At 61.3% G+C, this 56,166-nt stretch carries 53 protein-coding genes and 1 tRNA gene (1 of these 54 only partly in view); 19 read left to right on the forward strand and 35 right to left on the reverse strand.

What is annotated here, in order from left to right; genetic code table 11:
- Window positions 1-81 precede the first annotated feature (81 nt).
- A complete protein-coding gene (crtH, locus tag NW862_RS07380; RefSeq protein ID WP_414348641.1) occupies window positions 82-1,605 on the reverse strand; it encodes a carotenoid isomerase in 1,524 nt (507 codons plus the stop codon).
- 275 nt (window positions 1,606-1,880) lie between these two features.
- Between crtH and NW862_RS07385 the strand changes: the two genes are divergently transcribed.
- Window positions 1,881-2,900, forward strand: a complete 1,020-nt coding sequence (locus NW862_RS07385) for a Rieske 2Fe-2S domain-containing protein (RefSeq protein WP_414335933.1) — start codon at window positions 1,881-1,883, stop codon at window positions 2,898-2,900.
- Here the strand turns inward: NW862_RS07385 and NW862_RS07390 are convergent.
- From NW862_RS07390 to ebsA, 9 genes are all read right to left on the reverse strand, one after another.
- The gene (locus NW862_RS07390) at window positions 2,883-3,827 is read right to left on the reverse strand and encodes an ABC transporter permease (protein WP_414335931.1); all 945 of its coding nucleotides are present in this window, start codon (window positions 3,825-3,827) and stop codon (window positions 2,883-2,885) included. The two genes, NW862_RS07385 and NW862_RS07390, sit on opposite strands and share 18 nt — an antisense overlap.
- Window positions 3,821-4,945 carry an ABC transporter ATP-binding protein gene (locus NW862_RS07395; RefSeq protein WP_414348636.1) on the reverse strand — a complete coding sequence of 375 codons (1,125 nt, stop codon included), beginning with the start codon at window positions 4,943-4,945 and terminating at the stop codon, window positions 3,821-3,823. Before NW862_RS07395 ends, NW862_RS07390 begins: the two co-directional genes overlap by 7 nt.
- A 417-nt stretch (window positions 4,946-5,362) precedes the next feature.
- A complete protein-coding gene (locus NW862_RS07400) occupies window positions 5,363-6,265 on the reverse strand; it encodes a PD-(D/E)XK nuclease family protein (RefSeq protein WP_414348702.1) in 903 nt (300 codons plus the stop codon).
- A gap of 50 nt (window positions 6,266-6,315) precedes the next feature.
- Window positions 6,316-6,858, reverse strand: a complete 543-nt coding sequence (locus NW862_RS07405; protein WP_414335941.1) for a hypothetical protein — start codon at window positions 6,856-6,858, stop codon at window positions 6,316-6,318.
- Window positions 6,859-6,898: 40 nt separating this feature from the next.
- Window positions 6,899-9,148: a DNA polymerase III subunit gamma/tau gene (locus NW862_RS07410; RefSeq protein WP_414427068.1), complete on the reverse strand. Its 2,250-nt coding sequence runs from the start codon at window positions 9,146-9,148 to the stop codon at window positions 6,899-6,901.
- Window positions 9,149-9,246: 98 nt separating this feature from the next.
- On the reverse strand, window positions 9,247-9,774 hold the full coding sequence (locus NW862_RS07415; RefSeq protein ID WP_414335938.1) for a hypothetical protein: 528 nt from the start codon (window positions 9,772-9,774) through the stop codon (window positions 9,247-9,249).
- A 36-nt stretch (window positions 9,775-9,810) separates the two neighbouring features.
- A complete protein-coding gene (coaE, locus tag NW862_RS07420) occupies window positions 9,811-10,464 on the reverse strand; it encodes a dephospho-CoA kinase (protein ID WP_414348708.1) in 654 nt (217 codons plus the stop codon).
- A gap of 116 nt (window positions 10,465-10,580) precedes the next feature.
- On the reverse strand, window positions 10,581-12,272 hold the full coding sequence (gene cimA, locus NW862_RS07425) for a citramalate synthase (protein WP_414332571.1): 1,692 nt from the start codon (window positions 12,270-12,272) through the stop codon (window positions 10,581-10,583).
- The gene (ebsA, locus tag NW862_RS07430) at window positions 12,262-12,633 is read right to left on the reverse strand and encodes a type IV pilus biogenesis protein EbsA (protein WP_414332569.1); all 372 of its coding nucleotides are present in this window, start codon (window positions 12,631-12,633) and stop codon (window positions 12,262-12,264) included. The genes cimA and ebsA overlap by 11 nt, the downstream gene beginning before the upstream one ends.
- Before the next feature lie 257 nt (window positions 12,634-12,890).
- Between ebsA and larE the strand changes: the two genes are divergently transcribed.
- From larE to NW862_RS07445, 3 genes are all read left to right on the forward strand, one after another.
- Window positions 12,891-13,766 (forward strand): ATP-dependent sacrificial sulfur transferase LarE, encoded by an 876-nt coding sequence (larE, locus tag NW862_RS07435; RefSeq protein WP_414427069.1) that lies wholly within the window; start codon window positions 12,891-12,893, stop codon window positions 13,764-13,766.
- 48 nt (window positions 13,767-13,814) lie between these two features.
- Window positions 13,815-15,635, forward strand: a complete 1,821-nt coding sequence (locus NW862_RS07440; protein WP_414427070.1) for a DUF3769 domain-containing protein — start codon at window positions 13,815-13,817, stop codon at window positions 15,633-15,635.
- 280 nt (window positions 15,636-15,915) lie between these two features.
- Window positions 15,916-16,197 carry a DUF1830 domain-containing protein gene (locus NW862_RS07445; RefSeq protein ID WP_414332563.1) on the forward strand — a complete coding sequence of 94 codons (282 nt, stop codon included), beginning with the start codon at window positions 15,916-15,918 and terminating at the stop codon, window positions 16,195-16,197.
- 24 nt (window positions 16,198-16,221) lie between these two features.
- Here NW862_RS07445 and NW862_RS07450 read toward each other — a convergent pair whose 3' ends face one another.
- The 5 genes from NW862_RS07450 to NW862_RS07470 form a co-directional block, all read right to left on the reverse strand.
- A complete protein-coding gene (locus tag NW862_RS07450; protein ID WP_414348452.1) occupies window positions 16,222-16,599 on the reverse strand; it encodes a hypothetical protein in 378 nt (125 codons plus the stop codon).
- A gap of 33 nt (window positions 16,600-16,632) precedes the next feature.
- The gene (locus NW862_RS07455; RefSeq protein ID WP_414332559.1) at window positions 16,633-17,358 is read right to left on the reverse strand and encodes a hypothetical protein; all 726 of its coding nucleotides are present in this window, start codon (window positions 17,356-17,358) and stop codon (window positions 16,633-16,635) included.
- A gap of 40 nt (window positions 17,359-17,398) precedes the next feature.
- Window positions 17,399-17,944: a DUF3110 domain-containing protein gene (locus NW862_RS07460; protein ID WP_414332557.1), complete on the reverse strand. Its 546-nt coding sequence runs from the start codon at window positions 17,942-17,944 to the stop codon at window positions 17,399-17,401.
- A 777-nt stretch (window positions 17,945-18,721) separates the two neighbouring features.
- Window positions 18,722-19,066 (reverse strand): ArsR/SmtB family transcription factor, encoded by a 345-nt coding sequence (locus tag NW862_RS07465; protein WP_414332555.1) that lies wholly within the window; start codon window positions 19,064-19,066, stop codon window positions 18,722-18,724.
- 138 nt (window positions 19,067-19,204) lie between these two features.
- The gene (locus NW862_RS07470) at window positions 19,205-20,398 is read right to left on the reverse strand and encodes a metallophosphoesterase family protein (protein ID WP_414368088.1); all 1,194 of its coding nucleotides are present in this window, start codon (window positions 20,396-20,398) and stop codon (window positions 19,205-19,207) included.
- A 201-nt stretch (window positions 20,399-20,599) separates the two neighbouring features.
- On the opposite strand from NW862_RS07470, the gene NW862_RS07475 reads away from it, so the two are divergent.
- A complete protein-coding gene (locus NW862_RS07475) occupies window positions 20,600-21,022 on the forward strand; it encodes a Fur family transcriptional regulator (protein WP_414332551.1) in 423 nt (140 codons plus the stop codon).
- A gap of 63 nt (window positions 21,023-21,085) precedes the next feature.
- Here NW862_RS07475 and NW862_RS07480 read toward each other — a convergent pair whose 3' ends face one another.
- The 3 genes from NW862_RS07480 to NW862_RS07490 all read right to left on the reverse strand — a co-directional run bounded on the left by NW862_RS07480 (window position 21,086) and on the right by NW862_RS07490 (window position 24,358).
- On the reverse strand, window positions 21,086-23,185 hold the full coding sequence (locus tag NW862_RS07480; protein ID WP_414427071.1) for a thioredoxin domain-containing protein: 2,100 nt from the start codon (window positions 23,183-23,185) through the stop codon (window positions 21,086-21,088).
- Window positions 23,186-23,307: 122 nt separating this feature from the next.
- On the reverse strand, window positions 23,308-23,811 hold the full coding sequence (locus NW862_RS07485; protein WP_414332547.1) for a GNAT family N-acetyltransferase: 504 nt from the start codon (window positions 23,809-23,811) through the stop codon (window positions 23,308-23,310).
- Between the two features lie 79 nt (window positions 23,812-23,890).
- Entirely contained in the window at window positions 23,891-24,358 is a 468-nt protein-coding gene (locus tag NW862_RS07490) for an SRPBCC family protein (RefSeq protein ID WP_414332545.1), read from the reverse strand.
- A gap of 286 nt (window positions 24,359-24,644) precedes the next feature.
- Between NW862_RS07490 and NW862_RS07495 the strand changes: the two genes are divergently transcribed.
- The gene (locus tag NW862_RS07495; RefSeq protein WP_414332543.1) at window positions 24,645-25,415 is read left to right on the forward strand and encodes a DUF502 domain-containing protein; all 771 of its coding nucleotides are present in this window, start codon (window positions 24,645-24,647) and stop codon (window positions 25,413-25,415) included.
- Here NW862_RS07495 and NW862_RS07500 read toward each other — a convergent pair whose 3' ends face one another.
- On the reverse strand, window positions 25,416-25,745 hold the full coding sequence (locus NW862_RS07500) for a TIGR03792 family protein (protein WP_414332541.1): 330 nt from the start codon (window positions 25,743-25,745) through the stop codon (window positions 25,416-25,418).
- A gap of 24 nt (window positions 25,746-25,769) precedes the next feature.
- Complete coding sequence (gene aroA / locus NW862_RS07505; RefSeq protein ID WP_414427072.1) at window positions 25,770-27,104, reverse strand: 3-phosphoshikimate 1-carboxyvinyltransferase; 1,335 nt, start codon at window positions 27,102-27,104, stop codon at window positions 25,770-25,772.
- A gap of 673 nt (window positions 27,105-27,777) precedes the next feature.
- On the opposite strand from aroA, the gene NW862_RS07510 reads away from it, so the two are divergent.
- The 7 genes from NW862_RS07510 (at window position 27,778) to NW862_RS07540 (ending at window position 33,535) form a co-directional block, all read left to right on the forward strand.
- On the forward strand, window positions 27,778-28,245 hold the full coding sequence (locus NW862_RS07510; RefSeq protein ID WP_414348433.1) for a hypothetical protein: 468 nt from the start codon (window positions 27,778-27,780) through the stop codon (window positions 28,243-28,245).
- A gap of 203 nt (window positions 28,246-28,448) precedes the next feature.
- Entirely contained in the window at window positions 28,449-29,441 is a 993-nt protein-coding gene (locus NW862_RS07515; protein WP_414427073.1) for a leishmanolysin-related zinc metalloendopeptidase, read from the forward strand.
- Between the two features lie 2 nt (window positions 29,442-29,443).
- On the forward strand, window positions 29,444-29,827 hold the full coding sequence (locus NW862_RS07520) for a hypothetical protein (protein WP_414332533.1): 384 nt from the start codon (window positions 29,444-29,446) through the stop codon (window positions 29,825-29,827).
- 66 nt (window positions 29,828-29,893) lie between these two features.
- Window positions 29,894-30,229, forward strand: coding sequence for a hypothetical protein (locus NW862_RS07525; protein ID WP_414368083.1), 336 nt, complete (start codon window positions 29,894-29,896; stop codon window positions 30,227-30,229).
- The gene (locus NW862_RS07530; RefSeq protein ID WP_414332529.1) at window positions 30,229-31,122 is read left to right on the forward strand and encodes a DMT family transporter; all 894 of its coding nucleotides are present in this window, start codon (window positions 30,229-30,231) and stop codon (window positions 31,120-31,122) included. The genes NW862_RS07525 and NW862_RS07530 overlap by 1 nt, the downstream gene beginning before the upstream one ends.
- A gap of 4 nt (window positions 31,123-31,126) precedes the next feature.
- Window positions 31,127-32,209: a glycosyl transferase gene (locus NW862_RS07535; RefSeq protein WP_414332527.1), complete on the forward strand. Its 1,083-nt coding sequence runs from the start codon at window positions 31,127-31,129 to the stop codon at window positions 32,207-32,209.
- A 30-nt stretch (window positions 32,210-32,239) separates the two neighbouring features.
- Window positions 32,240-33,535, forward strand: a complete 1,296-nt coding sequence (locus NW862_RS07540; protein ID WP_414427074.1) for a class I SAM-dependent methyltransferase — start codon at window positions 32,240-32,242, stop codon at window positions 33,533-33,535.
- Between the two features lie 37 nt (window positions 33,536-33,572).
- On the opposite strand, the gene NW862_RS07545 is transcribed toward NW862_RS07540, so the two are convergent.
- Window positions 33,573-34,352: a hypothetical protein gene (locus NW862_RS07545; RefSeq protein WP_414332523.1), complete on the reverse strand. Its 780-nt coding sequence runs from the start codon at window positions 34,350-34,352 to the stop codon at window positions 33,573-33,575.
- Between the two features lie 280 nt (window positions 34,353-34,632).
- On the opposite strand from NW862_RS07545, the gene NW862_RS07550 reads away from it, so the two are divergent.
- Complete coding sequence (locus tag NW862_RS07550; protein WP_414368072.1) at window positions 34,633-35,928, forward strand: efflux RND transporter periplasmic adaptor subunit; 1,296 nt, start codon at window positions 34,633-34,635, stop codon at window positions 35,926-35,928.
- A 55-nt stretch (window positions 35,929-35,983) separates the two neighbouring features.
- On the forward strand, window positions 35,984-39,181 hold the full coding sequence (locus NW862_RS07555; RefSeq protein WP_414427075.1) for an efflux RND transporter permease subunit: 3,198 nt from the start codon (window positions 35,984-35,986) through the stop codon (window positions 39,179-39,181).
- Window positions 39,182-39,270: 89 nt separating this feature from the next.
- Here the strand turns inward: NW862_RS07555 and NW862_RS07560 are convergent, their stop codons facing one another.
- The 4 genes from NW862_RS07560 to NW862_RS07575 all read right to left on the reverse strand — a co-directional run bounded on the left by NW862_RS07560 (window position 39,271) and on the right by NW862_RS07575 (window position 41,610).
- Window positions 39,271-39,507 (reverse strand): DUF2949 domain-containing protein, encoded by a 237-nt coding sequence (locus NW862_RS07560; protein WP_414332517.1) that lies wholly within the window; start codon window positions 39,505-39,507, stop codon window positions 39,271-39,273.
- Window positions 39,508-39,713: 206 nt separating this feature from the next.
- The gene (locus tag NW862_RS07565) at window positions 39,714-40,514 is read right to left on the reverse strand and encodes a hypothetical protein (RefSeq protein WP_414348174.1); all 801 of its coding nucleotides are present in this window, start codon (window positions 40,512-40,514) and stop codon (window positions 39,714-39,716) included.
- Window positions 40,515-40,612: 98 nt separating this feature from the next.
- Window positions 40,613-41,356, reverse strand: a complete 744-nt coding sequence (locus NW862_RS07570; RefSeq protein ID WP_414332513.1) for a low-complexity tail membrane protein — start codon at window positions 41,354-41,356, stop codon at window positions 40,613-40,615.
- A 35-nt stretch (window positions 41,357-41,391) separates the two neighbouring features.
- A complete protein-coding gene (locus NW862_RS07575) occupies window positions 41,392-41,610 on the reverse strand; it encodes an NAD(P)H dehydrogenase subunit NdhS (RefSeq protein ID WP_414332511.1) in 219 nt (72 codons plus the stop codon).
- Window positions 41,611-41,714: 104 nt separating this feature from the next.
- On the opposite strand from NW862_RS07575, the gene NW862_RS07580 reads away from it, so the two are divergent.
- Complete coding sequence (locus NW862_RS07580) at window positions 41,715-42,305, forward strand: FHA domain-containing protein (RefSeq protein ID WP_414332509.1); 591 nt, start codon at window positions 41,715-41,717, stop codon at window positions 42,303-42,305.
- A 1-nt stretch (window position 42,306) separates the two neighbouring features.
- Here NW862_RS07580 and NW862_RS07585 read toward each other — a convergent pair whose 3' ends face one another.
- The 7 genes from NW862_RS07585 to NW862_RS07615 all read right to left on the reverse strand — a co-directional run bounded on the left by NW862_RS07585 (window position 42,307) and on the right by NW862_RS07615 (window position 48,097).
- Window positions 42,307-43,755, reverse strand: a complete 1,449-nt coding sequence (locus tag NW862_RS07585) for a cation:proton antiporter (RefSeq protein WP_414332577.1) — start codon at window positions 43,753-43,755, stop codon at window positions 42,307-42,309.
- A 337-nt stretch (window positions 43,756-44,092) separates the two neighbouring features.
- Complete coding sequence (gene pth / locus NW862_RS07590) at window positions 44,093-44,764, reverse strand: aminoacyl-tRNA hydrolase (RefSeq protein ID WP_414332575.1); 672 nt, start codon at window positions 44,762-44,764, stop codon at window positions 44,093-44,095.
- Window positions 44,765-44,863: 99 nt separating this feature from the next.
- Window positions 44,864-45,793, reverse strand: a complete 930-nt coding sequence (locus NW862_RS07595) for a restriction endonuclease (RefSeq protein WP_414348176.1) — start codon at window positions 45,791-45,793, stop codon at window positions 44,864-44,866.
- Window positions 45,794-45,905: 112 nt separating this feature from the next.
- Window positions 45,906-45,977, reverse strand: a tRNA-Met gene (locus NW862_RS07600).
- A gap of 102 nt (window positions 45,978-46,079) precedes the next feature.
- Complete coding sequence (locus tag NW862_RS07605) at window positions 46,080-47,534, reverse strand: DASH family cryptochrome (protein ID WP_414332507.1); 1,455 nt, start codon at window positions 47,532-47,534, stop codon at window positions 46,080-46,082.
- Window positions 47,535-47,546: 12 nt separating this feature from the next.
- Entirely contained in the window at window positions 47,547-47,861 is a 315-nt protein-coding gene (locus NW862_RS07610) for an HU family DNA-binding protein (RefSeq protein ID WP_414332505.1), read from the reverse strand.
- A 38-nt stretch (window positions 47,862-47,899) separates the two neighbouring features.
- Window positions 47,900-48,097: a cytochrome b6f subunit family protein gene (locus NW862_RS07615; RefSeq protein ID WP_414332503.1), complete on the reverse strand. Its 198-nt coding sequence runs from the start codon at window positions 48,095-48,097 to the stop codon at window positions 47,900-47,902.
- Window positions 48,098-48,249: 152 nt separating this feature from the next.
- On the opposite strand from NW862_RS07615, the gene NW862_RS07620 reads away from it, so the two are divergent.
- A complete protein-coding gene (locus NW862_RS07620) occupies window positions 48,250-48,693 on the forward strand; it encodes an ATP-binding protein (RefSeq protein WP_414332501.1) in 444 nt (147 codons plus the stop codon).
- Window positions 48,694-48,696: 3 nt separating this feature from the next.
- Here NW862_RS07620 and NW862_RS07625 read toward each other — a convergent pair whose 3' ends face one another.
- Both NW862_RS07625 and NW862_RS07630 read right to left on the reverse strand, forming a co-directional pair.
- Window positions 48,697-50,370, reverse strand: coding sequence for a DUF3352 domain-containing protein (locus NW862_RS07625; RefSeq protein ID WP_414348179.1), 1,674 nt, complete (start codon window positions 50,368-50,370; stop codon window positions 48,697-48,699).
- Between the two features lie 139 nt (window positions 50,371-50,509).
- Entirely contained in the window at window positions 50,510-51,043 is a 534-nt protein-coding gene (locus tag NW862_RS07630) for a hypothetical protein (RefSeq protein WP_414348182.1), read from the reverse strand.
- A 156-nt stretch (window positions 51,044-51,199) separates the two neighbouring features.
- On the opposite strand from NW862_RS07630, the gene NW862_RS07635 reads away from it, so the two are divergent.
- A complete protein-coding gene (locus NW862_RS07635; RefSeq protein WP_414332493.1) occupies window positions 51,200-52,552 on the forward strand; it encodes a histidine phosphatase family protein in 1,353 nt (450 codons plus the stop codon).
- Window positions 52,553-52,554: 2 nt separating this feature from the next.
- A complete protein-coding gene (locus NW862_RS07640) occupies window positions 52,555-53,907 on the forward strand; it encodes a dihydroorotase (protein ID WP_414348184.1) in 1,353 nt (450 codons plus the stop codon).
- Here NW862_RS07640 and ileS read toward each other — a convergent pair.
- Window positions 53,890-56,166 carry the 3' portion of an isoleucine--tRNA ligase gene (gene ileS / locus NW862_RS07645; protein ID WP_414332573.1) on the reverse strand. The gene runs 489 nt beyond the window's last position, so the window shows 2,277 of its 2,766 coding nt (coding positions 490-2,766); the start codon falls outside the window, past its right edge — the gene reads right to left on this strand; it ends in the stop codon at window positions 53,890-53,892. The genes NW862_RS07640 and ileS overlap by 18 nt on opposite strands.

The following is a 56,166-nucleotide window of genomic DNA, read 5'->3' on the forward strand; positions in this document are numbered from 1 at the left end:
ATGATTTTCCTTTGATTGCCGTAAGGCGTTGAGCACGTGGCTAAGTTTGTGGTCAGTGCTGTGCAATTCCGATGATTTTCCTTAGGAATTGGAAAGGTCTACATCTACCCGGTGGGCGCAGGCAAACCCGGAGAAGGCGACGGCGTTGAGGCCTTGACCGGGGAAGGTGCTATCGCCCACGCAGTAGAGGTTGGGAATGGCGGTGCGGTTGAAGGGCATGCCCAAGAGGCCCCAGGGAGTGCCGCGAGGGATGGGGCCGTAGGTGCCGTCGACGCGGCCCAAGAAGCGGCGGTGGGTGCGGGGAGTGCCCACCTCCAGCAGCTCGATGTGGGATCCCAGCTCTGGCCAGAGGGCCTCCAGGCGGTGGATAAGGCGTTTGGCCGCCGCTTGTTTTTGCTGCCGGTACTGCTCCGGGCCCAAGCCCTGCCAGGTTTGCATCCAACTGGGGGTAAAAGCGTGAACAATGTGGCGGCCCGGCGGGGCCAGCTCCGGATCCAAGAGAGTGGGGATAGAGACGAAGATCGTGCTCTGCTCCGCCTCCAGGTCTTGCCAATCTTCTAGAAGAATGTGGTGACAGTAGCGCTCGCCGGCCAGGGCCTCAGCTCGCACCCCTAGGTGCAAGCTTAAGAAACTGGGAGACTGTTGGTAGCGGCTTTGCCAGCGCCGCTCCGCCGCCGGCAGGGATCCCGGCCAGAGGCGCTCAAAGGTATCCCAGCGGGTGGCATTGGAGATGATCTTGCGGGCAAAGAGCTTTTCCCCTCTGGAGAGCTCGACGCCCACGGCGCGGCCCCGTTCTTCCAAAATCCGCCGCACCGGCGCCCCGTAGCGGATTTGCCCCCCGCAGGCCTCTAGCCCCTGGGCCAGTTTCTGGGCAATCTGCCCCACCCCTCCCTTGGGGTAGTTGACGCCGCCGTAGTGGCGATCACAAAACACCATGCCGGCATTGATCATGGGCGTGCGATCTGCCGGCACCACCGACCAGCAGTAGCACTCCATATCCACAAAGCGCCGCAGCGCCGGACTGCGGAGGTAGCGCCGCGCCACCTGGCCCACATTCACCGGCAAGTAGCGGGCCAAGGTCAGGCAGGCGCGGGGGTTGCCGACAAAAGAGCGCCAGAGATAGCCCCACTCCTCCAAAGAGAGGAGCTCCATGGCGTTGAGGCTGTTGAAAATGGGCCAGAAGCTGTCGTAGAAGCGGCGAATGCTGCCCGCTTCCTGAGGGAAATAGCTGGCTAGCTCCTGCAAAAACTGCTCGTAGTCCCGGTGCACGCAGGGGCTGAGCCCCTGGGGCAGGTGGTAGGCAATCTGCACCGGGTCGGGGATGGATTCCAAAGACTGGCCCACAGCAGCCAGGGCGCGGGTGAGCAAGTTGGTGGTACCTTGAGTGCCCAGGCCAAAGATCATGGAAGCCCCGACATCGAAGCGGTAGATCCCGTTGCCGTTGGGATCCGGACGCTCGAAGTAGCCAGCGCTACCGCCGGGGATGAGGTATTTTTCCAACACCAACACCTGGTAGCCCTTGGCCGCCAACTGGGTGGCCGCCACCAGCCCGCCGATCCCAGCACCAACGACAATCACATCCCAAGTAGCCGGGGGGGAAGACACGGCAGAGAACTTGGGCTGGGCAGAAGCCTGAGAAGGCAGAGTTTGGGTCAAGGGATCCCTCGAGTTGAACGCAAAGCCGGTATTCTCAAGCTACCAGAAGTCCCGAGAGTTAATTTTCCCGGAGCAGCGGGATCCCTGGGGAAGAGGCTTGGTAGCAACCCCAACTCCCTCTTTTCGGCTGGGGGATCCGCAAACGGGATTGTGGCAGAGGCTACGGAACCCAATCGGCCAATTTGCTAGCCAGGATCCCACACCCACCCTGGGGATTTTCAGCCATGTTGGTTACTCAGCATCCTGTCTTTCGGCGCTTTTGGTACCCGGTGATGCCCCTCAGCCTACTGGAGCAGGGATCCCCGCAACCCTTTGAGCTGCTGGGAGAAAAGATCGTCCTCTGGTTGGATCAAGCCGGGCAGCCCCAAGCTGCTGCCGACCGCTGCTGTCATCGTTCGGCCCAACTCTCCAAGGGGATTGTCTGCGATGGCCACATTCGCTGCCCCTACCACGGCTGGGAGTTTGATGGCACAGGTGCCTGCGTCAAGGTGCCGCAGTTGCCGGCTCGCGCGCGCATTCCGGAGGGCTACCGCATTCCCGCCTATCTCTGCCAGGCCCGTTACGGCTATGCCTGGGTTTGTTTGGATCCTCAACCCCTGCGAGACATCCCGGTCATTCCAGAGGCAGAGGATCCCAGCTACCGGCTCATCCACGAGTTTTACGAACGTTGGGAATGCGCCAGTTTGCGCATCTGCGAGAACGAGTTCGATGCTGCCCACTTCAGCTTTGTGCATCAAAACACCTTTGGCAGCCTAGACAACCTGGTACCCAGTCATCTCGAGATCGAGGAGCTGGACTACGGCATCCGTACCCGTCTGGTGGTCGGTGTGGCCAACCCAGAGCTGCAACAAAAAAACCTGGGCATTCCCCTTGCCAAAACCGAGCGCACCACCACTTCCACCTGGTACCTGCCCTTCACCAACCACCTTCACATCCGCTACCCCAATGGCCGCAGCCATGTTATCGTCAACATCCCCACCCCCATCAACGACCGGGCCTCGCAAGTGGTGCAGTTTTGCCTGCGCAACGACACGGAAGCGGATGCTCCAGCCTCAGAGGTAGTCCGCTTCGACCGGGCTGTAACTTTGGAAGACAGGGCCATTCTGGAAACTACGGATCCCGATGTCCCTCTCGACCTCAGCGCCGAGCAGCATATGTTTACCGACAAACCCGGGATCCTGATGCGCAAGCAACTGGCCGCCCTGCTGAAAGCTCATGGCAATGCCTCAGATCAACTCTTCTAGGCCGCGGCTGCCAGCATAGCGGCTGTAGGCATAGAGCAAGCCCAGGCTCAGGCCGGTAACCAAAAAGCTAAGGGCTGCTCCAAAGGGGTAGTCCAGGCTGGCGCCAAACTGCATCTGGATGACATTGCCGATCAACAAGGTTTTGCTGCCCCCCAGCAAGTCCGGTACCACGAACATACCCAGCGCTGGGATGGCCACCAAAATCAAGCCCGCCGCCAGCCCCGGCAGCGTTTGGGGAAAAAGCACCCACCAGAAGACCTGCCAGCCGTTGGCGTAGAGATCCCGCGCCGCCTCCGCCAGGCGCCAGTCGATGCGCTCCACTGCTGTGTACAGGGGCAAGGCCATGTAAGGCAAAAAGGTGTAGACCATGCCCAGGTACACGGCCAGCCAACTGGGGTAGAGAGCCGTCTGGGGCGGGATCCAGCCCAGCCAGGCGGCCAGGCGGGCCAGCCACCCTTCTGGCGCCAACACCACCATCCAGGCGTAGGTGCGAATCACCAGGTTCGTCCAAAACGGCACCACCACCAGCGTCAGCAATAGATCCCGCTGTCGGGGCGGGTGGGCGACAATAAAGAAAGCCAGGGGATAGGCCAGGAGCACACAAAAGAAGGTGGTGACGGCCGCCACCAGCAGGCTGCGGCCCAAGATCTGCCAGTAGATGGGCGTCCAGCCCAGGGGGCCGTAGCCGAGAATGCGCAGGTAGTTGGCCAGCGTCAGAGGCAGTCCCACCTCGCCAAACTGGCCGCGGCTGAGAAAGCTGCAAACCAGCAGCAACACTCCCGGCAGCACCAAAAACAGCACCACCCATAGCACCCCCGGCCCGGCAAAGATGAGGCTGCGCAGCAGCTCCTGCCAGGGGGAGAGCAATTCCCCGGCGCGCACCTGGGCACGCTGGCCAGAAGAAGGGATCCCTGGCCATCTCAGCATGGGGGATCCTCCTGCCGGGGATCCGGCCGCAGGCGCACCAGGCTCTTGGGGGGCAGGTGGGCCACCAGCGCCTCGCCGATCTCAAACCCCGCCTCCTCAATATCCGTGTTGAGGGCGGTGGCCTTGAGCTGCTGTCCATTGGCCGTCTGCAGCAAGTACTGGTTCTCCGCCCCGGTGTAGATGAGGTTTTCCACCCGCACCGGCACTTGGTTGGGCAGCAGATCCCAGCCGCTACGGGAAAGCTGAATCTTTTCTGGGCGGATGGCCAACTGCACCGGCTCCAAGTTGGGCTGGATCCCGGGCACCTTGAGCTTGCCTAGGGGCGTATCCACGCAGTCGGTGCCACAGGCGATCCCTTCGATGAGGTTGCTGGCCCCCAAAAAGTCCGCCACAAAGGCGGTTGCCGGCCGCTCGTACACCTCGTCAATGGGGCCAACTTGCTCAACACGTCCGGCCCGCATCACCGCCACCCGGTCGCTGGTAACCAACGCCTCCTCCTGGTCGTGGGTAACAAAAATAAACGTCATGCCCAGCCGCCGCTGCAGCTCGCACAACTGCACCTGAAGCTGCTTGCGCAACTTGGCATCCAACGCCGAGAGCGGCTCATCCAATAGCAGCACCTCTGGCTCATTGACCAAGGCGCGGGCCAGGGCCACCCGCTGCTGCTGCCCACCGGAGAGCTCCTGGGGCTTGCGCTTGGCCAGATCCCCGATCTCCACCAACTCCAAGGCGGCGGCCACCCGCTTGTGCAGGGCCTCCCCTCGCACCCCCCGCCTGCGCAGGCCAAAGGCGACGTTTTCCTCCACGGTCAGGAAGGGGAAAAGGGCGTAGCTCTGAAACACGGTGTTGACGTTGCGCTTGTGGGCGGGCAGGTGGCCCACCGGGCGCCCCCGGATCACCACTTCCCCGAGGTCAGCCATCTCCAGGCCGGCGATGATGCGCAGCAGGGTGGTCTTGCCACAGCCAGAAGGGCCCAATAGGCCAAAAAACTCGCCTCGCCGAATCTGCAAGTCGATGCCGTCGAGGGCCACAAAGTCGCCAAAGCGCTTGCGGAGCCCCTTGAGCTCCACATCCCAGTCGGGATCCCGGACGGTGGTGGAGAGGACACCCGCAGTCACAGTTGGCAGCGCCGACAACATCCTTTAACCCAGTATGCAAGTCTCCGGGAAAATTGCAGCTGTCTCTTGCGCCATGGGCGCAAGTTCTACACTCAGCCTTGCAAATGGGGATCCCTGTCTGCAGCTTTTCAAGACAGGATGGATGAAAGATAGTGTCGCTACGCCACTTTCACATCACGCAGGTGGTAAACACTCCCGTGAAAGGTGTGCATGGGCTGTTGCCAAAACCGATTCTGCCCCGACCTGCCTTGCTCTGAGTGCTTTTGCATCTACGGCCATTTCCAATAGCAGTGAAGCTGCTCCTTGCTATGTTCCCACCCCTCTCCCTCTGGGAGAGGGGCCGGGGGTGAGGGGCCTGGGGGTGGTCGCGTCGGCGGCGCGGAGCGCTTGGGTTGGTCGAACTTGTCTGGAATGGGTTCAAGCCGGAACACCGTTCTCCCAATCTGTCTCCGCAGGCGGCGTAGGCTCTTGCATGGGCCAGACCCAATCTGTGAGGTCCTGGGCAGGGATCCCTTGCGGCATGAGCCCGTGGCAGCGGGAGCAGAACAGACAACTGGCACAGCGTTCACCGTAGGGGATCCCGGGAAAGTTCTGCGCCTCCAGTTGCCGCAGGCGGGCCAGGGTGGCTTTGAGGTGGGCCAGATCCCGCTCGTAAGCGGCGGCGCTGTAGCGGCGGTAGAAGGGCTGCTGCGGGTGTTGCACATACCAAAGGGTCAGTTGCACCTGCTCCGGCTGGAAGGGGCCTTCCAGGAGCAGTTGATCGGCCACCCCAGACAGCAGCAGGGGGTAGAGGCGCACCTGCCAGTCCTGGGCCAACTGTTCATCGGGGGGGCGCTGCCGCTCCGTCTTCCAATCGACAATGTGCAGGGATCCCGGGGTAATCACCAGCCGATCCAGGCGGGCCATCAGCTTAAACCCCTCGATCCGCTGCCAGAGGGGCAATTCCGCCAACACCCGCCCCTGCGGATGAGCGTGGGGACTGGCCAAGAACACCTGCCACCACTGGCGTACTGTCTCATCCAAAGCAGATAAGCGGGGCTCCACCTGCCGACCGCGGCTGTGCCACTCGACCAAGCGGTGAAACTGCCGCCCGCGCCTCTGCTCCAGTTCGTGCTCAGAAGCATTGGCAGCAGGCCAGATCAACCGCTCCAGGTACACATAGCGAAACAGGCGAGGACAATGATCCAGGAGCGCCAAGGCGGAAGCAGACAGGTTGACCTGCTCAAGGCTCAGCCTCTCCAAAGGGGGGGCAGAGCCTACAAAAGGGGCAATCGGGATCCCAGACATGGGCAAGTCCTGGCGGGGATGGGAGGAGTGCAACTGCTCTGAGCACACTTGAACTGACCTTCCACTAAAAGCTGGGGGTTGTGCTAGGCTCCTGTCGAATTTGCCCAGACCCAGACAGCGACCATCCCATCCCAGAGCAACAAAAGCAGAGCCAAGCATCCGAGCAGCCCGTACATCCAAGGCTGAACGTAAGGGCGCAGCCCGCCGATCTCCAGTTGGGTGTGACGTTGAACCTCGGCCAACAGACGCTGGAACCCGGCCACCCGCATCGGCAAAAGCACGCGCTCCCCAGCTTGGGTGACTAAGTAGTACACCATACCGCCTTGGCTGGTGGAGCGGGGCTCAATGCGTTCCACATCAGCCCACCGGATCTGCCACTCCTGCCGCACAAAAGGTGGCACCCAGCCTGGGTAGGTGGCCTGCATGCCCTTTTCATCCAACTGGATCTGCTGGCTCAGGGATCCCAGGACTACTCCCCATCCCAGCAGCAGAGTTGCCCAAAGGGATCCCAGCTCAAGCGGTGTTGCCTGTTGCCGGGACAGCAAGATGGGCAGGGGCAGGCTCAATCCCCAGTACAAGGCCTGCAAAGCGTAGCGAATCAACGGGGAGATGGGGAAGATCAACATGGGCAGAGGGGGGCTCGCTTCACCAAGCTTAAGATAGCCCTTAAAAAGGCAGCTCCTCCTTTAAGGATTCCCTTTCTGCTTGGCGATCGACAAGCGGAAAAGACGGCTCACGCCGATGGGACGGCTTTGCTGCTGCATTGGGAAACTCTGCAGCAGACCCTTCTGCCGGTGTCGGCGGGTCGTAGATCTCACCGGAGAGCAGGTCGAGGGATCCCTCGGCTTCTAAAGTCTCCATTGAGGAGAGCCCTGCCGCGGATCCCAACACCCCCTCCAAGTCCACCAGGCTGCCGTTGAAATGGTCGGCAAAACGGCGGGCAATCTCCGCCAGCTCATGGGTTAGTTCATAGGACTGCCGACGGTGCTCTGCATAACCTAGAGAAGCAATGCTGGTTGCTGAGCCGTTCACCTGAGCGCCCCCCACGGGATCGTTGCGCTCAGGCTCTGGCGAAGGTGGGTCAGAGGGGGGATGGTGCCCGGTACTTGGCGGGATGGGCTCCGTTGAGGAAGCAGGGCTGCTGGTGTTATCGCTTGGCAACCCTGGCGCGGCAACGGGATCGGGGGGGAGAAATGCTGTGGGCGGCAGCGGGGCGGAGCTCTTGGACTTGGTTTCGCCGGTGCGATTGGAAACCTCCGGCCTGCCGGAGCGCTGCACAACCAAGTTGAGCTGCACAGGGCGCTGCAACAGATGGTGGAGTACCGACCGCAGTTCGGCTTCTTTGCTGCGCACCTTGTCCACCAAGCCTTTGCTGGGAAAGGCAAGGGTAATCTCTTCCAGAGTCTCTTGCTGCAAATGCCCGGATCCCAGCAGGGCTTTGGTAATTGGGGAAAGGCCCTTGAGGAACTCCTCCCAGCGGGGCCGCAAGAGCCTGGCGGAGGAAGCGGCGGGATCTTGCGCTTTTTCCGGGGAAGTCTCCCCTCGGCTTGGCCCTGCTGTCGGTGGCGGTGTGGAGTCCCCCGTTGCTCGAGAGGCAGGGGTTGGGAGCTTTTCAACCGCTGCTGCAGCCTGCTGCTTTTCTCCTACGACAGCGGGGGCAACGTTCCCATCGAGGTTCTTCAAGACCTCCGGCTTGCTGTTGCCCCTAGCAGAAGACGGGCCGACAACAGCTTCAGGAGAGAGAGCAGGGGATAGGTCGGCAACGGGGAGCGGCTTTCCGCCTTTGGCCTCTGTCGATGGCAGCGGGACGGCACCCTGGCGAAGCTGGCCCAGCAGATCCAGCAGGGCAATTTCCAACCAAAGCTGGGGCTGGCCGCCCTGGCGAATTTGCGGCTCGCACTGGCGCAGATGGCTCTGGGCCGCCAGCAGCATCTCCACCGAGTAGCGAGGGGCCCGCTGCTGCAGGGCTGCCCAAGTGGGATCCGTTACGGCCGCCAACTGCCGCTGTTGTGGTGCCGTCTTGGCCAGCAGCAGATCCCGGTAAAAGGCCACCAGGCTCTGCAGCAGCACCGGCGGCTCTCTGCCCCGCTCCAGCAATTGCCGCGTCTGGGCCAGCACTGCTTGCACATCCTGAGCCAGCAGGGCATCGGTCAACTCCAAAAGCTGCCGCTCCGGGATCCCGCCCACCAAGTCCCACACGGCTTCTGGGGTGATGGATCCCTCCAGCAAGCTGAGCTGATCCAACAGGCGCTCGGCGTCCCGCAGCCCTCCCTGGGCCAGTTGGGCCACCAGCTGCAAGGCTTCTGCCGTGATGGGGATCCCTTCCTGGGCGGCAATCTTGCCCAGGTGGGCCACCATGTCGTCGAGGGGAATGCGGCGAAAGTCAAAGCGCTGACAGCGGGAAACGATGGTGGGCAGAACCCGCTGAGGGTCGGTGGTGGCCAGCACAAACACCACGCGGGGGGGCGGCTCTTCTAGGGTCTTCAGCAAAGCGTTGAAGGCGGCATTGCTGAGCATGTGGCACTCGTCGATGACATAGACCTTGTAGCGGCTATTCACCGGCGCAAACTGGGCCCGCTCGATCAGCTCGCGGATGTTGTCCACACCGGTATTGCTGGCGGCGTCGATTTCAATCACATCCAAAGAAGAGCCGGCGGTGATGGCGCGGCACTGGCTGCACACCTGACAGGGATCCGGCGTCGGCCCCTGCTCGCAATTTAGGGACTTAGCCAAAATGCGGGCGCTGGAGGTCTTGCCCGTGCCGCGCGGCCCACAGAACAAGTAGGCCGGCGCCACCCGGTTTTGCCGGATGGCATTGGTCAAAGTCTGTACCACCGCCCCTTGGCCCACCACATCGGCAAAGCGCTGCGGGCGGTATTTCAAATGAAGGGGTTCGTACTTGCCGGCAGCGGCCATTTTTTGGAGATCTCCAGTCGCAATAGCGGGACGGAGTCCTTGCAAGCGCGCCCCCGCCGCAACCCCTCGATGCTGAGGCGATCCCAGGGGGGCTCCCCCTATTCTGGCTTCTCCCTGTGTCCCTCAGGAGCAACACCGAGTCTTGAAGAAGATGCTGCTTCCTGGGCAAGCAAAGCCTTGGGATCCCGGCGGCGCAGGGGCGGCATCTGCGGCAATTGCACCTTCCAGCGGGGGGCATCCAGTTGATCTATGTGCTGCAGGCGGTAGCTGAGCTGGTACAGCTCCCTCTTGAGCTGGCGATTTTCTGCTTGAATGGCGGCGATGCGCTCGCGGATGGGCTGCAGGCGGGCCTGCAGCTTGCGCCGGTAGAGCTCCGGCAGCTCTTGGAGCATCTGCTCCAACACCTGCTTTTCTTGGTAGAGCTGCTCGATCTCGGCCTCATAGCTGCGAATCTGTCGGTGTTGCTTTTCTTGGCGCAGCTCCAAAAGATCGATCTGGCTTTGCAGCAGGCGGTTGCGCTCCCGCAAAGCCTGAATCTCCTGCTCCCGCGCCGCCAGCGCTTGCACCCACCAGGACTCTGCCCTGCTATCGCCAACAGGCTCGCCGCCGCAAATCGTTTCTTGCATCGACTCTTCCTCAACCCACCATCCCCATCCGCTACTCTATCCAGTCTGCTGGGGCGAGGCCAGGGGTTTCTGGGAAGCCAGCGCTTGTTGCACCTGGGCTTCCAGCTCCGCCAGGGATCCGGAATTGTCCAGCACTACATGGGCGCGACGGGCCTTTTCCTCCAGGGGCCACTGGCTGGCCAGGCGAGCTTCAATTTCTGCCGGTGTCAGGAGGGGATCCCGCTGAGCCAGGCGCTGCCGCTGCTGCTCAGGGGTACAGGTCACCACCCAGATCTCGCTGACCCAGTTTTCCATGTGGGCCTCAAACAGCAGCGGGATCATCAGGCAAACGGTGGGAGGGCCGTCCTTTTGAGGATTTGCAACCCCTTGCGGCGCAGAGGCTCCGTGAGACTGGAGAAACTCCCGCAGCCGCGCTTTGACAAACGGGTGGATCTGGGCTTCTAGCCAGGCCCGCTCGGCGGCATCGGCAAAGATAATCTGCCCTAACTGGCGGCGATCCAGCTCTCCAGAGGGATCCCGGATGGCCTGGCCATAGCGCTGCAGCACCCGCTCGCGGATGGGGGATCCCACCGCCAAGGCCTGGCGGGCCATCTGATCCGCATCGGCCACCGGGATCCCGTGCCGTTCCAAGATGCGGGCCACTGTGGATTTACCGGTGGCTATGCCGCCCGTCAAGCCGATGATTCTCATGGGAGCTGTACGATTTCACACAAGTTGGAGCCAGCCTCTCACCCCCGGCCCCTCTCCCAGCCCTCACCCCCAGCCCCTCTCCCAGAGGGAGAGGGGAGATGGTTGAAGATCCCCCTTCAAGGCGAGGCCATCTGGGCAGAGGCTGGGGAAAGGCAAGGTGCTGTCAAGAGACTATACTCTAAGCCTTCCACCAAGGCCCGGCAGGAGGCTTCGATGATGTTGGTGGAAACTCCCACCGTGGTCCAGCGGCGGTGGCCATCGCTGAACTCCACCAGCACCCGCGTTTTTGCCGAGGTGCCGGCCCGCCCATCCAAGATGCGCACTTTGTAGTCGGCCAGGTGAATCCCTTCCAGTTGGGGGTAGAACTCCAGCAAGGCTTTGCGCAGCGCCCCATCCAAAGCCGCCACCGGCCCATTGCCTTCCGCTGCCGTTACCCGCGTCTGCCCTTGCACCGCAATCTTCACCGCCGCCAAGGACTGCACATCCCCCGCCTCACCACTGGGATCCCAGTCTTTGCTGCTCCAGTCGGAGCGGGTAGTGGTGCTGACATTAAAGCTAAGCACCTCAAATGGATGCAAGCGCTGACCTAACAGCTCCCGCACCAGCAGCTCAAAGCTGGCCTCAGCCGCCTCAAACTGATAGCCCTGCAGCTCCAGGGTCTTCAACCGCTCTAGGATCAAGCGGGCTTGGGGATCTGACTTGTCCAGCCGGATCCCGAAGCCGGCCACTTTGCTGAGGATATTGCTCAGCCCCGCTTGTTCCGAAACCACGATGCGCCGGCAGTTGCCCACCTGCTCCGGGGCAATGTGCTCGTAGGTGAGGGGGTTTTTCTGGACGGCGCTAACGTGGATCCCGCCCTTGTGGGCAAAGGCCGACCGGCCCACAAAGGGGGCATGGTCATCCGGAGCCAGGTTGACCACCTCGCTGATGGCGCGGGAGATCTCCGTCAGGTGTTGCAGCTTCCCTTCCGGCAGACAGCGGTAGCCCAGCTTTAGTTGCAGGTTGGGGATGACGCTGCACAGGTCGGCGTTGCCACAGCGCTCCCCATAGCCGTTGATGGTGCCTTGCACCATGCGCGCCCCCGCCTGGACTGCCGCCAGGGCATTGGCCACAGCAGTGCCGGAATCGTTGTGGGTGTGGATCCCCAGGGGCAAATGCCCCAGGTGATGGGACTCGGCCAAGACGGCTGCGGTGATGGCGGCAATCTCGGGGGGCAGGGATCCGCCGTTGGTATCGCAGAGAACCAGCCACTCTGCCCCCGCTTCTGCCGCCGCCACGAGGGTTTGCAGGGCGTAGTCGGAGTTATGGCGATAGGCGTCAAACCAGTGCTCAGCATCGTAGATCACCCGTCGCCCCTGGGAGCGCAAATAGGCGATGGTATCCCGGATCATGGCCAGGTTTTCGGCCAAGGTGGTGCCCAGCCCCTCAGTCACATGCAGATCCCAGGACTTGCCGAACACCGTCACGTAGCGGGTGCCCGCCGCCAAGATGGCCTGCAGCAGGGGGTCGTCAGCCGCCCGCCGCCCCGGCTTGCGGGTGGAGCAAAAGGCCACCAGCTCCGCCTGCTCCAGAGGCTCTTCCCGCAGTTGCCAGAAAAACTGCACATCCTTGGGATTGGCCCCCGGCCAGCCCCCCTCGATAAACGGGATCCCCAGCCGATCCAGCAGCTTGGCGATCTGGATCTTGTCTTGCACCGACAGCGACAGCCCCTCCCGCTGCGCCCCATCCCGCAGCGTGGTGTCGTAGAGGGTGATGGCGGCTAAGCAACCAAGGACTGCGTCCTGCTGGCGCGAACGGTCAATCTTCATAGCGCATCAGCTTTTTGTAAAAGGCGGTGGAGAAATCCGGCGGCTGCCCCCGCTGCATCAGGGTCACCACATCGATGAGATAGTCCACAAACTCGTAGTTGGCAATGGAAAGCTGATAGGTGAGCTCGGCATCTTGAGCGAAGATCACCTGAACCACCGTTAAATCTGAAGGTAGCGGGGACATGTGCCAACTGGCCAAGAAGCGGACGGGATCCGCCCCCTCAATAGCCCTTTGCCCCTCCAGGTTGCCTCTTTTGTAGAGGCCCACCGCCAGGGCTAAGTACTGTCGGCGGGCAACGGCGTAATAGGGCTGATAGACGGCCACTTCTGGCGGGCTGGCAGGTTCGAGTTGCAGAGCCATGACGGCAAGAGGAGAGAAGCGTCGATTGCGGCAACAAAGCAAGGGGCTCACTGCCATCCAGCCTACCGCGTCGGCGGGCTGCTGGCCTAGAGATAGGTTGCCCGCTTGTGGGGGGATCCCGCACCTCACTTGGGAAGGAAGCGTTGGAAAGTCGGGAAACTCTGAGAAACAATAGGAAGGGAAAACCGCCCCAGGTTCTCCTCCGCCGGGCCAGGACGGCGTCCCCTTGGCCCCGACTTACCGAATCTGCTGGCCTTATGAACATAGCCCCAAACCCCACTGCTGACTCTCTGCTGGAGCTGGATCCCGTCCTGCAAGGCAAGTTCCACCAGCTTGTCCAAATCTTCGCCGAGATGGGGCGGGTCTTGGTGGCCTACTCAGGCGGGGTCGATAGCAGCCTGGTGGCCAAACTGGCCTGGGATCAGGTGGGGGAGCGGGCCCTGGCCGTCACTGCCGCTTCCCCGGCGCTGTTGCCCGAAGATCTGGAGGAGGCCATCCGGCAAGCCCAATACATCGGCATTCGCCACCAGATCGTCGAGACCCAGGAGCTGCAGGATCCCCGCTACGCCGCCAACCCCGCCAACCGCTGCTACTTCTGCAAAAGCCACTTGCACGACACCCTGCGTCAGGTGGCTAAAACTCAGGGATACGACCACGTGGCAGATGGCCTCAACGCCGACGATCTGGCCGACTATCGACCGGGAGCGCAGGCGGCCCGAGAGCGAGGCGTGCGTTCTCCCTTGGCGGAGGTGGGGATGAGCAAGCTGGAGGTGCGGCAACTGTCTCGCCACCTGGGCCTGCCCTGGTGGGACAAGCCGGCCCAGCCCTGCCTCAGCTCCCGCTTTCCCTATGGCGAGGCAATCACCGCCGAGAAGCTGCGGCGGGTGGGATTGGCAGAGCGCTATCTGCGCAGCTTGGGCTGGCAGCAAGTGCGCGTGCGCTCCGAGAAAGATACTGCCCGCATCGAACTGCTCCCTCATCAAATCGTGGAATTTGTGCAAAAAACCGATCTGGCAGCGCTGGTCAAGGCCCTGCAATCTTTTGGTTATCTCTACGTCAGTCTCGATTTGGAGGGCTACCGCAGCGGCAAGCTCAACCGCGCCCTCAACCCGCCCCCGCCGACAACGGGCTGAGCCAGCCTAGGGGCTTGGGCTGAAGTTTTGTGCCAGGTTTAGGGGAATATGAAAGGGTTTTGGTGGCTCTGGCTTTGCTTGGGGGTGTTTGGTCTGGCAACGGCTGCTCCTGCCTCAGCCCAGAAAGGCCGGGTGGCAGCCGCTCCGCCGGGGGATACGACTGACGCCCTTGCGGAGCGCACGTTACGGCTGCGCTCGAACCGCCAAACCTTTGACCAGCGGGCGCAGGTTTTCCTGGCCGAGGGCAACGTGGAGATGCGTCTGGGCCGCTCTGTGCTGCGGGCAGATCGCTTGCGCATCGAGCTGCAACAGCGGCGAGCCGTGGCCGAGGGCAACGTTTCCATCGAGTTGGATCAGCAGCGCATCCAGGGATCCCGGCTGGAATACGACTTTGAGCAAGAGCGAGGAGTGTTGGAAGAAGCCTTCGGCCAGGTGGATATCGGCCAGTTGCAAGCTGCCGGATCCCCGGCGGCGGCCCTCTCGCCGCAGCGGCTGGTGCGCTTTCGCGCTGCCCGCATCCGCTTCGATGCCAACAACTGGGAAGGAGAGCAGGTGCGGCTGACCAATGACCCTCTCGATCCGCCGGAGCTGGAGATCCGCAGCCCGCGGGCGACCTCTACCTTGCAGGCGGATGGTTCCAGCCTGTTGATTGCCGAAGCTGGCCAACTGGTTTTCGACCAGGTCTTGTTTCTGCCCCTGCCCATTCGGCTGCGCTTTGACTCATTGAACCGTCAGCCTCCGGTCAGCCTTTTCTACGATGACTTCGACCGGGAAGAGCTGCGGCGCGGCCTGATCCTGCAGGCCAACTTCGAGCTGCTGCAGGATCCCCATCTCAGCCTGGTGCTCTCCCCGCAACTGTATCCGCAACGCCTTTGGGGCAGCGACCAAGGGATCCGCGATGGGATCGGGCTGCGGGCTGATTTTCGTTGGCGGCAACCGGAAGCCAATGCCCAAACCTCGCTGTTTGCCGAGCTGCGCGGGATCGTCTTCGAGGAATTTGCCCGGCGCTTGCGGGCCCAGGTCGAACATCGCGTTACCACCGGCAACGGCGGCCAAGTCACTTATACCTATGCCTACCGAGAGCGTTTCTTCAGCGGGCGGCTGGGGTTTCAGATTGTGGAGAATCGCCTTGGTGCTAGCTACAGCTCGCCCACCCTCCGCCTCGGCAACACCGGTTTGGATTTCAGCTACCGCATAGCCGCCGACTACATCGACGCCCTCGGGCAACTCGGCGACATCGACACCGATCCCGATCTGGCCTTGGCCAAGACCACCGACCGCATTCAGCTCGCCCGTCTGCAACTGGGGGCAACCCTAACTCGCTCCTTTCCCCTCTGGAGCCCTCCCAAGACGGCAGCAGATCCCCCGCCCCGCTTTTCCGCTCTGCCCATCGAACAGGGAATCTGGCTCAACACCGGCGTCAGCAGCAGCCAGTCACTCTACTCCAATGGCCGTGTCCAAAGCTATACTGCCGGCAGCATCGGCATCGATGCGGTAATCGGGGCTTTTGTGGCCGATACCTTCGACTACACCAACCTGAGGGTGACCTACTCCAATGGTTTTTTGGCGGGGGCCTCGCCGTTTTTGTTCGACCGCATCACCACGCGGGAGCAACTTGTTCTGGGCTTTTTACAGCAGCTGTATGGCCCGCTGCGGGTGGGGGCAGAGACGACGGTGGATCTGCAGTCAGGCCAGCAGGTGGACATCACCTACCGCCTGGGTTACGACCGCCGCACCTATGGATTTAGCTTGCAATACAATCCGGTGCGCCAGTCGGGGGCGCTGGAGCTGCGGGTGGAGGGCCTGAACTGGGATCCCCGCCAGTCGCCGCAGAAACCGACGACCGGAGCGAGCGTCCACGAGCCCTGATCCCCAAACTCCAAGGGGACTCAAAATGTAATCTTGACTACTACTCTGTGGAGATTTTCTGTGAGAAATTGCCTCGCCGCAGGAAGAAATCTCAATCCAAGTCCGTCCTGAGTTGAGGAGCCATTCTGAAAAAATCAAAACGGTAAGATAAAATACAGAAATTGCTTTTCCAGGATTAATTTCTGCTGGTTGGGATCGCCGTATCGCAGACTACCGCAGCGATCCCCAGGCGGTGTTAGGGTAGATGCTAGGCTGAGCAGAGTGGGCTGGTGATCTAATTATGCAAACACTTGATGCAATCCCCGCCAAAAGACAAACAGAGCGAATAACCTGTAGCTACATCAATGCGACCAGCTCCGTTCAGGTGGTTCGCATCACAAATATCGAAAACTGGTACTTTGAGCGGGTGGTCTTCCCAGGGCAGCGGCTGCTGTTTGAGGCAGTGCCGGGAGCCAAACTGGAGATCCACACGGGCATGATGGCCAGCTCTATCCTGACAGACATCATCCCCTGCGAAAAGATGCGGGTGCGAGAGACGGAGCCGGTGACTGTGGGCGCCTAGATCCCCAGAGGCCAGCGGTGTGGACTAGGTCTCGCGGCCTTGCTGCTTTCTCTCCTCTGCTTCCGGGCTAGGGGAAGGTTGGGGTGAGGGGCGAGGCTTGGGCGGCAGTGGGATCTCGAGGAAACGGGCGCTCAACCTCACCGGGCTGGTCTCTCGCCGTTGCGGCGGCCAAGGGAGCCCCAGCCAACGGGCCGTGAGCTCCAGTAGGCTGGGGGGCGGTGTGGGAGTAGGGGTGGGCGTTGGTGGTGGGGTGGGGTACAGATCCAAGCGCGGCGGACGGGGGGTGCTGACCCGAAAAGCATCGGGGGGAGGTTGGGTCAGCGGCACATTGGGATCCCCGCATCCCCCCAGCAGGCCCAGCCCCAGCAGGATGTACAGCGTTGCAGTGCCTCTGCTTCTCATAAACGAGCTGCCGAACATCGACCCACCAGACTATCACCGGGATCCCAGGACTCTGAGCCGGCTTTGCAAATCTGCTTCCAGGGCAGATAGCTCGCGGGCCATGGTTACGTAGCGGTTGGCAGTCAAGTTTTTGGCGATAAATTGCTCCAGCAGTTGCTGATCCCGGGCAACCATCTGGTTAAAGTACTGCTCTACGGAAACCCGCGGGTCTTCGATCAAGGCTCTGCACATCTGCAAAGCCGTGATCAACTGGGCTCGCACCTGCAAAAAGAGGGACTGGACGTACTTCTGCTCTGCCTCGTTCAGTTGGCGAAAATCGCGCCAATACTGCCCTCTTTCCAGCGATTGTTGCAGCTCCTGCACCCAGCGGTTGTACTCCTTCACCTTGCGGGCCAGGTCGCTGGCGAACTCCATGATCTTGGGCGGGCTGTTGAGGAGATGGGCCTCCTGCCAACGCTGACGAATGCGACGCAGGTTTTGCCGCAACTCCAGGATGGCCCAGAGCAGCCCCAGCAAAACCACCCCCAGCAACAGGACGGCCACCGCGTACAGCAGCCAATAGCCGGGATCCCGCATCGCCGAGAAGATCACCAGAGCAACCACCAACAGGCAAAGGGCCAGCATAATCCAGAAGCGCAGTTGTTGTTGTTGCAGACGCAGGTACCCCTCCCTCAGGCCAAATGCTTCACAGCAAGCCTCCAGATCCGCATCCATGATCTGGCGAAACTCCTCTGCAGAGATCGGTTCGGCAGTGATCATCGAAGACCCTCGCAACGCAATCTGGCTGAAGTCCAGGCCGTTAGGATTTGCTCTGCCAATCCCGCGCGGTTTCCGTGCTCTCCTCCAGAGGCTCCAGCATCTCGTTGGCCGGAACCACCATCAATCCGTAGCCCCCTTCGCGACAAAAATCGACGATCTCCTGCGTGTCAAAACGTTCTGCTACAGGCTTAGGCAGTCCCTGTTGAGCCAGCCTCTGGGCATATTTTCTGGCCGCAAACGAGCTCTCAAAAGCAATAACAATATCTTGACCACCAACCTGGCGCGTGCAGATCCCCTCCTGCCCATTGGCTTGGTAGAGCAGCACGATCACCTGGGAAGGCAAGTCTTCCGGGCTAACCCAAGATAACCCTCTCTCTACCTGGGATCCCCCGCCCAGCAGCACATCCCGCGCCTCATTCAGCCGCGCCAGTTGCGCCTCTAGCAAGGGCCTTTGTCGCTCATCCTCCAGTTCTGCGAGAGCAGTGCCGAGAGTTTGGTATTCCTGAAACAATCGCCCCCGGATCTGCCGCTCGCTTGCATCCGGCGGAAGGCTGAGAATTTTAAGGGCTTCGGCGGTGCTCATCATCAAAACCTCCTGGGTCTGAACCCTTGTCCTTTAGGACGGCTTTGTCCACTTCAGGCATAACACCTCCACGAACAAAAGCCGAGAAACCGCACATCTTCTTTTTTCGCTGTTTGCGTTAATCTTTTTTCCGCTTGCTCAACAATGCAGGCTGAGTTTTCCACCAGAACTTCCGCCCACAAAGCTCAGTCCCAATTTGGGGTGCTCGACCAGGCTCCCTCTCTTGAGTCCCAAACTCAGGGTACCACCATGGGGAAGCTGTTTCCCCCCTTTTAAGGAGAAGGCACGATTCCAAATCATCGCCTAGGCTAACTGCTCTGAGAGTCGCCGGGGAGAAATTCTTCCGTGATCGTTGCTGCCATCTTGAGGTTGCTTGGCAGGGGAATTGAGTTTGGGTTGCTCGAGTAAAGCGGGAAGCGAGAAACCCAACTCAAAAGCTTCTCGTGCCAGCAAAGATGGATCCGACTGGGCGCGTTTCACCCGCTCTTTGAGGCGATTCCGCAGGTGTGCCCGGTGGATGCGTTTCAACTCCTCTCTCGGGTCGCGTGTCATGCCGTCCCCACTTTTGTTGTATCGATCCTAACAAAGAGCCCAATGGCCGGTGTCAGGGAATTTTGACGGACTTTGGGAGATGGCGCAGCGAGTGAAGCCAACGGGATCCCTGGGGCTGCCAGGAGAGAAATAGAGATGCGCTTCTGTTGGCCCACCTTCAGTATGGCGGGATCCAACAGTTTTTCCGGGGGTATTTTGGGTTGCCGCGCCCAACACCTAGGGATCTTCTCAGGGATCTTCGGCACAGGGAACCGCGGCTTTGGGGGGGCCAGCCTGTCCCAAGCTATCCAAAAAATGCTGCAAGAGCTGAAAACCGGGTGGGTTAAGGCTGTAGTAAATCCAGCGCCCCTGCTGGCGAGCGTTAACCAGCTTGGCATCTCGCAGAGTTTTCAAGTGAAATGAAAGCTTAGACTGGCTAACCTGTAGCTTTTCGCAGAGCTCGCAAACACACAACTCGCGCCCCTGCAGCAGTTGCAGCACGCGTAGACGGAGCGGGTCAGAGAGAGCGTGGAACCGCTCCCACACCTGCTTATCCAGCAGATCCCCTTTTACCTCGACCAGCAACGAGACCATCTGTAATCAACTCTTAACTAAAGTAGCAGGAGTTGTGCGCCCCAACTCTTGATTGATTGGACTGATGGATGGGATGGTGGGGGAAAAGTAAGACAACGCATCGGCTCGGCAGCGTTTCCCTCCATGGAATCGACAGAGTTAATCCCGACACAGGGATCCAATACGAGCTTGGCAGGTGGCGATTTCTTCGGGGGTGAGGTTGTCCCAATTGACGTCGCGGCGCAGCACCAAGCCATTGTGCCCGGTGATGAAGCGGGGCAGCTCGGCTTGGTCGATCACGCTCAGATCCCGCATGTGGTAGGTGGTGTAGTAGGTAACCTCCGAAGTGTTGAAATCCACGTCGATAAGGGTGAGGGTCTTGCGGGGGGGCAGGGGGCTATTCAGGAGGGGGCGGGGGCCGGAGCCAAGAATGCCGCAATGGAGCAGTTGCAGTTGCCCCTTGTGGCCAGGGTAGTAGCCGTGGTCGTGGCCGCTGATGTAGGTGTGGACGCGGTACTTCTCCAGCAGGGCCCGCTTGGCATCGGCCTCCAGCAACACCTCTCCTGGATCGTCGCGCCCGACGGTAATCGCATAGAGGGGTAGGTGGCCGATAACGATGCGCAACTTGGCCTTCTGAGCCCGTTCGCTGGCCAGTGCTGCTTCCGCCCAGGCCATCTGTTCCGGCGGGATGTAGTTGCAGGTGGCGTCCCAGACTAAGTAAAATACCCCGTCTTTTTCAAAGGTGTAGTAGAAGGGAAAGTCGCCTCGATCCACAAAGTTCAAGCCCGGATCGTGGGCCGGGTCGTTCCAAAACTCACGGGCCAAATCCCGTTCTTTTTGGAAGAGAAAACCGCCCCGCGTGGTGCGGGCACAGGAAGCATCGTGATTGCCCAGCGTGAAGCCGTAGGGGAGTTTGGCGGCTCGCAGCGGGCCGGCCACATGCCGGTCGAAGGCTGCCCACATGGCGCGAATGCGCTCTTCCGAGAGGCGGGGATCCTGCCCGGCCACCATGTCCCCTCCTCCCAAGACGATATCCGGCTGGAAGTAGGGGATGAGGCGGATAGCCCGATCCACCTCTGGGTCGTAGTCCACCGAGCCGTAGATGCCGTTCATATCGCTGATGACCAACAGGCGAAGATCGCGGCGGGCTGGGATGTAGAGGCCCCGGGGAGCTTCTGGATGGGGGACAACCGTGGGCGTAGGCCGAGGGGTAGGGGGCGCCGCCGCAGGGGATCCCACCACTGCGGACAGAGGTACCGAAGTAGGACGCTGCCGACTAGCCCAATAGGCCCCCGCCAATCCACTGCTGCCGGCTAGTCCCAACAAGCCCAAGATCATTTGGCGCCGCCGCATCCTGCTTCTCCTCAACACCCCAGCGGTATTGTAGAAGGGATATCGTCAATAATTGACCCCACTTCTTCTGCACACTGCTTAGAGAGGTCTACGCCAGTGGAGATTTTGCAACAAATCTTCAGAAACTTCGACTTGCAAATGTTAGACTAGTATAAATGAGCAACTGGCTATCTCAGACTCGGTATGACTTGAGGTTTGCCCATGCCTCGCCCTGTAGACTCTTTGGAAGCTGCTTTGGAGCGATGCCGAGAGTGCAATCTGCGCCTCAGCCGGCAGCGTCGTTATATTTTGGAACTGCTGTGGCAATGCGGCGAGCACCTTTCCGCTCGAGAGATCTATGATCGCCTCAATCGGCAGGGCAAGCCCATTGGCCACACATCCGTCTATCAAAATCTGGAGGCCCTGGCCAGCCACAACATTATCGAGTGCCTGGATCGCGCCGATGGGCGTCGCTACGGCAATCGTACCCATCCTCACAGCCATGTCAACTGCCTGGACAGCAACCGCATTTTGGACGTAGATGTGGAGCTGCCGCCGGAGCTGCTGGCCCAGGTGGAGCGGCAAACCGGCACCCGCATCCAGAGCTACCGCATCGAGTTTTTTGGGGTGGAGAACCAGAGCTAAGCCTTGGCGGTTTGGGTAGAGCAGAAGGGATCCCGGCTTGTTCTGGAGAAGGCTGAATCGCTGTCAGTAGGCTCGGTTCTGCCCTTTGCCGATCTGCGACTGGATTTGTTCCAGCGAGCTGGCCGGAGCCAGGCATTTGCTGCCCCAGCACACCAAGCCTAGCGCCCCTTCTGGCAGCGGCTCCGCTTCCGTGGGCAGGGCGAAGACGGTGGTGGGCCAAGAGCGCTGCTGAAAAGCAGGGATGTGCTCGGCCTCTAGGGTGACTTTCACCCAATTGCTGTACCAATCCAGCCCAGCAAACAAACTGGGGCAGGTGCGCGGCTGGGTGCTCATGATGTGAGCAAAGGTTTTCAGGGCCTGTTCTGCCCGTTCCAGGTAGTCCAGATCTCCGGTGATGGCGGCTAGGCGCACCAGGTTGGCAATGGCCACCCCATTGGCCGCGGGCGTGGCGTTGTCCTGAAACTCCTTCTCCCGCACCAACAGTTCAGGGGTGCTCTGGGCATCGCTGACAAAGTATCCCCCCCTGGCCGGATCCCACAGTTGCGCGTCCATCTCCTGCTGGAGCTGGAGGGCAGCCTGCAACCAATCTTGGGGGGTGGGATCCCCCACCAGCGGCAGGCTGACTTGGTGCAAGTCCAATAGGGCTTTGATCAGCAGGGCATAATCTTCCGATTTAGCGGGTACTTGGGCTGTGCCGTCGTAGTTCAGGCGCAGCAGGGATCCCGTCTGGGGGTGGCGCTGCTGGCTGAGGATAAATTGGGCGGCTCGCAGGGCCAACTGCAGACAGTCCTCGTCACCGAACACCTGGTAGGCCCGCGCCAGTCCAGAGATCATCAGGCCGTTCCAAGAGACGATCATCTTGGTGTCCGTGACAGGTGGGATCCGCCCCGGCCAAGAGCGTTGGCGGGCCGAGCGGGCATCTACCGCGGGTGGGAAGGGGGTTCTCCGCTCTGTGGAGCCGTAGCGGGCCCGAAACAGATGGGTGGTCAAGGCGGTCTCTACTTCCGGCGGCAGCTCTCCTCCCTGTTTGCGCTGCAAGACGATGCAGCCGGGCCGATCGGGGAAATTGGGCGACAGGTCAAACGCCTGCTGTAGGGCGCGGAAGGTTGCTTCATCCAGCAGATCCTGCAGCTCCTGCCAGCGCCAAACGTAGAACTCGCCCTCCTCCGGCTCCGTGTCCTCCGCCCGGGCAAAGCTGTCGGCATCCTGGGCGGCATAGAAATACCCGGCAGGGGCAGTCATCTCCCGCGCCACCCATTCCACCGTCAGGCGCACCGCCCGCTCGATAGCTGGATCCTGGATCCCGTGGGCCCACAGCTCAGACAGAAACTCCAAGATCTGCCCGTTGTCGTAGAGCATTTTTTCAAAGTGGGGCACCGTCCAGGTGGGATCCACGGTGTAGCGGTGAAACCCGCCGGCCACATGGTCGAAGATCCCTCCCAACACCAAGGCCATGCCCCGCTCCTTAGCCCGTTCCAGCGCCGTCGGCGAGCCGGGGATCCCTTCCGGTGGGTCGAAGCGGGCCGAGCGCAACACCAACTGGGCGTAGGGCATCATGGGGAACTGCTGCACCGCCCCGGCGTTGGCCAGCAAAGGCTGGATTTTGGGGATCCCGGAGCGGAGCAGGTCAGGGGGAAGGTGGTCTTCCGGCACCAGGTCGCTGAGGGTGGTCAGGGCCATCAAAATCTGGCCTTTCATCTCCTCGATTTTGTCTTTTTCCTGGCGGTAAAACTGGAGGATGCGCTGCAGCAAGGTCAAAAAACCCGGACGGCCAAAGCGGGGTTCCACCGGGAAATAGGTGCCCGCGTAAAACGGCACCAGATCATCGGGGGTGAGGAAGACATTGAGGGGCCACCCCCCCTGCCCGCTCATGAGCTGCAGCGCCTGCATGTAGATGCTGTCCAGATCGGGCCGCTCCTCGCGATCCACTTTGATGGGCAAAAAATGGGCATTAAGAAAGGCGGCGATCTCCGGGTTGGAGAAAGCCTCCCCCTCCATGACTGTGCACCAGTGGCAACTGGAATAGCCGATGGACAGAAAAATCGGCTTGTCCTCGGCCCGGGCTTTCTCCAGAGCCTCCGGGATCCAAGGCCACCAATCCACCGGGTTCTCGGCGTGCTTGCGCAGGTAAAGGCTGGAACACGTGGCGAGGCGATTGGCCATAGGTACACCTTCTCACCCTTTTTGCTTCAGGCTAGCGCGTTCTCTTCCCGAGGCCGAGCCAACCCACTGTTGTTCAAGATACACTCACCCACGCCTCTTCTTGCCCTGAGGCTCCCTGTTGGTCAGACCTGCTCCTGTTCGGCAGCCGGGATCAAAAACCCCAGCGGACGCCCGTGTAACACCAGAGTGGTGCTGGGATTTTCCACAAAACCAATTCGCTCGTAAAAGCCGCGCTGATGGGTGGTAAACAGGTAGATGCGCTCCACCGACTGCAGGTGGGGATGGCTGATCAGGGTTTCCACCAGCTTGCGCCCGATGCCCTGGCGGCGGTAGTCGTGATCAACCACAATGTCCCAGAGGACAGCCCGGTAAACCCCATCAGAGGTGGCGCGGCCAAAGCCGATCAGGCGCTCCCCGTCCCAGGCGCTGACCACCGGGTGGCTGTGGGCGATGGCCCGCTCCATCTCTTCCCGCCGGCGATTCTGGGCCCAAAAGGCGTTGCGGTTCAACAACAGCAGGAGCTGCTCCAGATCCAGATCGCCCCGCTCCAGGGAGAAGCGAATGTTGCGGTTGTCCACCGGTTGATGAGAAAGGGCGATGACAGGCTCAGGAGGGGGATCGGACATAGATTCAGACCTTGGCAGCAGCGAGAGTTAACAAGGAATCAAGGGGTCGTCGCAAAACGGAGAACAAACCTGGCCAGGGCTAGCTGGCCGGAGTATTGCTGGCGCTCGCTCCCGCCTGCTCTAGGGCATAGGCTTTGAAGCGCTCCAAGTCCGCCTGGATGGTGCTCTCCACAACTTTGCCCACAAACAGGCCATCCAAGATCTTGCCCAGGATCCCCGGGATCTTGTAGGCCACCGACAGCTTAACAATGGTACTGCCCTTGCGGTCGTAAAAGCGCAGTGCCCCGCGATTGGGCAAGCCTTCCACCGATTGCCAGCCGATGTGCTGGTGTTTCACCACCGTGTGGGTGCGGGAGATCCAACTGAAGGTGAGGCCGCGCGTATCCAGCGTCCACCGCGATAGCTCGTGATCCAGCAGTTCCACTGAGCGGATCCACTTCATCCAGCGCGGCATGAGGGCAAGGTTGGCCCACAGCTCCCACACCTGCTCGATGGGAACCGGCACCTCCACCTGACAGGTGTGCTCTAACCAATCTGACTCGGACATGGGGCCTCCCACACGACATCCGGCAGAACTATCCCAGGGCTTGGCCACAGCGCCTCGGGACAGGCTCCCCGCTTTACAAAATTTTATATCGACCTAAGATAGCATTATCGGCCTCATGAAAGTTCGGGGCTCTGCACTTTCTGGCAGCCCGGTTGTTGGGTCCGAGCAAGTTGTAGCTGCCCCCATAGGGGCAAGGCAGAAGGCAGGTATGATGATTGCCATCTGCAAGCTTCACTTACGTCGGCTCGGTGCGTCCACTCATTTGACTTGATGGAACGACCTCACCATGGTTTCTCAATGGAAACAGCATCTTAAGAACTATTTCGTGGCGGGTTTGCTGGTGGTGATCCCTCTGGCAACCACGATTTGGCTAACGGTGGAGGTGGCCACCTGGAGCATCGGCTTTTTGACCAGCATTCCCAAGCAGTTTAATCCCATCCAGGGGCTGCACCCCATTTTGATCAACCTCATCGATCTGGCGGTGGGCTTGTTGACGCCGGTTGTGTTCATCCTGCTGATCGGCTTCATGGCCCGCAACATTGTCGGCCAGTGGCTGCTCAACCTGAGCGAGCAGTTGCTCCACGCCATCCCGGTGGCGGGGTTGGTCTACAAGACCCTGAAGCAATTGGTCAGCGTTTTGTTTGCCCCCAACAATCAGCGCTTTCGGCGGGTGGTGCTGGTGGAATATCCCCGGCCTGGGGCTTGGGCGCTGGCCTTTGTAACCGGCACCATTCAAACCCCAATCCGGCCGGATGGGCCGCAGCGCTCCCTCAGCCTGTTCGTGCCCACCACCCCTAACCCAACGACGGGCTGGTACGCCATCGTGCCGGAAGACCAGGTGGTGGAGGTGTTCATGCCGGTAGAGGACGCTTTCAAGATGCTCATCTCCGGTGGGATCGTGACCCCGGAAACTTTTGAGGCCGGGCTGCAACGGCGCGAAGGGGCCCTGGCCATGCCCAGCCTGCGGGAGTTGGTGGAACAAGAGCGGGCGGCGGCATCCGCTAGAGCCGACTCAATGGAACCCGAAGTGGGCTTTGAGAGCCAAAGGATCCCCTAATCAGGCTTGTCCTTCTCCCAATAGGTCGGGCTGCCAGAGCTGGTATTCTTTGGCCTGCTCCAGGCGTACATAAAAAGGCTGCATCTGCCGATCCAACCTCTCCACTTGGTCGGGAGAGAAGGCTTTCCAGGCAGCACGGCTGGCCCAGCGGAGGATGAGGTGAACAAGTTCGGGATCCTCTTGGTCCAGCCAGACTTCTTTGCCCAAAAAGCCCGGCTGTTGTCGCAGGGCAGGCCCCCAGATCCGCTCGTCTTCCTGAATGAAGGCCATCTGGCCGCCGGGAGGAACCCGGAAGCAGAGGTGTTCGATGGCGATGGGCTGGTCTGACATCGGCAAAAGTTGGCTCTTGGCTGGCTAGGACGCGGACGAAGGGTTGATCAGCCGCTGCAGGGTGGGGATGAAGTCGGGGTAGGAGATGCGGGCACAGTCGGCCCCTCGAAGGGTGGTGGATCCCTGGGCGGCCAGGGCGGCCACCATCAGGCTCATGGCGATGCGGTGATCGGCGTGGCTGTCCACCTCGGCCCCTTGCAACGGGATCCCGCCTTTGATTTCCAGGCCGTCGGGATACTCGGTGACCTGGGCCCCCATCCGGCTGAGTTCCTGGGCGATGGCCGCCAAGCGGTCGCTCTCTTTAACCCGCAATTCCGCCGCATCGCGAATGACCGTAGTCCCCTCGGCAAAAGCTGCCGCCACCGCCAAAACCGGGATCTCGTCGATTAGCGTGGGAATGAGATCGCCACCAATGCTGCAGCCCCGCAAGCGAGCCGAGCGCACCCGCAGATCCCCCAGGGGTTCACCCGCCATCTCTCGCCGGTTCTCCACTTGAATATCGGCCCCCATCTCCTGCAACACCTGCAGCACGCCGGTGCGGCTGGGGTTGAGGCCCACATCCTGCAGCAGCAACTCGCTCTCCGGCACAATCGAGGCGGCCACCAGCCAAAAGGCTGCTGAGCTGATGTCCCCCGGTACCTGCACCGTCTGGCCCACCAGGCGGGATCCTCCCACCACAGCCACGGTTTTCGCCTCGACATCGACGTGGATCTGGGCGCCAAAGGCCCGCAGCATCCGCTCCGAGTGGTCGCGGGAGAGGGCCGGCTCTGTAACTTGCGTGGTGCCTTCTGCCAAAAGGCCCGCCAGCAACAGACAGGACTTCACCTGGGCCGAGGCCACCGGCGAGTGGTAGTGAATTCCCTGCAGGGATCCCCCCTGCACCGCTAAAGGAGCCAAGGTGCCCCCCGCCCGCCCCCAGATGTTGGCTCCCATCTGCCGCAGCGGCTCCACCACCCGCCCCATGGGCCGTGAGCGCAGGGAGCGATCCCCAGTGACAGCAAAAAAGCGCCCCCGCTGGCCGGCCAGAATCCCTAGCATCAGGCGCAGGGTGGTGCCGGAATTGCCGGCGTCTAAGACATCTGTCGGCTCCTGCAGGCGATCCAAGCCCACCCCTTGAATGCGGACGCACTCGCTGTTGAGCTCGGGGATCCCAGCCCCTAGCGCCCGAAAACAGGCCGCCGTACTGCGAGGATCCTCCCCCAGCAGCAGCCCGTGAATGACGGTTTCCCCTTCCGCCAGGGATCCCAGCATCAGGGCGCGGTGGGAGATGGACTTATCGCCTGGAACCTTGATTTGGCCGCGCAGGCCACGGACTGGCGAAAGTGTCAGGAGGTCGGGAGAAGAGGCGGTGGTCAGCACAGGAGCCGTGACAGCAGATAAAGACAGGGGCAGTCTTGATCATACTCAGGCGTGGATCTGCACCGCTTTCGCCGGCGGTTGAACTCGGGAAAGACAGGCCGTCTTTTGACAGCAGCCCTTCTCGTCCTTGAGGATGAGCTTAACAACATGGATTCCTCGGTCGGGGCTTGGCCTCGGCCTTTTTTTTGCCAGCCCTGATTTTGCAGATGTTATCTACGATATCTAGTGCCTAAAGCTTCCCAGCCACTCATTCTCCCACAATATGCAGGCAATCTCGGCTGGCGGAACATCCATTGGCTTCTGTCGCCCTTGCCTGTAGATTGTGACTGAGCGGCGGCCTGTGATCTTTTCGGGAAGGCTGTGATAGAGTCAATAGGAGTTGTGAACGAGCTTTCCCAGAAAGCGGTCTAACGGTCTCAGGGCTGGGTGGCCAGAAGGGAGAAAGCGATCCTGTAGTCTCGGTAACTCAACAACTTTGCAGAGCAAGGCAAATTACCTTTCCTTTTTGGTTGGTTAAAGTTTTTGTCAAGTAGGATCCTCAGTTGCCGGTCAGCCACAGCCGTGCCTAAAATTGCCGAGGACTGGTGTTTTTCTAGAGGGTCTGTAGATACTATTGATTTTGCCTTCCTTTGGCCTGTTCTTCGCCCATTGACCTTTCGAGACCGACTGCCCTATGACAGATACTCATCCTTGTGCCCCCTGTATTGTGGATACGGGAACTTTGGTAAATAAGCGGGATATTTACCGGCTGCTATCCGATTTGGGACGTGTCCGTTACTTCGACATCGTGGATGGCATGGTACGCAAGCAGGGGGAAGGCTGCGTGATGGATGTTTTTCAGGATCCCACCGCCGCCACGCTGGTGGTAAATGGCAGCCTTTACCTGAATGTGAATAGCTTTGACTACGCCTGTCTGCGGGATCCTGCTGCGGCGGAGGAGCTTGCTGACCTGGGTAAGGAGCGAGCGGGCGTGGTTATTGACTTGGTTCAGGACAGCCGCATCTTGCGCTTGGTCCCCCTGGTGGAGCCGCGGTCGGATCCCGCGGAACTTTTGGGGGATAACCGGGCGTTGCAGGCGGCAGTGGACGTTTTGGCCGCAGGCTGGGGCATAGAGGAAAGTTCTTCTGACTCCCTAGAATAAAGGATTCTAACCCGAAGAATTAGGCCGCCCATCTCGTCCTGAAGTTGGCCGGCACAGTGTGATGCAGATCATTCTTGGGAGGCGGGTCGCAGCCGGTATGATCCACTTGACTCGGAGAGCTTTTCGAGTTTGGGGGTGGTGTGCAGGTTTTTTCAAGGCGACGGCAGCTTCTGGGCAGAGTAGGGGGTCTGTTCGGATTCCTGGTGGCTGTGCTTCTGGTACTGGCGCTCAAGGCTTGCGGGGGAAGTGGTGGTTCCTCTTCGGTAAGTGTCATTCCCGCTCCCACAACCGTCATTCCCACCTCTACTCCAACTGTCGTTCTCACCCCTACCCCGACTGTTTTCCCTTCGCCGACGGCTACCTCTGTTCCCCAGTTCGCGATTGACGTTCGTTTTCCCGACAACAGCCTCACTCCCAGCCAGCAAGCCATTGTCCGCAGCGCGGCCTTGAGGTGGCAGGAGATCATCGTCGGGGATCAGCCGGATCTACGGCCCACCAACATCCGGGCCGGCGAGTGTGCCGCGGGGTTTCCCAGCACAGCGCTCAATTTTCCCATCGACGATCTGCTAGTGGAGGTGCGGGCAAGAGACCTGGGCAACGAGCGGATTTTGGGGGGAGCAGCTCCCTGTTTTGTGCGGGCCTCCAATGGCCTGCCTTTCTACTCTGTGGTTGTGTTCAACAGCCAAAACCTCTCGGCTTTGGAAGAGCGGGGTGACCTGCCCATTACTGCTTTGCACGAGTTGGGCCATGCGCTTGGCTTTTTGCCCAGCGTCTGGGATCCCAAGGGGCTGACGGTGGGCTTGGTGGGGCGGGATCAGCCGACGCCGCCGGGCTATGACCCCCACTTTATTGGCCCGCGGGCGGTTGCCGCTTTTACCACGTTGGGGGGGAATGCCCCTTCTGTTCCCTTAGAGAACCAGTTTGGGGAGGGATCCCGCGATTCCCACTGGCGGGAGAGCGTCTTGGGTCGGGAGCTGATGACCACCCGCCTCGACCGGGGGGTGCCCAATCCCTTAAGCATCCTTACGGTGGGAGCGATGGCAGATATGGGCTACGCAGTGAACCCGGCGGCAGCCGATGGCTTTGAGCTGGGGCGCAGCCGGCCCCTCTCGGAACCCCTGGAGCTGCAGGAGCTGGAGCTGGCCCTACCGCTGCGGCGCTTCGATGCCACAGGCAGACCGGTGGGGGATCCCTGAGGTTGAAAAAAGCATATCTACCTATAGCCAAGCTGCCCGTTCTTAACAATAATGAGTGGCCAGTTGCAGAACGTTACGACATCGGCAAAATGGGCATTCTCAAAAAGCTGTTCGGCGGTCTTTTTTCCTTCTTTGGCATTCTCTTCGGCGGTCTGGTGGATTTTGTAACCGGGCCTTTTCGCTCGGCGCCTGGACAATCCGCTCCAAGCCAGTCGGCAACTTCCTCTAACTCTGCGGCAACGGCTGCGCCTGCCAAGCCCAAAGTGGTGGTCGAAAGGCCCTTTGTGCCCAACGAGATCCCGGCTCCGCGTCCTAACCGTCGCCCTGGCCCAGCTCTAGATCTGTTCCGCGCCATGGCCCAAGAGATCCCGTCGGCGCGGGCCTAGCTTGCCCTGCTTTTGGGGAGCAGCTCGTAAGATGGAGATGGCCCTGTATTCTGGAGACTGCTCCCTATGTCGGATCTTTCTTTCTCAGAACAAGAACGGCTAAAACAGCTTGAGCGCGAACTGGAGCAGGCGGCTGCGGCCTCTGGGGCGCTGAGCTCGTCTCAGGGGAAAAATGCCGTTCGCACTTGGGCTGAGTGGGGGCGTCCACTGCTGACGGTTTTGGCCATTTTGGGCTGTATCTTGCTGGTGGGGCTGGTCTTCCGGGTTTTCACCACTGTTCTCAAGTGGGCGGTGGTGGCGGGTCTGGGCTACCTGCTCTACGTCTGGGTGGTGGCGCCACGGCTGGGCCTTCCCACTGGAGCGAGGCCAAAGGCAGAAGACAGGGATCTGGACAGCTTTTGATGCGCAGGGATCCCTGGCGGGCCCGCGCCTACCTGGCGGCGGCTATCTTGGGCTGGGCCACAGCGGCCAGCGCCTTTAAGTTCGGGTTGCAGCACCTCTCACCGACGGTCTTGCTGATTTTTTCGGCGTGTAGCTCCTGCCTAATCTTGGGGATGGTTCTGGTGGTAACAGGGCGGGCGCCTCTTGTCCGCCAGCAGAAGGGATCCCAAATTGGCCTGTCGGCGCTGCAGGGGCTGCTCAACCCGTTTGGCTACTACGGGGTGCTCTTCCAAGCCTATGATCGCCTCTCGGCCCAGGCGGCACTGGCTTTAAATTACACCTGGCCGCTGCTGCTGGCTCTCTTGGCGGTGCCGCTGTTGGGGGAGCGCCTGCGCGGGCGGCTGCTGCTGGCTTTGGGAACGAGCCTGGTGGGGGTGGTGCTGGTGGCCACGGGGGGCTCCTGGGGCACCCTGCAAGTGGAGGATCCCTGGGGAGTGGGACTGGCGGTGGGCAGCGCCGCTATTTGGGCCCTCTACTGGCTGCTCAATGTGCGGGATGGACGGGATGCCGTGCTGAAGTTGTTCCTGGGGTTTGTCTTCGGCAGCGGCTATTGCCTGGCGCTATTGCCGTTGCAGGAGCTGAGGTGGACTCTAGCAGGGCTGGGCTGGGCGGCCTACATCGGCTTGGCGGAGATGGGCCTGACTTTTGTGTTCTGGCTGCGGGCGCTGGAGCTGGCGGACGAGCGCGGATCCCTGGCCAATTGGGTCTATGTCACGCCATTCCTGTCGCTGGGGTTGATCGCGGTGCTGTTGCAGGAGCCGATCGCGCCAGGATCGCTGCTGGGCCTGGGCCTCATCTTGGCCAGCAACCTCTGGGGATCCCGGCGGGAAAAGTCTCAGCCTGTGCTTTCCTAAGGCTATGGCGGTGAATCCAGTTCCTCTCTATGTGGCGGCAACGGCCCATGGGTTTGGGCACGTCACCCGGCTGACGGCGGTGGTGAACACTTTGCGGCGGCGGGAGCCGCAGATCCTGCCCATTTGGGTGACGCCGGCTCCCGCTTGGCTGCTGGAGCGCTACGGGGAAGGGGAGTTTCTGCATCGGCCCCGCGCTTTGGACGTGGGGGTGGTGCAGCCGGATGGGCTGCAGGCGGATCTGCCGGCGACGTTAGCGGCCCTGCGGGCGTTCCAAGCGGGGTCTGCCGACCTCATCCGAGAAGAGGCGGAGTTCATCCGCAGCCAGGGGGTGCCGTTGCTGCTAGGGGATGTGCCCCCCATTGCCGCCGCCATTGCCGAGGCCGCCGGGATCCCCTGCTGGATGGCCAGCAACTTCGGCTGGGACTTTATCTATCAAGAGTACGGCCCCCAGTTTCAGCCCTTTGTAAGCTGGATCCGCGAGCTGTACGGGCGCTGCCAGCGGCTGTTTCGCCTGCCCTTTGCTGAGCCTATGGGCGCCTTTCCCCACCAGGAACCCGTGGGGTTGACGGGGTCGGATCCCCGCTACTTGGCTGAGGAGGTGGCCCAGCGCCTAGGGCTGGAGCGGGAGCGGCCCACGGTTTTGTTGACCTTTGGCGGGCTGGGGCTGCAGGGCTTGCCCTACGAGCGGCTTTTGGATTTTCCCGACTGGCAGTTTCTCACCTTCGACCCCAAGGCTCCCCCTCTGCCTAACCTGCAGATTCTGGACGGGCAGAGGTGGCGCCCGGTGGATGTCATGCCCCTCTGCCGCTGGGTGGTGTCCAAGCCGGGCTATGGCACCCTAGCGGAGGCGCTGCGCTGTGGGATCCCCATGGCCTGTGTCAACCGTTCCAGCTTTGCCGAGTCGCCCCTCTTGGTGGAGGGATTGCGGCGCTACGGCTGGCATCGTATCCTCTCGCCGGAAGAGTTCTTTGCGGGATCCTGGGACTTCTTGCGGGATCCCCCTCACCCACCCCAGGCGTCGGAGGAGCTGGATCGCAAGGGCAATGAGGCCATTGCCGACGCTATTGCGGCGTTCCTGAGGCAGTAGCATAGGGAGCAGCTTCCTGGAGTGGATCCCATGGCCGGCAGCACAACCGAGTCTTTGCGGCAACTCTACGAGGAACTGCCCTATCCCAACGTACCCATTGAGGCGTCGGGCCGCAGCGCCATCGGTAGTCTGTACCGCCTGAGCTGGACGACGGCCCAATACGCCCGTACCCGCGCCATCCTGCCCAGCGAGGGGATCGCCATCCTCAACGTCGGCTGTGGCTCCGGCTGGGAGACCTTGATCTTGGCGGAGGCCAACCCAGGGGCGCGGCTGGTGGCCTGCGACCTCTCGCCGGCGTCGGTGCAGGCAACGGAGCGGCGCCTGCGCTACCACGGCTTTGGGGAGGTGGAGCTGCATGCCCTCAACCTGTTGGAGATTGAACAACTGGGGCAGCAGTTTGACTTCATCAGCCTCAACGACGTGCTCTATCTGCTTGAGGATCCCGTGGCGGGCTTGAAGGCGCTTAAGCGGGTGCTCAAGCCGGACGGGATCTTGCGGGCCAACCTGCACCACGCCTACCAGCGGCAGGTGATCTTCCGCCTGCAGGAGGCGTTTCGGCTGCTGGGCCTGTTTGAGCTGCCCACCCCCGAAGCCTGCCGGCGGGTGCGGGAGTTCATGGCCAGCCTGGCCTCTGACGAGCTACGCGCTGCCCTGCACTGGGATCCCCAGATCTACAGCGACGACACCAACATCCGCGCCAACTACCTCTTACCCGGCGACAAAGGGTTTTTGCTCCCGGATCTCCTGCGCATGCTTCAAGAGGCGGAGCTGGGCTTGGTTTGCCTAGTGGACTACGCCGACTGGGATCCGACGCTGCTCTTCAAAGACAGGGCCATGCCGGCTTGGCTGCAGGCGGAGCTGGACAAGCTTTCCCCTGCCGAGCAAAACCACTTCTACGAGCTAATCTACCCCAACCACCGCCTAATCGACTTTTGGGCGGAGCACCCCGGCTCTTCCCTGGTCTTGCCCTGGAGCGACGCCGACTGGCTGGAGGGCAGGGTGCAGCTCAACCCCATCCTGATGGACAACGCCGAGTTTCGCCACAACTTTGCCCAGGCCCACGACAAGAAGCTGGAGTTTGCCATGAACTGGCCGGGGGCCAGCCGTGGGCGCCTGACCATACCAGCCCCCCAGATGGCCTGGCTGGGATCCCTGTTGCAGGGGCCAGTGGCGGTGGCCGGCCTGATCGAGCAGGCGGCCCAAGCCCATCGGATCGACCAGGAAGCGGCCCAGGAGCAGGTGCTCACCTACCTGGCAGGGCTGGAGTCGTTTCTGTTTGTGATGTTGGATCCCAGCCCAGCTTCTCTTGCCGAAGAAGGGATTTGAAATGGCGGCAATCTTGGGCCTGCAGGGGAGAGGATCCCTAGCGGTCCACCAGGCGCAGCTCAAAGGTAAGAATGTTGGCGGCCAAAATCTCCAAAGCTCCCCCCTCGATGAGGTCGCGGGTGAGGGCAGCCCCAGAGCCACTTTGTTGGATCAATTCTCGGCTGCGGCGCACTGTCTCTTGCCGCTGGGGATCGTCCACAACCACCTGCCGCTGGTTGGAGAGGCTGAGGCGGTAGTAGTGGGGCAGCTCGCCACGGGTGGCGTCAATGGCCAGGTTGGTTTCTTCAGGAGCAACGCGGAAGGGGGCACGGGCGGTGAGCAGCGCCACCTGGATATCCTGATCCCGCCCGTCCAGGCCCTGGAGCTCGGAGATGTCGATCTGGAAGCGGAGGGTGTCGCGGTCGCGGCTGAGGCGCTCTGCCCGCACCTGGTTAAAGCCGACGGCAAACTCCCGCTCCGGCTCGCCAAACCGCTGGATGGTGGACTGCAAGACCGATTCTTCGTTGAGGGGGGTAACCCGGATGAGGTAGTCCCAGTTCTGGACAAAGGCATACTCATTGGGCCCGACGCGGACATTGGGATCCACCAGGTTGGCAGTGGGGCCAGGGCTGCCGGCCCGGCTGAGGGCCACCAGGTACCAATAGTTGGGGCTGATGGGCAAGCCCATGGTCATGCGCACTTCCAATACTGGCCGCGCCCAAGCAGCAACCGCCGTGAAGGCTGTGATGGCTGCTGCTCCGAGGCAGCTCCACAGCCAGTGCTGAGGACGACAGTCGAGCTGCAGCGGGCGAAACCAGGTTACGGCTACAGTCCTCATATCAACTTCCTCAACTGCAGCGACTTGCCTTCGCGTCAGGTAACAAAAGATCCGATGCTTGCGCAACAAGTTTAGAACCGTCTGGCCAAAGATGGCCGTTGTCCGGCGAGCTGGGGCTCTGGACGCTAAGCTGGGCTTTTGGCTAAGCATACACCTTAGTTCTGGATTGGGAAGGATGGCAAGCGCTTTTGCACAGGTGCAGGAAGGCACAGGCTCATTACCTTGGTTAGTTGAGCCAATGCAGAGAGGGGATGCCTCTGTTGTGGGAGCAGTTGTAATCATGAGGCGATTGCGAACAGCTCTGCCGCTGTTGTGTTTTTCTTTGCTGCTGGCTGCCTGTCGAGCGGGGGGGCCCCCTCGCGGCATGGAAGGCCGAGGAAGTGGACAAAGCCAGCCCACCCCGGTGGCCATCGGCGCCGTGGAAGAACGGCCCATTCAGGAGACTGCGGAGTTCATCGCCAGCCTCGGATCCCAGCAGGTGGCAAGCATCCGGCCCCAGGTGAGCGGCCAGGTAACCCAGGTGTTCGTGCGGCTGGGATCCCAGGTCTCTGCCGGGGCGCCCCTGTTTGCGATCGACAGCCGGCAGCAACAGGCGGCGGTGGCCGGCCAAACGGCGGGGATCGCGGCGGCCCAGGCCAACCTGGAGAGCAGCCGAGCCGTGCTCAGCCAGTTGCGGGCGGAGCGGCTGCGGCTGGAGGCGGCGGCAGAGTTCGCCCAGGAGCAGCACGAGCGCAACCTGCGCCTCTTGGCCGAGGGGGCTATTAGCCAGGCGCAAGCGGATCAGTCCAGCCGCGATCTGCGCCAGGCGGAGGCAGCCTTGGCGGCCCAGCAGGAGCAGATCCGGGCCCAAGAGGCGGCCATCTTGCGGGCAGAGCGAGAGGTGGAGCGGGCCCGGGCCGAGGCGGAGCGGCAGCAGGTGCAACTGCAGTTTTTCCAGGTCACGGCTCCCTTTGCCGGCATTGTCGGCGAGGTGTTGGTGCGGCAGGGGGATTATGTGACACCCCAGACGGTTTTGACCACCCTGACCCAAACCCAGGCGCTGGAGCTGAACCTGAACATCCCGCTGCAGCAGGCCCCCCGCCTGCGCATCGGCACGCCGGTGCAGATCCTAGATAGCGGCGGCGAGGTCATCGGCACCAGCCAAGTCTCTTTCATTGCGCCTGAAGCGGATCCCGGCACGCAGTCGGTCCTGGCCAAGGCCTTGCTGGAGAACCCCGCCGGCCAGTTGCGTAACGCCCAGTTTGTGCGAACCCGCATCGTCTGGGAGGAGCGGCCAGCTTTGTTGGTGCCGGTGACGGCGGTAGCCCGTCTGGGCGCCCAAACCTTTGTCTACACGGTGCAGACTGCAGATCCTGCAGAAGAGGGCCAGCCCCCTGGAGCGGTGGCGGTGCAAAAGCCGGTGCGGCTGGGATCCATCCACGGCAACAGCTACGAGGTGCTGGAGGGGCTGCAGGCCAATGAGCCGATTGTGCTGAGCGGCCTGCAAAAAATCCGCGATGGCGCCCCCATCGTCGATGAGGTGCTTTTGCAGCAGAGGAGGCAAGGAGGAGGGAGACCACCTGGATCCCCGCCCTAGATCTCCCCTCTTGAGCTCGGCCACTCCCTTCTACTCCTCATGCGGATCCCTGTCTATGTTTGTTGACTTTTTCATTCGCCGCCCTGTCTTTGCCAGCGTCTGCTCCATCCTAATCGTGCTGGTGGGAGCGGTGAGCATCCCCCTGTTGCCGGTGGACTACTACCCGCAGGTGGCGCCGCCGGCAGTGACGGTGACCGCTGTTTACCCCGGGGCCGATGCCGAGACGGTGGAGACGGCGGTGACGAATGTGCTGGAGCAGGAGATCAACGGCGTCGAGGGCATCCGGTACATCTCCTCGGTCAGCAGCAGCAACGGCACCAGCCAGATCACCGTCACCTTCAGCCCGGATCGGGATCTGGACACAGCAGCTGTGGATGTGCAGAACCGGGTGGCACGCGTGCAGGCGCGGCTGCCGGCAGAAGTGATTCAAAACGGCCTCAGCGTGGAAAAGGCGGGCGATAGCGCTTTTGTGCAGGTGGTGGCGCTGCGCTCAGAGGCGGGGGAATACGACGAGCTGTTTGTGAGCAACTACGCCGAGCTGTTCGTGCGGGATGCCCTGCGGCGCATCCGTGGCGTTAGCGATGTCATCGTCTTTGGGGAGCGCACCTATGCCATGCGCATCTGGTTGGATCCGACGCGGCTGGCCGGCTACGGGCTGACGGCGCTGGATGTGGTGAACGCGGTGCGCCAGCAGAATATCCAGGTGCCTGCCGGCCAAATCGGCAGCCAGCCCAGCCTGCCGGATCAGGAGTTTCAGATCAGCGTCCAGGCCACGGGTCGGCTTTCCCAGCCGGAGGAGTTTGCCCAAATTGTCCTCAAAGCCAGCCCAAATGGCGGCTTGGTGCGCATTGCCGACGTGGGCCGGGTGGAGCTGGGAGCCCGAAGTTACGATACGTTCTTCCGCATCGGCGGCCAGGAGGCGGTGGGGATCGCCATCACCAAGCAGCCGGATGCCAACGCCCTCGAGGTGTCGCGGCAGGTGCGGCAGACGTTGGCCGAGCTGGCGAAAAATTTCCCGCCCGGCTTGATCTACGAGATCGCCTTCGACGCCACGCTGTTCATCACCGAGTCGGTACAAGAGGTGATCTTCACCCTGCTCCAGGCTATCGTCCTGGTGGTGCTGGTGCTGTTTATCTTTTTGCAAGATTGGCGCATCACCCTTATCCCTACCGTCACGATCCCGGTGGCGCTGCTGGGGACGTTCGCCTTTGTGCGCCTATTCGGCTTTTCCATCAACACCCTGACCATGTTTGGCCTCACTTTGGCCACCGGTTTGGTGGTGGACGACACCATCGTGGTGGTGGAGAACATCTCCCGCTACATCCGCGACCGCGGCATGCGGCCTCTGCAGGGGGCCTCGGCGGGGATGAACGAGGTGCTGGGGGCGGTGATTGCCACGACGCTGGTGCTGCTGGGCTTGTTTGTGCCGATCGCGTTCTTTCCCGGCACCAGTGGCCGCATCTACCAGCAGTTTGCCGTCACCATTGCCGTATCGGTTTCCCTGTCTACGTTTAATGCCATTACCCTGGCCCCGGCGTTGTCGGCGCTGCTGATCCGCCCACGTTCTGAGCAGATGTTTTGGCTGTTGCGCTGGTTTGACCGGGCGGTGGAAGGGATCCGCGCCGCCTATCGCCGGCTGCTGGAGCTGGTGGTGAAGCTGCGGCTGGTGGTGGTGGCGGGGTTTGTCGCCTGTCTGGGCCTCACCTATTGGCTGTTCCAGATCGTGCCAACGGGGTTTGTGCCGGATGAGGATCAGGGCTTTTTCATCACCATTGTGCAGGGGCCGCCGGGGGTTTCGCTCAACTACACCGACCGGGTCATCCGGCAGGCCAGCGCCATTTTGGACGGGATCCCGGAAATCGAAAACCAGGTGATCGTGGGGGGGTTCAGCTTTACTGGGCCCTCGCCGGGGAACGGGTTGATCTTCGCCACCCTCAAGCCCTGGGACAAGCGGCGGCGACCGGAACAATCGGCGCAGGCGATTGTCAACCGGCTGTTCGGGCCCTTTTTGGGCGGGATCAGCCGCTCATTGGTGATCCCGATTTTGCCGCCAGCCATTCCCGATCTGGGAAACACGGGCGGGTTTACCTTCCAACTCCAGGATCGGGGGGTGAACGATTTCAACCTGCTGCAGCAGACGGCCAACGCCTTTTTCTTTGTGGGCAACTCGCCGCCCCCGCCGGGCCAGCCCCCCCTGGGCGTGCGGATTAATCCGCCCACCTTCAACGCCAACTCCCCCCGGTTGCAGGTCAAGGTGGATCGGGACATAGCGCAGGTGCTGGGGATCCCGCTGGCCGAGGTCTTCGGCACGCTACAGACGCTGCTGGGAGGCACCTATGTCAACGACTTTGACCTGTTCAACCGCAATTACCGGGTCTACGTCCAGGCGGACCAGGCTTTCCGGAGCAGCCCCGAACGTATTGGCCAGTTCTACGTGCGCGGTGGGCAGGGGCAGCTCTTGCCCTTGAGCACGTTGGTTCAGGTGGAGGAGACCACCGGCCCGGCGCTCATCAATCATTTCAACCTCTTCCGCTCGGCGGAGATCCAGGGCAGCCCGCTGCCGGGCTTCAGCTCGGGCCAGGCCATTCGGGCTATGGAAAGTCTGGCTGTCCGCTTGCTGCCCCAGGGGTTTGGCTTCGAGTGGTCGGGCCTGTCCTTAGAAGAGATCGAGTCGGGGGGGCAGGCGCCGCTGATCTTTGCTTTGGGGTCGGTGTTCGTCTTCCTGGTGCTGGCGGCCCAATTTGAGAGCTATGTGGATCCCTTGATCATTCTGCTGGCGGTGCCGCTGGCGGTTTTGGGGGCGCTCTCGGCCCAACTGCTGCGGGGCCTGGCCAACGACATCTTTTGCCAAGTGGGGCTGGTGATGTTGATCGGTCTGGCCAGCAAGAACTCGATCTTGATCGTGGAGTTTGCCAACCAACTGGTTGCCCAAGGGATCCCACTGGCCAAGGCCGCGATCCAGGCGGCGGAGACGCGTTTCCGCGCCATCCTCATGACGGCTTTGAGCACGATCCTGGGCATTTTCCCGCTGGCGGTGGCCAGTGGCGCCGGGGCTGCCAGCCGCCAATCTCTGGGCACGGCTGTTATCGGCGGTATGTTCGTCTCAACCCTACTCAGCCTGCTGGTGGTGCCGGTGCTGTATGTCGTCCTCAAAGGGATCCAAGCCCGGCTGTTGGGGGGAGCGACTGTGGATCTGGCGCATCTGCCGCCGCCAGAGGATCCCAAAGGTCTGCTGCCGGAAGAATCGACTTGACTGCAGGGCAAGACCTATGCTTGTGGATTCCAGCTTCTTCCAGGGACACAGAGGGATAGCGCAGAACCTTGGGGCTCTTGCCCCTTTTCTCAGCCGAGGGCCTCATCTCGGAGCAGCTCGGCGCCGCTAGATACTCTCTCCCAGAACTGGGCCAAGTGTTGCAGGCCCACGAACCCCAACTGCCAGAGGATCAAAGCCAGGGGGCCGTGCTGCTGCCGCTGGATCTTCAGGGCCAAGGCCAGTTGTTTGGGCTTGAGGAGCTGTTGCTGCTCGGCAAAGCGGCAGAACTGCCGATCCCATTGGCTGAGGGCTTGTAAATCCGGCATGGTCGGTTCCATAGGCTTGGCTGGACAAGAAACGCATGGATTGAACGTCAGGGGTCGGGATCTCTGCAGGAATCTTGAGGATCTTTTTGTGGATCCCTTTCAATGGATTTCTTCCAGGGTAAGCGCTCCCCTCAGCTCTCCCCAAGGCGGGTCAGGGCAGAGGGCACTGAGCTTTGCCGCAGAGCTGGCTTACAGGTGCTGTTGGGCTAGCTCCAGGGATCGTCCTCGAAGGGGCTGTCCTGCCAGTAGCCACCCGACTGGGGGAGAGGAGACTGTTGGGGTGGTGGGTAGACGATGGGAGTAGAGGGCGGCGGTGTGGGGATGGGAGTCGGCTTTTCCATATCCTCAAGCCGCGGCAGGTCGGCAGGCTTGGGTTCGACACCGAGGTTTCTCAGCTTGGCTTGCGTTTCTTGCACCTGAGCATTGAGCTCTTCTAGGTAGGCGCGATAGTGGTTGGCGGCTTCTAGATACTGCTTGGCTTTCTTTTCGTTTTCGTGGACAACCGCCTCCAGCTCTTTGGTACGAACGGTGTAGTCGGCCTCTTGGTTGGTGAGGTTTTCGATGGCCTGGTTGAGCACAGCCCGCCGGCGCTCCAGTTGGGCCACGATCTCCGACAGTTGCCGTTCCCGCTCGCTGAGGCTGCGCTCGCGGTTTTGGGTTTGTTCCAGTTGAAAGCTGGCTTGGCTCAGCTGCTCTCGCAAGTACATCACTTGCGGCTCTGTCTCGTTGCGCTCCTGCTGCAACTCAAAGACCCGTGCTTCCAGGTTGTCTTTTTCCTGCTGCAAAACTTCCCGCTCATGCAAAAGACGGGTGTAGAGCTGGTTGAGGAAGTCCACCTCCATCACCACCTGGCTGAGCTGGGTGGCGTATTCCCCAACCAAAGCCAACTCCCGCGCGAGGTTTTGGGTTTCGCTGGTGGCTTGCTCGGTGAAAAACTGGGGAAGTTGGGTGGTTTCTCTGAGGCGTTGGGTGAACTGTTTGAAGCGGAAGGAAAAGTTGCTCGCCATTGCCGGTGCGGTAGCCTCGAAGATCAGGGGAATGCCGATGGTTCGGTTTCACAGTGTGTTGTCTGGATTGACTCCAATCTAACATCGAGCCACAACCCTTAGGTGGGATCGAGGGGAGTTTCAGGGGCCGGCAGGGCAACTTCTGCGGAGGGATCCCGTTTCTGGGATTCGGGTCGTGGGTCTCCTGCCACTTCATTGCCTTGACTGCCTTTAACCTTGTCTCCTGGTTTTTTCAAGTCGCCTTCAGAGAGGTGGCGCAGCAGCCGTTGCAGCAGCGGGATGTGGCGATCGCCGACGACGGAGAAGCGGCTCTCGATCTCCTCAGCAGGGATGGGATCCAGTTGGGCCAGCTCCGGCTCGCTGAGGAGGAGCACCCGTATGGCGGCAAGGGGGATCTGCAAGAACAGGTTGGCCCCCCAAAATCCAAAGGCGGCTACGGCCAGGCCGGCTAAGCGGGTGCCGTTGCCAGGGGTGAGGGGGGCAAAGAGGGGGGCAAAGTCGTAAAGGCGCTCACCGATTTCCAGCATCAGGATTGCCGCCAACAGCGTCAAGATCTTGTGTTCGGGGCTGAGGAAGGCAGCCAAGATGCGGCGTTGGTCGGGGGTGAGTTCCTCTGGGGGAACAGAGGCCACCAACAGGCTGAAGATGTCGAACGGTTTGCGCCACTGCATGGCAAAGACCGGCGCAATGCCCACCACAGCTACCCAAGCTTGCTCCACCCCCACCGGGAGGAGGGGATCCCCCGTGGCCAGCCCGATCAAGGTCAGCCCCACCCACAGGGGGAAGGCAAGGATCCCGGCGGCGTGGATCCAGAGGAAAGGTTCCTGCCAATGGCTGCGCATGGGTGGGTTCTGGGGGGATCGGAAAAAGAACAGAGCTAGGGGCGGGATTTGTCGATCACTTCCAGTTCTGTGAGGCGGAAGGTGACCAATTTATCCCAGTTGCCGCCTTCAAAGAGAACGGCGGCGTGGTCGTCGGTAACCCGCTGCACTTGTCCTTCAAAGAGGTAGTAGGTGTCGTTGGGATTGATGACCCGCACGGCAACGCCGGGGTAGATGGGGGGCAGGTCTTGGAGAAGAGATGGAGTTGCAGTCATGGTTGCTGTTAACAATCCTTACCGGTGGGGAAACCCTACCCTATCATTATGGGGGAAAGGCCCTCTCTTGCCGAGCCTTTCTCTGGCAAAGCAGACCCCAGACAATGTCTACCGACGCAAAGTCTTTCCCATCCCAGGTTTGGCACGTGCTGGTCATCGATGATGAGCAGGGACGGCGGGCGGTGGCCCTCAGCGCGGCCACTTACTCCATCGGCAGGGATCCCGGCAACGCCATTGTCATCCATTCGGCGGCTGTTTCTCGGCAACATGCGCTGCTGCTGCGGCTACCCCAAAAAGACGGCCAGTACACCTACCGGCTGTTGGACGGCAATATCGAAGGCAAGCGCAGCACCAATGGCATCTCGGTAAACGGGCAGCAATGTTTGAGCTGGGATCTCAAGGACGGGGATCAGATCCAGTTGGGGGATCAGGTGCGGATGCAGTATTGCATTCGCCGGTTGTCGGACGAAGATTTTCAGCGATATCTCCAGTCGGTGAGCTTTCGCAGCGTGAAGACGGAGGTGGTGGATCGGCGCTCCACAACGATGCAGCGGTTTGAGCCGCCCTCGCTGCAGGTGATTTTGCCCCAAGAGGAGAGGACGGAGAAGGTTGAACACGTGGGCTCCCGCCGTCGCAACCCGTTGCGGCTGCTGTTCCAGACGCTCTGGGGGCGTTTGGGGAGAAAGCCGAGGTGATTTAACCCTCAGGAATGCCCACCTGCTCTGAGTCTGAGCGCGCTGATGGGGTTTCGACGCGGTCTTGCTCTGATGCTTCTGCCTGCAGATCCAGAAGGGAAGGAGGAGAGTCTGCTGCCCCGGGCAAGACTCCCCGCAGCCAGAGGGGGGCGATAAAGGTGGTGGCGATCACCATGACGATGATGCTGACGTCCAGGGCATCGGAGAGAACGCCGCTGGTGGATCCCACGCCGGCAAACACCAGGCCCACCTCGCCGCGCGGGATCATGCCCACGCCAATGGCATAGCGGTTGATGCCCGGCTTGCCGAACGCCCCCAGGCCGGCGGCCAGCTTGCCCACAATCGCAACGCCAATCAAGAAGACGGCAATGATCAGACCCTCGCGGTTGGCGGGGAGGGTGGGGTTGAGCACGCCGAGTTTGGTTCGGGCCCCGACGCAGACGAAGAAGATGGGCACCAGCAGGTCAGAGACGGGTTTGATCTGCTCTTCCAGCTCTTGCCGTTTCTCGGTTTCGGCCAGAATGAGGCCGGCGGCAAAAGCGCCCAAGATGGCCTCCAGGTGGATCACCTGGCCCACGTAGGCCAACAGAAAAGCCAGCACAAGGGCGGGCAAAAGCGGGTTGCCGCGGGTTCTTAGGTTGTTAAGGAGGGCTACAAAGTAGGGGCTGAGGAGGCGCCCCAAAACAATGGAGCCGACCAGAAAGACGATGGCGCTGACGATGATGAGGCCGATATCGGCTAGGTCAACCTCCCCGGTTTTGGCCAAGCCCGCCACCACGGCCAAGATGATGATGCCCAACACGTCGTCCAGGACGGCAGCGCCGATGATCACCTGCCCTTCGGGGGAGGTGAGTTTTTGCAGCTCGGCCAAGACGCGGGCGGTAATACCAATGCTGGTTGCTGTGAGGGCGGCCCCGGCAAATACCGCGGGGATGGTGGGCACATGAAACAGGTAGAGCAAGCCCAGTGTTCCCGCCAGGAAGGGCACAGCAACACCGATGACGGCTACGGCTGCGGCCTGGGGGCCGACTCGCAACAGCTCGGCCAGATCCGATTCGAGGCCAATTTCAAACAAGAGGATCACCACCCCGATTTCCGAGAGGGTGTCGATGATCTGGCTTTGGGCGGAGAACACCGGCACCAGGGATCCCTCGTCGAGGCCGGCAGTGGTTTGCAAAAATTGCATCAGGGCTGAGGATTGAGCCAAGGTATGCAGCTCTTGGCCGGAAACTGGCCCCTCTGGGAAGACGAGCAACCCCAGGGCAGAGGCTCCCACCATGACGCCCCCCAGCAACTCTCCCAGCACGGGGGGAAAACTCAGGCGAACGGCAATTTCTCCGGCAACGCGGCTGGCCAGGTAGATGACCACCAGAGACATCAGCACCGCTACCAGGATCAGAGGGGCAAGATTGGCGTCCACGGGAGCAGCAGCTTCGACGGCAAGCAACATGGGATCCGGGCAATTCAACAGCAAGATCTCAACCTCAGGTGGACTGCTTTGGGTCTTGTTTTCGTCTTGGGCTGGCACGAGCAGCATCGCTTGGCCAGAAGACTGTTACAAAGGCTAACCCTCATCGGGATCCGCTTGCAACGCTTACATCGGCACTTTGTTCTGCTCAGGCCCATCTCTGTCGAGCGGAGCAGCCTGGAACTAGGCCCGGTTCCATCTGTAGATACTCCAGATAATTAACACTTATCTGGAGTATCGCTTTCCCGACAGAATTGCCCGCTCTCTTGCCAGACAAGACCACACTCCCTCAAAACCGGCAATCGAGGGGAGCCACTTTTTAACCTTCGCACTTTGAGGTCGCCCGCTCCTCACGGAAAGTCCTGCTTGGGCCCAGGGGAGGATTTTGTCCATCTCGCTCGGACGTTGGCCCAGACAGATCTAGGGGATTAAACCGGTTCATGGCCGTCATCAGCCCCTCTTGCAAACAGCACTCCACCGCCTCTACCGCCGTATCCAACACCTGCTCCAGCACCTCTTGTTCTGCAGGGGCAAATCCACCCAACACATGGCCAATCACATCTTCGCTGCCCTTGGGTTTGCCCACCCCCAAGCGTAGCCGCGGCAACGCCTCGCTCCCCACGTGCTGAATGATGGACTTCATGCCGTTGTGTCCGCCGGCAGAGCCGGATCCCCGCAGTCGCAGGCGACCCAGGGGCAAGTCCATATCGTCGTACACCACCAACACCGCGGCGGGATCCAGTTTGTACCAGTCCAGCACTGCCCGCACCGCTTGGCCGGAACGGTTCATGTAGGTCTCCGGCTTGAGCAGGCGCCGCTTGCCCCCCAGAACAAAACCTTCTCCGTAGCTGCCTTGGAACCGCTTTTCCAAAACCAACGGGATCCCCCAGCGCTGCGCCAGCCGATCCAGCACCATAAAGCCGCAATTGTGGCGGGTATCGGCATATTGTGGGCCGGGATTGCCCAAACCCACAATGAGCTGCAAAGCCATCTCATCGGTTCCCTTGGTCTTGACCTGAGTCACAGCGCTTTTCGCCTCCTCGGGCTAGGTTGTGTTGATCTTAACGTTAAGACAGAGTTGATGCAGTTATCAGATGCTCTCTTCAAAATAATCACTATCGACCTTCTTGACCGGATACAACGAAACCGTAGATACGCCAACATCGTGCTCAATCATTAAATTTGTCAGTTGTTCGCCGTCAATCAAAACAATCTTGCTGCCGATTTGAGAAACGTAACTGCGAGCATCATCGGTAAATCTGGAGGTAGTCATAAAAATACCCTTGTTTGCTCTTTGAGCCTGTAAGGCTCCTACAAACTGCATGACATCAGGACGACCTACCGGATTGCTATCCCAGCGCTTTGCCTGAATATACACAACATCAAGACCGAGTTTATCCTCTTTTATGATCCCATCAATTCCGCCGTCACCGCTCCTGCCGATTGCTTTTCCCGCATCTACCCGTGAACCTCCGTAGCCCATTTTAACCAGCAGTTCCACAACGACCTTTTCGAAGAAGGCAGGAGATGCTTTCTTGAGCCTGGCAAGCAGTTCATCAGCCAGTTTATCGCGGAGATTTTTATACGCATTTTCTAGTTGCTCTAATGGTGTTTCTGGTGAAATCTCTAACGACTCTTTTCGTTCGGTTGCCTTGTCAGCGCTTCTTGTGCCCTTGAGCCTCTCAAATTCTAGGAACTCAGGATATTGCCTGAGCAACTTTACGTTGATGGTCTTGGGCTGCTTTTTAAGAAGATCTCTGCCGCGGTCGGTGATTTGGTAGAATCCTCTGCGCGTTGCTTCAAGCAGCCCTGCCTTTTTCAGATAGGTTGAGGCCCAGCCGACGCGGTTTATAAAAGTTGGCTGTACACCGCTCGGCAGCATCTCCCTGAGATCCTCCTCTGTGAGGCCCAGTTCTTTTGCCAGAGCTTCAACGGCCTCACTGGTTGAGATTTCAGTTCCTTCGCGTGCTGCAAACTGGAGCAGCGGCAACAGCAAGCTCTGGTAATCCGGAACGGCCATCTGCAGAACCGATTCTCAAGGCAGGGATCCCAATATACTAACCAAGCCCCTACCGCAACCCAGCTATGGTGTCTGGCAGGCTGGGAAGCCTTGGACAAAGGTTGAGCGTGGATGGCTCAGGCGTGATTTGAACACGCGACCAAGGGCTTATGAGTCCCCTGCTCTACCGCTGAGCTACTGAGCCGAGACGGCGCTTAACTAGAATAGCACCGTTGGGCTGGAACTGCTTCTTGAAAAATCACCTCAGCCCCCTTTGCCCTCTTGGGAGAAATTGGGAAGCCAACGCTCACCGCGAGGCCAGGGCAGCTTCGTAAACCCGTCGATTGGCCGCGAGGGATTTCTCCAGATCCACCACAGGACGAGGGTAGTCCACTCCCAAGCGAACCCCAAATTGCTTTTGCTCGGCAGCGGTGAGGCGATAGGGCTCGTGGATTTTGTCCCCTGGGATCCCGGCCAATTCCGGCAACCAGTGGCGCAGATAGTCTCCCTTGGGGTCGTACTCGCGAGATTGCTTGGGGATGTGGAAGTAGCGGAAGCCGCGGGCATCATTCCCTACACCGGCAGCGTAGTTCCAGTTGCCGTAGTTGCTGGCCACGTCGTAGTCGATCAACAGCGACTCAAACCACTCAGCGCCCATGCGCCAGTCGATGCCCAGATTCTTGGTCAGAAAGCTGGCCACATTCTGCCGTCCCCGGTTGGACATAAAGCCGGTAGCCGCCAGCTCCCGCATGTTGGCATCCACCAAGGGGTAGCCCGTCTCGCCCCGGCACCACGCCTGAAAGCGGGGCCAATCCTGCTGCCAAGGGATGGGGATCCCCTGGATCCCAGAAGGACGGAACAGTTTAGCGCCGTGCTTGGCCAAGACAAACCGAAAATAATCTCGCCACAGCAGCTCGAAGACCAGCCAGTCGGTGGACTCATTGCGCACCCGCTCCTGTTCATAACGCTTGACTTCGGCATAGACGGTGCGAGGCGAGATACAGCCCAAGGCCAACCAAGCAGACAGCCGCGAGCTGTCGTTGGGATCCAACATGCCGTTGCGGGTTTCCTTGTAGATGCGCAGCCGATCCAGATCCCAAAAGTAGGTTTGCAGGCGGGCCTGGGCAGCGGTGCTCCCACCGGTGTAGGTGAAGCGGGCGCGGCGATCCGGCGGGGGCAAACTCAGCCCTAGCTCGGCCAGAGTAGGCAACGGGCCGGGATCCAACCCCGACGGCAGGGGGGGAAGAGAAGGAATGGGCAGGGGATCCCGGATGGGGGTGCTCCCCTCGACTTGCTTGCGAAAACGGGTGAACAGCTCCGGCAGTTGGGAAAGACCAAAGGGGAGATCCTCAGGGTGATAGAGGGTGTGGCCCCACTCCAGGTGCAACCGGATCCCCAGCAAAGCCTTCTCAACAGCAGCCGTCACCTCTGTCTCCTCGGTGCCCACCTCCTCATGGGCATAGACCGCCTTCACCCCCCACTCCCGTGCCAAGCTGGGGATCACCTGCTCCGGCTGGCCCCGGCGGATCACCAAATCCGAGCCGCGCGCCCGCAACTGCTGCCGCAGATCCGCCAAACTCTCCAGCAAAAACTGAGCGCGGAAAGGGCCGGTTCTGGGGCGGAGTACCAAGGAAGCCTGACCGAACTGGCGGGGATCCAAACAATACAAGGGAATCAGGGGAGATCCCTGTTGGCAAGCCCGCGTCAGCGGCTGGTGATCCAGCAGGCGCAAGTCGGTGCGAAACCAGAGCAGGACGGTCATTCTGCAGCTACCCTAGACGGATCCCGCAGACTCAGACTTAGGCGCCCGTCCCAGCTCAGGGCTGGGAACAAAATGGGGCACATTGGCAGCCGGGATGTAAATGGGAGCCTTGGTGCGCGGGTGGTAGGTTTGCCGGGCAGGACGATGGCGCAGCGAGAACGTGCCGAAGCGAGACAGCCGCACCGAACCGCCCTGGGCCAGGCATTGACTGATGCTATCCAGCATAGCCTCCAGAGCAGCAGCAGCCAGCTCCACCGTCAGGCCATCCACCTGGGCGGCCATCTGGCGGGCCAGCAAACGGCGATTCAAATGGGGAGGAGGAGCCACCAACCAACCGTCCAGACAACAGCAACACAGACAGGGGCCTAGAGCGCTTCCAGCTCGCTCTCAAAAAACCAGTGTCGAGAGCGATCAGGAAACTCCAAAACGTAGCCGACACCGCTGCCATCGACCACCCGCCGGGCCAGCACCACAGCCTCTTTGCCCACCAGAGCGCTGACATTTTCTTGCCCGCGATCCCGGACACAGCGAACTTTAACCTTGTCCCCAACTTTGATTGCCATAGCCGATTGGGCGTAACCGCGAAGAGACTCGTTACTCAAGATGGTACGGCAAAAGATCCCTTGCCGAGATCTGGTCACCCCTCTGCTGGGGTTGACACCGATGGGATTGCTAGAATGGGTGAAGAGCGCTGTGCCCCGGGAAGACTGCCTCCGTGATTGCCCTTTCCCTCAAACCCGCCCATTGCTCCTGGAGCGTTATCAGCTTTCCCTCCACCCTTTACACCCAACCGGTTCTCGATCTGTTGATCTCAAAAGTTCCTCCCCCTTGGCGGGCAGAGGTGCGCCTGGGCTTACAGGAAGCGATCATCAATGCCGTCCGCCACGGTAATGGCCTCGATCCCAACAAGAAAGTGATCATCGAGTACGCCAGCTCAGAGCCGTTTTACCAATGGCTGGTGCGGGATCAAGGACCTGGCTTTCGTCCCCAATGCAAGCTCAGCCGCTGCCAGCGCGGCATCTTGGAAACCGAAGAATCGGGCCGGGGAATGTTTCTGCTCACCCAAATCTTCGACTTTGTCGAGTGGAACGAAGCCGGCAACCAGGTCTATCTGGGCAAGTACATCCCCGCCAACTGCCGGGATCCCTGGATAGTCTGACCCTCAATACCACTGCCAAACCAGCTTGCCCATTTGGGTGATCTGGCGGCCCCGCTCCGGGTAGGGAGCCTCAGAAACCGTCAGGGCTGTGGTGGCAAAGGCAAAGCGCGTGGACGACCAGCGGGATCCCTTAAGTAGCGTGCTTTCCAGCAGCAACCCCAGCGATCCATATCCATAGCCCAGATTGCGGTGGGGCAGAGGAGCCACCACCTTGCGCCAGGCGCGGTCGGCAGCCAAGGGGGGATCCGCGAGGGCCGCCTCCAAAGCCGCCAAGGAAGAGGCCAGGTAGGAATAGCCTTTGTGGTCGGCGTGATACACCTGCGCCAGCAACGGGATCCCTGGCGGCGTTTGGGGGAGAGACAGGGCTCCTTCTTCCCCGCTGACCTCCGGCGGCCCACCGCCAGGGATCTCCGCTCCAGAGGCGGAGCGGCTGGGCTGCAAAGGCTTGGGTTGAGCCCAAGCGGTGGCGGTGCCGCGCTGCATCGGGAGAGAAACCACCTGCCAGCCTTGGGCGCGCGCCCGCTCATCCAGGTCGGAACCCGGCTCGTCCGGCATCTTACCCACCCACAGCCAGGCCGGATCCCGGTCGCCGGGCAAAAGGGCAAAGGCAAACTCCCCCCGTTCCGGCAACAGACGTTGCCAGTCCAGCTTCACCTGAGATTGTAAGCGCTGCAGCCATTGGCCGGGATCCACCCGCCACCCCAGGGGGCTCAGAGGCCGGATCTGCCCCAAGCTCTGCCAAACCGAGGCCAGGTGAGCTCCAGAAACCAGCGCCAAGGTCTCGTCAGGCAGATGCTGAATGATCTCCGGACGAAAAGCTTCTGCCGCCGGCAAGGAGAACTCAGCAGGCGCACGCCAGAGGGCAGCACTTTCGGCCACCAAGCCCCGGAAGTTCACCCCCAGTCCCAGCCCCACTGCCTGCAACGTCAGCCCGTCCGGAGCAACCGCTTCCGGGTTTTGCCAGAAGGCCCAACCCACATGCGCCTCCTGCAGCGGCTCGATCACCTGCTGAAACAGGGGCTGAGCCACCAGAGACAACTGCGGCAATTGCCAAGCATCGATGGCAGCGCGAATGGCCGCCGGCTGCTCCGCCAACAACACGTACTGCTCGCCAAAAACAGCCGCCGAGAACCCCTCCAGGCCCGGAATCGGGCTGGACACCACCTGAATGCCCTTGTAAGTGTCCACCTGCACCGGTATCCCCGCCAAACTCTGCCGTTCCCACAACAGGTTCAGCTCAAATTGAGAGACTGCCCGATCCCGCGTCTCCAGGGCCACCAAAGTCCCCCCCTCCGGCAAGCTGGCCAAGAGCGTGCTTTTTCCCAGCCAGGGCCGCACCTCCCGCTCAAAATCCAGAGCTGCCCCGGCCAGTACAGATCCCAGCCAACCCGGGCCTTCGGCGGAGAAAAACTTTTGCCATTGCTGACGGGCGGCGCGTCGTTGGGGGGCAGGGGTTGCAGCTTGCCAAAACGCTTGCACCTCGTCGAGGGGAACGGCCAACAGCAGCAAAGCCTCGGTAGAACGGGGGGCCAAACCCACAATCGGCGGCAGTTCCGGGTGGGCCAGCAACAAAGCCACCGGGCTGCGGGTGAGCAGCCACACGACAACCCACACCAGCATGGCGGCCAGAAGGCCCAACCCGATCAAGATCCCCCGCAGGAGTTGCCGTTGTCCCATATCCCCTCTCCAGCCTGACGGCAGCATTCCAGCACCGCCTAACCATCTTACCTGTGAGGGGAGAGTTGCTTGTCTCTCCTGGCCTCAGCCGGGATCTGACGAAGATGCTTCTGGCCGATTCTGCAACATCCAGGCCAAGTTATTGCCCGTCACCGCTCCATCTAGGGTGCTCCGGATCAGCAGCAAGGCCACTGCCGCCCAAACGTTTTCTGGCCAGTTCCCCAGCACCTGCTCTGCCAACTGGCCCAGCCCGAAGGCCGTGATCCACGTGGCCATCCACAGCCACGCCGTCACCTGAGCGCAGGGCCAGCCATTGCGCCAAGCCCAAAATCGCTCCTGCCACCACCACCCCCAGCCAAGCATTGCCCATTTGTTGCGTCAGCCACAGGCCGGCGCCCGTCGCCACAGCCCAGCCCAGAGCAGTTGCGCCCACCCAGGCCACAGCCTGCTCCGTCGAGAGCAAAATCCGGGATCCCAGCGCCAGCCCCTGGCCGATCCCCACCCCCAGCCCGCGCGAAAAACCCAGCACCAGGCCCAAGAGCAGCAGCGGCGGACGGAAAAACTGACTCAACATCACCACGACCAAGGCAAAGAGCACCAGGCCGGCCCCCTGCCCCAACAACGTGGCCAATGTCCATTCCAGCCAAAACCTCTGCCAATGGGAACGCAGCATGGTAGCTCTCCTCCAAGGTGGCCAAGATGCCCTCACGATAAGCGGCAGCCAACCGAAACAACCCTCAGTCTGCAACCCAACCGGTAATTGGCCAAGGCAAGCACCGCCCAATGGCGATACTCTAGAAGGTGTTCATGAGTGGGTAAAGTGCAAGCGATGGCTCAGCCTGCCCTGCGCATCTTGATCGTGCGCCATGGTGAGAGCACCTTTAACCTGGAAAATCGCATTCAAGGCCGCTCCGATCTCTCTCGTCTGGCCCCCAGCGGAGCAGTGCAGGCGCAGCGCGTCGCCGCAGCCCTGGCCGGGATCCCGTTGGATTACGCCTATTGCAGTCCCCTTTCTCGCGCCCTCGATACCGCTCGCATCATCCTGAAAGAGCGAGAAGGGATCCCTCTGCAGATTACCGAGCAACTGCGAGAGATCGACCTGACGGCTTGGGAAGGGCTGACCTTTGCCGAGGTGAAGGAGAAATACCCCGAAGACTACCATCTGTGGCGGCACCATCCCGACAGCCTGGAGCTGCAGGGGCGCTTTCCGGTGCGGGATCTCTGGCAGCAGGCGCGGGAGTTTTGGCAAATGCTGGCCGAGCACTTGCAATCTGCTGCCCGAGCAGAGTCCGCCCCAAGCCAGACCCTCAATATCCTCGTTGTGGGCCACAGCGGCATCAATCGCGCCTTGGTCAGCACCGCCATTGGCCTGGGGCCACACCACTATCACCGTCTGGGGCAGGATAACTGCGCCATCAGCGTGCTCAATTTCCCTGAGGGCCTGCAGGGGCCGCCGCAACTGGAATCTTTGAACATCACTGCTCACCTCGGCCCAGCTCTGCCCAAGCGCAAGCAGGGGATCCGCATCTTGCTGGTGCGGCATGGGGAAACCCAATGGAACCGGGAGCGCCGTTTTCAGGGGCAGCGGGACATTCCCCTCAATGCCACCGGGGAAGAACAGGCAGCCAAGGTGGCAGAATTTTTGGCCACTCAACCCCTGCAACTGGCCTTCTCCAGCCCCCTGAAGCGCCCCTGGGCCACAGCCGACGCCATCTGCAGCAACCACAGCAACCTGATCTTGCGCCCCATGCCCGACTTGCAGGAGATCTGCCACGGCGACTGGGAGGGCAAGCTGCAGAGCGAAGTGGAAGCCGAATACCCCGGCGCGCTGGAGCGCTGGCAGCGGGATCCCGCCAGTGTGCAAATGCCCAACGGGGAAAACCTTGACCAGGTGTGGGCGCGGACTCGCTCGGCCTGGCAGGAGCTTTTGGCCATCACCGCCGCCCAATTTCCCCAAGGCACAGCGGTAGTTGTTGCCCACGACGCCATCAACAAGGCCATCATCTGTCAGTTGTTCGACCTTTCCCCACAAGCCTTTTGGATCTTCAAGCAGGGGAACGGTGCCATTACGGTGATCGACTACCCAGAAGGTAAAGAAGGCGCCCCGGTTTTAAAGGTGTTGAACCTCACCACCCACCTGTCCGGCCAGATCCTGGACTGCACCACCGCCGGAGCTTTGTGAAGATGGGGCCCTCTCTGTTCCCCCCTGAGCTGCTGGGAAAAGACGTGCGCCTCCGAGCAGTGCGCCTGCTGGATCCCTTGCGCCAGCGGGAGGAAGTGACCGACGTGTGGTTGCAGGAAGGTCGCCTCCGGGCCAGCGAGCCGGCAGGGATCCCTGCCGAGATCCCCACCCTTGATGGCTCCGGTTGGGTTCTAGGGCCGGGTTTGCTGGATCTGTACGCCCACAGCGGCGAGATGGTTGGCAACGGTCTATCCCACAGCCGCGAGACCCTGGCCTCTTTGGCTGCAGCGGCTTTGGCGGGAGGCTTCGCCCAGGTGGCGCTTCTGCCCGCCCCCCCGCCCGGAACCGGCTGGTTTCCGGTGCTGGATCGCCCAGAGCACCTGAACCGCTACCCCCGCCAACCTGGGGATCCCCGCTGGCTGCCCTTAGCTGCCCTGAGCGTGGGCGGCCAAGGAGAAACCCCGACCCCATGGGGAGAACTGGCGCAAGCAGGAGCGGTTGGCTTTGCGGAGGTTCAGCCGCTGCGCTCCTTGGCGCTGCTGCGGCGGGCTCTAGAATATCTGCGGCTGGAGAACAAGCCCCTGCTGCTTTGGGCCTGGGATCCCAGCTTGGCCGGGCAAGGCAGCCTCTACGAAGGGATCTGGGCGCTGCGCCTGGGGCTGAAAGGGATCCCTGCCAGTGCCGAAACAGCCGCTCTGGCCCGCCTGTTGGAGGTGATCAGAACTGTTCCTTCCCCCCCGCCGGTGCACATCATGCGCCTGAGCCAAGCCCGCAGCCTGGAGATGATCCAGCAAGCCCAAGCCGAAGGATTGCCGCTGACCGCCAGCACCTCCTGGATGCACCTGATCTTGTCCGAAGAAGCCGTCCGGGAGCACCGCTACGATCCCCACCTGCGTCTTTTGCCCCCCCTTCCCAGCGCCGCCGACCGCGCGGCTCTCGTCGCCGGGATCCGCTCCGGCAGCCTGGGGATCGCCACAGATCACCACCCCTACACCTATGAAGAGAAAACCCTGCCCTTTGCCGATGCTCCGCCAGGGGCGATGGGCCTGGAGCTGGCTCTGCCGCTGCTGTGGCAGCATCTGGTGGCAACCGGATCCCTGACCCCCCTGCAACTGTGGTCGGCCCTTAGCTTGTACCCGGCCCGCTGCCTCAACTTAGATCCGCCCACCCTCACCCCCCACAGCAACTGGGTGCTGTTTGATCCCGCCCACCCGTGGACGGTTTCTGCCGCCACCCTCCACTCCCGATCCCACGCCACTCCCTGGCTAGAGAAGCCCCTGCGCGGCAAGGTGTTGTACACGCATATCGAGCACGCTTGCAGCCAACCCACCCCGGCATTAAAACTCCCCAGCTAAGGCGGCTACACAGCGCTCGCACAGCTCTGGGTGTTCGGCAAACTCGCCCACGCGGGTGGAATAGTTCCAGCAGCGCACGCATTTTTTCCCGTCCGCCGGCTGAACGGCAACCTGCAGGTCTTCCTCTCCAGGGTCGGCCTTGACCAGCTCGACTTGGGAAGTGATGAACAAGTAGCGCAGCTCTGCCGCCCGCTCTTCCAAGAGGGAGTACAGATGGGGATCCGCCACCTTCAAGATCAGTTTGGCCTCGGTGGAAGCGCCGATGACCTTGTCGGTGCGGGCTTGCTCCAGCGCTTTGTTCACCTCCTGCCGCACCGCCCGCAGCTTTTCCCAGGTGGCCGCCAACTGGGGATCCCGCCAGTGCTCTGGCAGCTGCATCCAGCCCCCTTCAAACACCGAGCGGGTAAGCTTGGGGTAGGGAAGGTAGCTCCAGATCTCTTCTGCGAGGTGGGAAAGCACTGGAGCGATGGCCTTGGCCAAGTTCTCCAGCAACAGCGACAGCACCGTCTGGCATTGCCGCCGCCGCCGGCTGCGGGCATGGCTGATGTAGAGGCGATCCTTGCCGATATCCAAGTAGAAGTTGGAGAGATCCACCACGCAGAAGTTCTGAACCGCCTGGAAAAAGCGGTAGAACTGGTAGCTTTCAAAAGATGCGGTGATTTCCTCTCCCACCTCCTGCAGGCGGTGCAAGATGTAGCGATCCAACTCCGTCAACGCTTCAAAAGGAACAGCATCCTGCGCTGGGTTGAAATCATAAAGGTTGCTCAGCAGAAAGCGGGCCGTGTTGCGGATCTTGCGGTATATGTCCGCCATCTGCCCAAGGATGGTCTTGCCTATCGGCACATCGCCGGAGTAGTCCACACTGGAGACCCACAGCCGCAGCACATCGGCGCCATAGGCGGGATCCGTCTGGGGGTTGCTGCCGCCGTTGATGAGCACCAGGGGATCGATAACGTTGCCCAGGGATTTGCTCATTTTTTGGCCCTTTTCGTCCAGCACAAAGCCGTGGGTGAGCACTGCTTTGTAGGGGGCACAGCCATTGACGGCCACGGAAGTCAGCAAGCTGGACTGGAACCAGCCCCGGTGCTGGTCGGAACCTTCCAGGTAGAGATCCACCGGGTAGCCCAGCCCCTGGGCCTTGGCCACCGCCGCCCAGGAGGAGCCGGAGTCAAACCAGACATCCATGGTGTCTGTGCCCTTGCGGTAGGTGCGGCCATTGCGGCGGTACTGCTCCGGCAACAGCTCTTCCACCGGCCGCTTCCACCAGGCGTCGGATCCCTCCTGGGCAAAGATGGCTTTGATGTGCTCGAGGGTCTCGGCCGTGAGCAGAACCTCGCCCGTCTCTTCGTCGTAGAAAACAGGGATGGGCACACCCCAAGCCCGCTGGCGGGAGATACACCAGTCGGAGCGCTCTTTGACCATGGCGGTGATGCGGTTTTCCCCTTCCGGCGGGATCCAGTTCACGGTTTTGATGGACTGTAGGGCCAGCTCTCGGAAGCCGGCTACAGACGCAAACCACTGCTCCGTGGCCCGGAAGATGGTCGGCTCCTTGGTGCGCCAGTCGTAGGGATATTTGTGGTTGTAGGGTTCTTCCTTGAGCAGGGCGCCGGCAGCCTGCAAGGCTTTGATCACGGCCAGGTTGCCGCTGGTCTCCGGCTTTTTGGAGAGCACATCCAGCCCGACAAACTGGGATCCGGCCTCGGCGGTGAATCTCCCCTGCTCGTCCACAGGGCTGAGGATGGGCAGGCCGTACTTTTGGCCGGTTTTGAAGTCGTCTTCCCCGTGGCCTGGCGCCGTGTGGACAATGCCGGTGCCGGACTCGGTGGTGACGTAGTCTCCCAAAACACAGAGACTGGCACGGTCAAAGAGGGGGTGGCGTCCCTGGCAGTATTCTAAGGCGGATCCCGGCAGCGTGGCCTTGACCTCTAAGGGGGTCTCCAGGACTTTTCCCAGCCGCTCTCGCAAATCGGCAGCAATCAACAGCAGGCCGAAGCGGGGAGACTCCACCACCGCATAGGTGAGCTTGGGGTTGAAACAGAGGGCCAGGTTGGCCGGGATCGTCCACGGGGTAGTGGTCCAGATGGCCACCCGCAAGCCCGGCAGAAAAGGCTCCAAAACCGGCTGCGCCGCCGGGCTGAGGCTCTGCAGAGGAAAAGCCACGTAGATGCTGGGGGAGACGTGGTTGTCGGGATATTCCAGCTCTGCTTCCGCCAGGGCCGTCTGCGAGCTGGGGCTCCAGTGGACGGGCTTGAGGCCGCG

It is taken from the genome of Synechococcus sp. H55.8 (genome assembly GCF_047462375.1).
GTDB lineage: Bacteria > Cyanobacteriota > Cyanobacteriia > Thermostichales > Thermostichaceae > Thermostichus.

Excerpts from the sequence above, each read along its gene's own strand:
- NW862_RS07385 (WP_414335933.1), top strand. The coding sequence starts at position 1,881 with ATGTTGGTTACTCAGCATCCTGTCTTTCGGCGCTTTTGGTACCCGGTG.
- NW862_RS07390 (WP_414335931.1), bottom strand. The coding sequence starts at position 3,827 with ATGCTGAGATGGCCAGGGATCCCTTCTTCTGGCCAGCGTGCCCAGGTG.
- NW862_RS07405 (WP_414335941.1), bottom strand. The coding sequence starts at position 6,858 with ATGTTGATCTTCCCCATCTCCCCGTTGATTCGCTACGCTTTGCAGGCC.
- NW862_RS07410 (WP_414427068.1), bottom strand. The coding sequence starts at position 9,148 with ATGGCCGCTGCCGGCAAGTACGAACCCCTTCATTTGAAATACCGCCCG.
- NW862_RS07415 (WP_414335938.1), bottom strand. The coding sequence starts at position 9,774 with ATGCAAGAAACGATTTGCGGCGGCGAGCCTGTTGGCGATAGCAGGGCA.
- coaE (WP_414348708.1), bottom strand. The coding sequence starts at position 10,464 with ATGAGAATCATCGGCTTGACGGGCGGCATAGCCACCGGTAAATCCACA.
- cimA (WP_414332571.1), bottom strand. The coding sequence starts at position 12,272 with ATGAAGATTGACCGTTCGCGCCAGCAGGACGCAGTCCTTGGTTGCTTA.
- ebsA (WP_414332569.1), bottom strand. The coding sequence starts at position 12,633 with ATGGCTCTGCAACTCGAACCTGCCAGCCCGCCAGAAGTGGCCGTCTAT.
- larE (WP_414427069.1), top strand. The coding sequence starts at position 12,891 with ATGAACATAGCCCCAAACCCCACTGCTGACTCTCTGCTGGAGCTGGAT.
- NW862_RS07440 (WP_414427070.1), top strand. The coding sequence starts at position 13,815 with ATGAAAGGGTTTTGGTGGCTCTGGCTTTGCTTGGGGGTGTTTGGTCTG.
- NW862_RS07445 (WP_414332563.1), top strand. The coding sequence starts at position 15,916 with ATGCAAACACTTGATGCAATCCCCGCCAAAAGACAAACAGAGCGAATA.
- NW862_RS07450 (WP_414348452.1), bottom strand. The coding sequence starts at position 16,599 with ATGAGAAGCAGAGGCACTGCAACGCTGTACATCCTGCTGGGGCTGGGC.
- NW862_RS07455 (WP_414332559.1), bottom strand. The coding sequence starts at position 17,358 with ATGATCACTGCCGAACCGATCTCTGCAGAGGAGTTTCGCCAGATCATG.
- NW862_RS07460 (WP_414332557.1), bottom strand. The coding sequence starts at position 17,944 with ATGATGAGCACCGCCGAAGCCCTTAAAATTCTCAGCCTTCCGCCGGAT.
- NW862_RS07465 (WP_414332555.1), bottom strand. The coding sequence starts at position 19,066 with ATGGTCTCGTTGCTGGTCGAGGTAAAAGGGGATCTGCTGGATAAGCAG.
- NW862_RS07470 (WP_414368088.1), bottom strand. The coding sequence starts at position 20,398 with ATGCGGCGGCGCCAAATGATCTTGGGCTTGTTGGGACTAGCCGGCAGC.
- NW862_RS07475 (WP_414332551.1), top strand. The coding sequence starts at position 20,600 with ATGCCTCGCCCTGTAGACTCTTTGGAAGCTGCTTTGGAGCGATGCCGA.
- NW862_RS07480 (WP_414427071.1), bottom strand. The coding sequence starts at position 23,185 with ATGGCCAATCGCCTCGCCACGTGTTCCAGCCTTTACCTGCGCAAGCAC.
- NW862_RS07485 (WP_414332547.1), bottom strand. The coding sequence starts at position 23,811 with ATGTCCGATCCCCCTCCTGAGCCTGTCATCGCCCTTTCTCATCAACCG.
- NW862_RS07490 (WP_414332545.1), bottom strand. The coding sequence starts at position 24,358 with ATGTCCGAGTCAGATTGGTTAGAGCACACCTGTCAGGTGGAGGTGCCG.
- NW862_RS07495 (WP_414332543.1), top strand. The coding sequence starts at position 24,645 with ATGGTTTCTCAATGGAAACAGCATCTTAAGAACTATTTCGTGGCGGGT.
- NW862_RS07500 (WP_414332541.1), bottom strand. The coding sequence starts at position 25,745 with ATGTCAGACCAGCCCATCGCCATCGAACACCTCTGCTTCCGGGTTCCT.
- NW862_RS07510 (WP_414348433.1), top strand. The coding sequence starts at position 27,778 with ATGACAGATACTCATCCTTGTGCCCCCTGTATTGTGGATACGGGAACT.
- NW862_RS07525 (WP_414368083.1), top strand. The coding sequence starts at position 29,894 with ATGTCGGATCTTTCTTTCTCAGAACAAGAACGGCTAAAACAGCTTGAG.
- NW862_RS07530 (WP_414332529.1), top strand. The coding sequence starts at position 30,229 with ATGCGCAGGGATCCCTGGCGGGCCCGCGCCTACCTGGCGGCGGCTATC.
- NW862_RS07535 (WP_414332527.1), top strand. The coding sequence starts at position 31,127 with ATGGCGGTGAATCCAGTTCCTCTCTATGTGGCGGCAACGGCCCATGGG.
- NW862_RS07540 (WP_414427074.1), top strand. The coding sequence starts at position 32,240 with ATGGCCGGCAGCACAACCGAGTCTTTGCGGCAACTCTACGAGGAACTG.
- NW862_RS07545 (WP_414332523.1), bottom strand. The coding sequence starts at position 34,352 with ATGAGGACTGTAGCCGTAACCTGGTTTCGCCCGCTGCAGCTCGACTGT.
- NW862_RS07550 (WP_414368072.1), top strand. The coding sequence starts at position 34,633 with ATGAGGCGATTGCGAACAGCTCTGCCGCTGTTGTGTTTTTCTTTGCTG.
- NW862_RS07555 (WP_414427075.1), top strand. The coding sequence starts at position 35,984 with ATGTTTGTTGACTTTTTCATTCGCCGCCCTGTCTTTGCCAGCGTCTGC.
- NW862_RS07560 (WP_414332517.1), bottom strand. The coding sequence starts at position 39,507 with ATGCCGGATTTACAAGCCCTCAGCCAATGGGATCGGCAGTTCTGCCGC.
- NW862_RS07565 (WP_414348174.1), bottom strand. The coding sequence starts at position 40,514 with ATGGCGAGCAACTTTTCCTTCCGCTTCAAACAGTTCACCCAACGCCTC.
- NW862_RS07570 (WP_414332513.1), bottom strand. The coding sequence starts at position 41,356 with ATGCGCAGCCATTGGCAGGAACCTTTCCTCTGGATCCACGCCGCCGGG.
- NW862_RS07575 (WP_414332511.1), bottom strand. The coding sequence starts at position 41,610 with ATGACTGCAACTCCATCTCTTCTCCAAGACCTGCCCCCCATCTACCCC.
- NW862_RS07580 (WP_414332509.1), top strand. The coding sequence starts at position 41,715 with ATGTCTACCGACGCAAAGTCTTTCCCATCCCAGGTTTGGCACGTGCTG.
- NW862_RS07585 (WP_414332577.1), bottom strand. The coding sequence starts at position 43,755 with ATGTTGCTTGCCGTCGAAGCTGCTGCTCCCGTGGACGCCAATCTTGCC.
- pth (WP_414332575.1), bottom strand. The coding sequence starts at position 44,764 with ATGGCTTTGCAGCTCATTGTGGGTTTGGGCAATCCCGGCCCACAATAT.
- NW862_RS07595 (WP_414348176.1), bottom strand. The coding sequence starts at position 45,793 with ATGGCCGTTCCGGATTACCAGAGCTTGCTGTTGCCGCTGCTCCAGTTT.
- NW862_RS07605 (WP_414332507.1), bottom strand. The coding sequence starts at position 47,534 with ATGACCGTCCTGCTCTGGTTTCGCACCGACTTGCGCCTGCTGGATCAC.
- NW862_RS07615 (WP_414332503.1), bottom strand. The coding sequence starts at position 48,097 with ATGGCAATCAAAGTTGGGGACAAGGTTAAAGTTCGCTGTGTCCGGGAT.
- NW862_RS07625 (WP_414348179.1), bottom strand. The coding sequence starts at position 50,370 with ATGGGACAACGGCAACTCCTGCGGGGGATCTTGATCGGGTTGGGCCTT.
- NW862_RS07630 (WP_414348182.1), bottom strand. The coding sequence starts at position 51,043 with ATGCTGCGTTCCCATTGGCAGAGGTTTTGGCTGGAATGGACATTGGCC.
- NW862_RS07635 (WP_414332493.1), top strand. The coding sequence starts at position 51,200 with ATGGCTCAGCCTGCCCTGCGCATCTTGATCGTGCGCCATGGTGAGAGC.
- NW862_RS07640 (WP_414348184.1), top strand. The coding sequence starts at position 52,555 with ATGGGGCCCTCTCTGTTCCCCCCTGAGCTGCTGGGAAAAGACGTGCGC.